Origin of the sequence: Flavobacterium movens (assembly GCF_039581425.1) — a bacterium.
In the GTDB taxonomy this organism is placed as follows: Bacteria; Bacteroidota; Bacteroidia; order Flavobacteriales; family Flavobacteriaceae; genus Flavobacterium; species Flavobacterium luteolum.
The window spans coordinates 1-57,671 of record NZ_JBCPXY010000007.1 but is presented as its reverse complement, the minus strand read 5'-3'; the positions used below and the strand labels follow the sequence as shown (position 1 = coordinate 57,671).

50 protein-coding genes and 2 pseudogenes (1 of these 52 running past the window's edge) are annotated in these 57,671 nt (G+C 32.4%); 31 read left to right on the top strand and 21 right to left on the bottom strand.

The window, feature by feature from the left end; translation table 11 throughout:
- On the top strand, nucleotides 1–439 hold the 3' portion of the coding sequence (locus AAYQ05_RS13695; RefSeq protein ID WP_343544040.1) for a DUF3667 domain-containing protein. It extends 290 nt beyond the left edge of the window; the window shows 439 of its 729 coding nt (coding positions 291–729); the start codon falls outside the window, past its left edge; it ends in the stop codon at nucleotides 437–439.
- A gap of 70 nt (nucleotides 440–509) precedes the next feature.
- On the opposite strand, the gene AAYQ05_RS13690 is transcribed toward AAYQ05_RS13695, so the two are convergent.
- Entirely contained in the window at nucleotides 510–3,725 is a 3,216-nt protein-coding gene (locus tag AAYQ05_RS13690) for a cytochrome c biogenesis protein CcsA (RefSeq protein WP_343544039.1), read from the bottom strand.
- A gap of 288 nt (nucleotides 3,726–4,013) precedes the next feature.
- Between AAYQ05_RS13690 and AAYQ05_RS13685 the strand changes: the two genes are divergently transcribed.
- The 12 genes and pseudogenes from AAYQ05_RS13685 to AAYQ05_RS13630 all read left to right on the top strand — a co-directional run bounded on the left by AAYQ05_RS13685 (nucleotide 4,014) and on the right by AAYQ05_RS13630 (nucleotide 18,356).
- Nucleotides 4,014–4,775, top strand: coding sequence for a Rossmann-like and DUF2520 domain-containing protein (locus AAYQ05_RS13685; protein WP_343544038.1), 762 nt, complete (start codon nucleotides 4,014–4,016; stop codon nucleotides 4,773–4,775).
- Nucleotides 4,759–5,286 (top strand): KdsC family phosphatase, encoded by a 528-nt coding sequence (locus AAYQ05_RS13680; RefSeq protein WP_343544037.1) that lies wholly within the window; start codon nucleotides 4,759–4,761, stop codon nucleotides 5,284–5,286. Before AAYQ05_RS13685 ends, AAYQ05_RS13680 begins: the two co-directional genes overlap by 17 nt.
- A gap of 109 nt (nucleotides 5,287–5,395) precedes the next feature.
- Nucleotides 5,396–6,322 carry a geranylgeranylglycerol-phosphate geranylgeranyltransferase gene (locus tag AAYQ05_RS13675; RefSeq protein ID WP_343544036.1) on the top strand — a complete coding sequence of 309 codons (927 nt, stop codon included), beginning with the start codon at nucleotides 5,396–5,398 and terminating at the stop codon, nucleotides 6,320–6,322.
- Nucleotides 6,315–6,899 (top strand): Maf-like protein, encoded by a 585-nt coding sequence (locus AAYQ05_RS13670; RefSeq protein ID WP_343544035.1) that lies wholly within the window; start codon nucleotides 6,315–6,317, stop codon nucleotides 6,897–6,899. The genes AAYQ05_RS13675 and AAYQ05_RS13670 overlap by 8 nt, the downstream gene beginning before the upstream one ends.
- A gap of 10 nt (nucleotides 6,900–6,909) precedes the next feature.
- Complete coding sequence (locus AAYQ05_RS13665; RefSeq protein ID WP_343544034.1) at nucleotides 6,910–7,440, top strand: mechanosensitive ion channel domain-containing protein; 531 nt, start codon at nucleotides 6,910–6,912, stop codon at nucleotides 7,438–7,440.
- Between the two features lie 103 nt (nucleotides 7,441–7,543).
- The gene (locus tag AAYQ05_RS13660) at nucleotides 7,544–8,644 is read left to right on the top strand and encodes an AI-2E family transporter (RefSeq protein WP_343544033.1); all 1,101 of its coding nucleotides are present in this window, start codon (nucleotides 7,544–7,546) and stop codon (nucleotides 8,642–8,644) included.
- 79 nt (nucleotides 8,645–8,723) lie between these two features.
- Complete coding sequence (locus tag AAYQ05_RS13655; RefSeq protein WP_343544032.1) at nucleotides 8,724–10,556, top strand: BamA/TamA family outer membrane protein; 1,833 nt, start codon at nucleotides 8,724–8,726, stop codon at nucleotides 10,554–10,556.
- Between the two features lie 188 nt (nucleotides 10,557–10,744).
- Nucleotides 10,745–11,248, top strand: a complete 504-nt coding sequence (locus AAYQ05_RS13650; protein ID WP_343544031.1) for a hypothetical protein — start codon at nucleotides 10,745–10,747, stop codon at nucleotides 11,246–11,248.
- Between the two features lie 208 nt (nucleotides 11,249–11,456).
- Complete coding sequence (locus AAYQ05_RS13645; protein ID WP_343544030.1) at nucleotides 11,457–13,082, top strand: LVIVD repeat-containing protein; 1,626 nt, start codon at nucleotides 11,457–11,459, stop codon at nucleotides 13,080–13,082.
- A gap of 170 nt (nucleotides 13,083–13,252) precedes the next feature.
- Nucleotides 13,253–15,785: pseudogene (locus tag AAYQ05_RS13640) on the top strand (PIG-L family deacetylase).
- 113 nt (nucleotides 15,786–15,898) lie between these two features.
- Nucleotides 15,899–17,623, top strand: coding sequence for a sodium:solute symporter family protein (locus tag AAYQ05_RS13635; protein ID WP_281632688.1), 1,725 nt, complete (start codon nucleotides 15,899–15,901; stop codon nucleotides 17,621–17,623).
- 106 nt (nucleotides 17,624–17,729) lie between these two features.
- Nucleotides 17,730–18,356, top strand: coding sequence for an MCP four helix bundle domain-containing protein (locus tag AAYQ05_RS13630; RefSeq protein ID WP_343544029.1), 627 nt, complete (start codon nucleotides 17,730–17,732; stop codon nucleotides 18,354–18,356).
- A 211-nt stretch (nucleotides 18,357–18,567) separates the two neighbouring features.
- On the opposite strand, the gene AAYQ05_RS13625 is transcribed toward AAYQ05_RS13630, so the two are convergent.
- The 5 genes from AAYQ05_RS13625 to AAYQ05_RS13605 form a co-directional block, all read right to left on the bottom strand.
- Complete coding sequence (locus AAYQ05_RS13625; RefSeq protein ID WP_343544028.1) at nucleotides 18,568–19,410, bottom strand: DUF2911 domain-containing protein; 843 nt, start codon at nucleotides 19,408–19,410, stop codon at nucleotides 18,568–18,570.
- Between the two features lie 69 nt (nucleotides 19,411–19,479).
- Nucleotides 19,480–20,142 carry an HAD family hydrolase gene (locus AAYQ05_RS13620; RefSeq protein WP_343544027.1) on the bottom strand — a complete coding sequence of 221 codons (663 nt, stop codon included), beginning with the start codon at nucleotides 20,140–20,142 and terminating at the stop codon, nucleotides 19,480–19,482.
- Between the two features lie 189 nt (nucleotides 20,143–20,331).
- The gene (locus AAYQ05_RS13615) at nucleotides 20,332–21,045 is read right to left on the bottom strand and encodes a tRNA threonylcarbamoyladenosine dehydratase (protein ID WP_111368980.1); all 714 of its coding nucleotides are present in this window, start codon (nucleotides 21,043–21,045) and stop codon (nucleotides 20,332–20,334) included.
- Between the two features lie 71 nt (nucleotides 21,046–21,116).
- Nucleotides 21,117–21,764 carry a TatD family hydrolase gene (locus AAYQ05_RS13610; RefSeq protein ID WP_343544026.1) on the bottom strand — a complete coding sequence of 216 codons (648 nt, stop codon included), beginning with the start codon at nucleotides 21,762–21,764 and terminating at the stop codon, nucleotides 21,117–21,119.
- A complete protein-coding gene (locus AAYQ05_RS13605; RefSeq protein WP_343544025.1) occupies nucleotides 21,764–22,363 on the bottom strand; it encodes a DUF1684 domain-containing protein in 600 nt (199 codons plus the stop codon). The genes AAYQ05_RS13610 and AAYQ05_RS13605 overlap by 1 nt, the downstream gene beginning before the upstream one ends.
- A gap of 99 nt (nucleotides 22,364–22,462) precedes the next feature.
- Here AAYQ05_RS13605 and AAYQ05_RS13600 point away from each other — a divergent pair.
- The 10 genes and pseudogenes from AAYQ05_RS13600 to AAYQ05_RS13555 form a co-directional block, all read left to right on the top strand.
- Nucleotides 22,463–22,840: pseudogene (locus tag AAYQ05_RS13600) on the top strand (MFS transporter); the annotation flags it as partial.
- Between the two features lie 236 nt (nucleotides 22,841–23,076).
- Nucleotides 23,077–23,754, top strand: a complete 678-nt coding sequence (locus AAYQ05_RS13595; protein WP_343544024.1) for a hypothetical protein — start codon at nucleotides 23,077–23,079, stop codon at nucleotides 23,752–23,754.
- Nucleotides 23,755–23,854: 100 nt separating this feature from the next.
- The gene (locus tag AAYQ05_RS13590) at nucleotides 23,855–24,487 is read left to right on the top strand and encodes a hypothetical protein (RefSeq protein WP_343544023.1); all 633 of its coding nucleotides are present in this window, start codon (nucleotides 23,855–23,857) and stop codon (nucleotides 24,485–24,487) included.
- A 55-nt stretch (nucleotides 24,488–24,542) separates the two neighbouring features.
- Nucleotides 24,543–25,397: an MFS transporter gene (locus AAYQ05_RS13585; protein ID WP_343544022.1), complete on the top strand. Its 855-nt coding sequence runs from the start codon at nucleotides 24,543–24,545 to the stop codon at nucleotides 25,395–25,397.
- A 166-nt stretch (nucleotides 25,398–25,563) separates the two neighbouring features.
- Entirely contained in the window at nucleotides 25,564–25,932 is a 369-nt protein-coding gene (locus tag AAYQ05_RS13580; protein ID WP_343544021.1) for a BlaI/MecI/CopY family transcriptional regulator, read from the top strand.
- Between the two features lie 7 nt (nucleotides 25,933–25,939).
- The gene (locus AAYQ05_RS13575) at nucleotides 25,940–27,541 is read left to right on the top strand and encodes a M56 family metallopeptidase (protein WP_343544020.1); all 1,602 of its coding nucleotides are present in this window, start codon (nucleotides 25,940–25,942) and stop codon (nucleotides 27,539–27,541) included.
- 28 nt (nucleotides 27,542–27,569) lie between these two features.
- Nucleotides 27,570–27,938, top strand: coding sequence for a BlaI/MecI/CopY family transcriptional regulator (locus AAYQ05_RS13570; RefSeq protein WP_281632698.1), 369 nt, complete (start codon nucleotides 27,570–27,572; stop codon nucleotides 27,936–27,938).
- 10 nt (nucleotides 27,939–27,948) lie between these two features.
- Nucleotides 27,949–29,820 carry a M56 family metallopeptidase gene (locus AAYQ05_RS13565; RefSeq protein WP_343544019.1) on the top strand — a complete coding sequence of 624 codons (1,872 nt, stop codon included), beginning with the start codon at nucleotides 27,949–27,951 and terminating at the stop codon, nucleotides 29,818–29,820.
- 230 nt (nucleotides 29,821–30,050) lie between these two features.
- Nucleotides 30,051–30,194, top strand: coding sequence for an SsrA-binding protein (locus AAYQ05_RS13560; RefSeq protein ID WP_111368963.1), 144 nt, complete (start codon nucleotides 30,051–30,053; stop codon nucleotides 30,192–30,194).
- Nucleotides 30,195–30,256: 62 nt separating this feature from the next.
- Nucleotides 30,257–31,102 carry an EamA family transporter gene (locus tag AAYQ05_RS13555; protein ID WP_343544018.1) on the top strand — a complete coding sequence of 282 codons (846 nt, stop codon included), beginning with the start codon at nucleotides 30,257–30,259 and terminating at the stop codon, nucleotides 31,100–31,102.
- Nucleotides 31,103–31,186: 84 nt separating this feature from the next.
- Here the strand turns inward: AAYQ05_RS13555 and AAYQ05_RS13550 are convergent, their stop codons facing one another.
- The gene (locus tag AAYQ05_RS13550) at nucleotides 31,187–31,741 is read right to left on the bottom strand and encodes a fasciclin domain-containing protein (protein ID WP_343544017.1); all 555 of its coding nucleotides are present in this window, start codon (nucleotides 31,739–31,741) and stop codon (nucleotides 31,187–31,189) included.
- 214 nt (nucleotides 31,742–31,955) lie between these two features.
- Between AAYQ05_RS13550 and AAYQ05_RS13545 the strand changes: the two genes are divergently transcribed.
- A complete protein-coding gene (locus tag AAYQ05_RS13545; RefSeq protein ID WP_343544016.1) occupies nucleotides 31,956–32,480 on the top strand; it encodes an ExbD/TolR family protein in 525 nt (174 codons plus the stop codon).
- Between the two features lie 12 nt (nucleotides 32,481–32,492).
- Nucleotides 32,493–33,026, top strand: a complete 534-nt coding sequence (locus AAYQ05_RS13540) for an ExbD/TolR family protein (RefSeq protein WP_343544015.1) — start codon at nucleotides 32,493–32,495, stop codon at nucleotides 33,024–33,026.
- A gap of 281 nt (nucleotides 33,027–33,307) precedes the next feature.
- On the opposite strand, the gene rpsA is transcribed toward AAYQ05_RS13540, so the two are convergent.
- The 6 genes from rpsA to lon all read right to left on the bottom strand — a co-directional run bounded on the left by rpsA (nucleotide 33,308) and on the right by lon (nucleotide 42,025).
- Nucleotides 33,308–35,083 carry a 30S ribosomal protein S1 gene (rpsA, locus tag AAYQ05_RS13535; protein ID WP_281632706.1) on the bottom strand — a complete coding sequence of 592 codons (1,776 nt, stop codon included), beginning with the start codon at nucleotides 35,081–35,083 and terminating at the stop codon, nucleotides 33,308–33,310.
- Nucleotides 35,084–35,514: 431 nt separating this feature from the next.
- Nucleotides 35,515–36,891 (bottom strand): nucleoside permease, encoded by a 1,377-nt coding sequence (locus tag AAYQ05_RS13530; protein ID WP_343544014.1) that lies wholly within the window; start codon nucleotides 36,889–36,891, stop codon nucleotides 35,515–35,517.
- Nucleotides 36,892–36,961: 70 nt separating this feature from the next.
- Nucleotides 36,962–37,654, bottom strand: a complete 693-nt coding sequence (cmk, locus tag AAYQ05_RS13525) for a (d)CMP kinase (RefSeq protein ID WP_343544013.1) — start codon at nucleotides 37,652–37,654, stop codon at nucleotides 36,962–36,964.
- 43 nt (nucleotides 37,655–37,697) lie between these two features.
- Nucleotides 37,698–38,303 carry a murein L,D-transpeptidase catalytic domain-containing protein gene (locus AAYQ05_RS13520; RefSeq protein ID WP_343544012.1) on the bottom strand — a complete coding sequence of 202 codons (606 nt, stop codon included), beginning with the start codon at nucleotides 38,301–38,303 and terminating at the stop codon, nucleotides 37,698–37,700.
- 105 nt (nucleotides 38,304–38,408) lie between these two features.
- The gene (gene porQ, locus AAYQ05_RS13515; RefSeq protein ID WP_343544011.1) at nucleotides 38,409–39,428 is read right to left on the bottom strand and encodes a type IX secretion system protein PorQ; all 1,020 of its coding nucleotides are present in this window, start codon (nucleotides 39,426–39,428) and stop codon (nucleotides 38,409–38,411) included.
- Between the two features lie 143 nt (nucleotides 39,429–39,571).
- Nucleotides 39,572–42,025 (bottom strand): endopeptidase La, encoded by a 2,454-nt coding sequence (gene lon, locus AAYQ05_RS13510; protein ID WP_343544010.1) that lies wholly within the window; start codon nucleotides 42,023–42,025, stop codon nucleotides 39,572–39,574.
- Between the two features lie 275 nt (nucleotides 42,026–42,300).
- On the opposite strand from lon, the gene AAYQ05_RS13505 reads away from it, so the two are divergent.
- The 4 genes from AAYQ05_RS13505 to AAYQ05_RS13490 are packed head-to-tail and all read left to right on the top strand — an operon-like array spanning nucleotide 42,301 to nucleotide 45,184.
- The gene (locus AAYQ05_RS13505) at nucleotides 42,301–42,855 is read left to right on the top strand and encodes an RNA polymerase sigma factor (RefSeq protein WP_343544009.1); all 555 of its coding nucleotides are present in this window, start codon (nucleotides 42,301–42,303) and stop codon (nucleotides 42,853–42,855) included.
- 14 nt (nucleotides 42,856–42,869) lie between these two features.
- Nucleotides 42,870–43,403 (top strand): anti-sigma factor, encoded by a 534-nt coding sequence (locus tag AAYQ05_RS13500; RefSeq protein WP_343544008.1) that lies wholly within the window; start codon nucleotides 42,870–42,872, stop codon nucleotides 43,401–43,403.
- On the top strand, nucleotides 43,387–44,445 hold the full coding sequence (locus AAYQ05_RS13495) for a hypothetical protein (RefSeq protein WP_343544007.1): 1,059 nt from the start codon (nucleotides 43,387–43,389) through the stop codon (nucleotides 44,443–44,445). Before AAYQ05_RS13500 ends, AAYQ05_RS13495 begins: the two co-directional genes overlap by 17 nt.
- 19 nt (nucleotides 44,446–44,464) lie before the next feature.
- The gene (locus tag AAYQ05_RS13490; protein WP_343544006.1) at nucleotides 44,465–45,184 is read left to right on the top strand and encodes a head GIN domain-containing protein; all 720 of its coding nucleotides are present in this window, start codon (nucleotides 44,465–44,467) and stop codon (nucleotides 45,182–45,184) included.
- A 92-nt stretch (nucleotides 45,185–45,276) separates the two neighbouring features.
- Here AAYQ05_RS13490 and AAYQ05_RS13485 read toward each other — a convergent pair whose 3' ends face one another.
- The 6 genes from AAYQ05_RS13485 to AAYQ05_RS13460 all read right to left on the bottom strand — a co-directional run bounded on the left by AAYQ05_RS13485 (nucleotide 45,277) and on the right by AAYQ05_RS13460 (nucleotide 54,915).
- Entirely contained in the window at nucleotides 45,277–46,581 is a 1,305-nt protein-coding gene (locus tag AAYQ05_RS13485; protein WP_343544005.1) for an MFS transporter, read from the bottom strand.
- Nucleotides 46,582–46,731: 150 nt separating this feature from the next.
- Nucleotides 46,732–47,541: a M48 family metallopeptidase gene (locus AAYQ05_RS13480; protein ID WP_343544004.1), complete on the bottom strand. Its 810-nt coding sequence runs from the start codon at nucleotides 47,539–47,541 to the stop codon at nucleotides 46,732–46,734.
- A gap of 84 nt (nucleotides 47,542–47,625) precedes the next feature.
- On the bottom strand, nucleotides 47,626–50,025 hold the full coding sequence (locus AAYQ05_RS13475) for a glycoside hydrolase family 31 protein (protein WP_343544003.1): 2,400 nt from the start codon (nucleotides 50,023–50,025) through the stop codon (nucleotides 47,626–47,628).
- 202 nt (nucleotides 50,026–50,227) lie between these two features.
- Nucleotides 50,228–52,132, bottom strand: coding sequence for a 1,4-alpha-glucan branching protein GlgB (gene glgB, locus AAYQ05_RS13470; RefSeq protein WP_343544002.1), 1,905 nt, complete (start codon nucleotides 52,130–52,132; stop codon nucleotides 50,228–50,230).
- Between the two features lie 85 nt (nucleotides 52,133–52,217).
- A complete protein-coding gene (locus AAYQ05_RS13465) occupies nucleotides 52,218–53,498 on the bottom strand; it encodes a glucose-1-phosphate adenylyltransferase (protein ID WP_343544001.1) in 1,281 nt (426 codons plus the stop codon).
- Nucleotides 53,488–54,915: a glycogen synthase gene (locus tag AAYQ05_RS13460; RefSeq protein WP_343544000.1), complete on the bottom strand. Its 1,428-nt coding sequence runs from the start codon at nucleotides 54,913–54,915 to the stop codon at nucleotides 53,488–53,490. The genes AAYQ05_RS13465 and AAYQ05_RS13460 overlap by 11 nt, the downstream gene beginning before the upstream one ends.
- Before the next feature lie 115 nt (nucleotides 54,916–55,030).
- On the opposite strand from AAYQ05_RS13460, the gene AAYQ05_RS13455 reads away from it, so the two are divergent.
- Nucleotides 55,031–55,897: an alpha/beta hydrolase gene (locus AAYQ05_RS13455; protein WP_343543999.1), complete on the top strand. Its 867-nt coding sequence runs from the start codon at nucleotides 55,031–55,033 to the stop codon at nucleotides 55,895–55,897.
- Nucleotides 55,898–55,946: 49 nt separating this feature from the next.
- Nucleotides 55,947–56,591 (top strand): endonuclease III domain-containing protein, encoded by a 645-nt coding sequence (locus AAYQ05_RS13450; protein ID WP_343543998.1) that lies wholly within the window; start codon nucleotides 55,947–55,949, stop codon nucleotides 56,589–56,591.
- A 1-nt stretch (nucleotide 56,592) separates the two neighbouring features.
- On the opposite strand, the gene AAYQ05_RS13445 is transcribed toward AAYQ05_RS13450, so the two are convergent.
- A complete protein-coding gene (locus AAYQ05_RS13445; RefSeq protein ID WP_343543997.1) occupies nucleotides 56,593–56,979 on the bottom strand; it encodes a nuclear transport factor 2 family protein in 387 nt (128 codons plus the stop codon).
- A gap of 61 nt (nucleotides 56,980–57,040) precedes the next feature.
- A complete protein-coding gene (locus AAYQ05_RS13440) occupies nucleotides 57,041–57,493 on the bottom strand; it encodes a DUF1569 domain-containing protein (RefSeq protein ID WP_343543996.1) in 453 nt (150 codons plus the stop codon).
- Between the last annotated feature and the right edge of the window lie 178 nt (nucleotides 57,494–57,671).

Below are 57,671 nucleotides of genomic sequence, written 5' to 3'. Positions count from 1 at the left end.
TATTAATACTTTTGAAACAGCAAAGACTTCAGATATCGATTCTGATTATATAAACGAATGGTTTGCTACCCATTTTTCTTGGGTCACAGTGGGGTCAATTCCGATCTATACTATTGGCACTTATCTTGTTTTTAGAAAACAGGGATATAATTTTGTTGAACTTTTTGTACTCAATACTTTTAAGGCGGCTCAAAGAATATCTGTACAATTAATAACAATGCCTGTATTGATTTTTCTAAATCATACTTCACATATAGCACAGTACAACAATGTAATGTATGTTATTGGCATTATTTTAATCTTTTGGACGAACATTCAGTTTTTTAATAAAATGTCTAAAATCAAAGCATTTTTCTTAACGCTTTTGAGTCATCTTATTTTTCTAATTTGCTTTTTCCTAATAACTGCTATTGTACTTCTCCTCTTTGGTAAACTTTAAAATTTGATATAAAAAAAGGCTCAACATCGTGTTGAGCCTTTTTTATGAATTAATAATTATTGCAAATTATCTATTTCTTTACTTTTTTAGTTTTATAGTATTTACGGTACTTTGGATAGGTTACCGCTCCAATTATAGAAATTGTAATCAAGCAGTAATAAATCCAGTTTAATGAATGTGCTTCTCCACTTGCGTAAGAGTGTAAACCAACTAAGTGGAAGTTTACTCCATAATAAGTAAATAAGATCGAAACAAAAGCATACATACTCATTAAGTTAAAGAACCATTTTCCTCTTAAAGCAGGAACAAAACGAGCGTGAATTACAAAAGCATAAATCATAATCGAGATTAAAGCCCAAGTTTCTTTTGGATCCCATCCCCAGTAGCGTCCCCAACTTTCATTTGCCCATTGTCCTCCTAAGAAGTTTCCAATCGTTAGCATGATAAGACCAATTGTTAAAGACATTTCGTTGATATAGGTAATCTCTTTAATGTTAAGTTCCATTTTGGCTTTGTTTTTCTCAGTTGTAAACAAAATCAATAATAATGATACAAAACCTAAGATCATTCCTAATGCAGTTGGGCCATAACTACCTACAATAACTGCAACGTGAATCATTAACCAATATGAATTAAGAACTGGCTGTAAGTTTGCAATTTCAGGATCAATCCAGTTCAAGTATGCTGCCATTAAAATCATAGCAGTAACAAAAGCCGATGAAGCAACAGTTAATTTTGATTTTCTGTCGAAAGCCAATCCGAAGAACATAGTTGACCAAGCCACATATACAATAGATTCGTAAGCATTACTCCAAGGAGCGTGACCAGAAATATACCAACGTGCTATTAATCCTAATGTATGAAGCGCAAATAATAATCCAATTATTATGTGGAATGCATTTATTGTAATGCGAAGCCATTTTTTCTCAAAGAAAATATTGACAATAATAAAAATGAACATAAAACTTGCTGCTGTAATATACCAATACGGTAATTTCTGAAAGACGTCGTATTTGTTATAGGCAATTTCAGCATCAATTTTCTTCTCGCTTGGTCTTACTTTGGCTCCAAATTTCTTTTGAAAACCATTGATGCTTTCTACTAAATTATCAGCTGTATCAAAGTTTTTCGAAATAGAACCGTTATTCAGAGCACTAAAATATAAAGGCAGAATTTGTTTCACGTAAGTGGAATCCATTCCTTTAAATCCAGCTCCTTCACGCTCTAAATAAGAAACCCATTTGTGGTTTGGATCATTTGGAATAGGGAAAATCTTTAGAATACTTCCGCTTAAAGCAGACTCCATTAAATTTACCTTTTTATCGGTTTCAATAAAATCTTTCTCAAAACTATTTGGATTTGCCGCTTTATAAGCCGCATCTAAATATGGTGATAGTTTATAATTTCCCTGCTCATCAAAGAATTTTACAAACGGAGCATACTTATCTTTAGAATCAATACCAATAATTTTACGTATACTGTCATTTTTTGTGTTGATGTAAATAATAGGAACCTGAATCCAAACCTGAGCATATTGCGTCATAGACAAAAATACCTGATCAGAATTCATTTCGTTGTATTTGTCATCATGGCTTACTTTACGAAGTAATTCAGATGAAAACGTATTAATCGGCTTCATTCTACCTCCAGCGTCCTGAATAATCAAACGTCCAAATTTTGCTGCGTGCGCTTCCGGAGCTTTATAGATATTCAATAAAGAATCTAATTGCTTTTTGCTTGGTGGCGCAGTAACGTGATTCGCGTGATCATTAGGATCTGCGGAATGCTCGTGATCATGATCATGTGAGTGAACATGCGGTGACTGCTGTGCAAAACCGCTCAAACTCAACATTAAAACTAAAATCGTAATTAGTTTTTCTTTTTTCTTTTTAACAGCTTCAAGCTTACGTTTCAAATCGCCAAAACGAGAGTTCTTTGTAAACATAATTGCCATTAAACCGATATATAATAAAAAGTATCCCAAATAAGTAATGTTAGTTCCCCAGAAATCATGGTTTACAGATAAAACTGTTCCCTTTTCATCTGGATCAAATGAAGACTGGAAGAAACGATATCCTTTATAATCCAAAACGTGATTCATGAAAATATCTGCATCAAAAGTTTCTGTAGAATCCTGAACGGTAACTTTACTTTTAAAAGCAGAATAGCTTTTTTCTGTTCCAGGATATTTGTCGGCAATAAAATCATTTAAACGAATTTTAAATGGTAAAATATATGCTTTACTTCCAAAGAAAATAGAATATTCAATATTACCGATTTTAACCGTTTTAGCTTCTCCAACTTGACCTTTAGAACCAAAAACCATTACTTCTTTTTCTTGTCCTTCAGCTTTTACTTTAACTACTAAAGCGTCAGAATGAGATTTTGCTTTAAAATCATTATTCGATTCGTAATCTACTTTCCCTTTCATTGGAGGCTCTGGAAATACAATTCTAATATCTCCAATGCTGTATAAAGAACGCATCATTAAAGGTTGTACATTATCTTTTGTAACTTTTCCTTTAAATTGATCTGCCATTCGCATAAACTCACCTTCAAAAGGAGTTTGGATCGTATATTCCTTTCCAGTTGTATTAATGTTAATTGCACCGTCTGTCTGCTTATTTAAAGCAAATAAAACATTGTGAATGTTCTGAACTTCACCTTCTTTCAGATAATGTTCTTCACGTCCGCCTGCTCCGGCTTCAACTAGTTTAAGGTATAAAGTTCCGTTTGGATCTGGTTTAACCACTTCTTTAGCTCCCATGATATAGTTCGAATAGGTAACTTCAAAAGGAGTTTCGTCGAATTTTCCTGAAATACTAAAATCATTATTGGTAACAGGAGAAAGCAAAAGACTTTTTTCAAAAACCCTTCTTTTCATTTCTCCTTTATATTCACCATCAGCAAAAATGGTTAGAAAAGTTTTATCTGAATACACTTGGTTTTCTGCCGCGCCTTCGCGAATTGGCATCATTCCTTCGTAACTAATATATCTAGTAATAAAAGCTCCTAAAAGAATAAAAATAAAAGAAAGGTGCAATAAAAGGCTTGCCCATTTTTCTTTTTTATGCAATTGATATTTTTTGATGTTTCCGAAGAAATTGATCACAAAAATGGCCATAATCGCTTCAAACCACCAGGTATTGTAAATTAGTATTCTGGCTGTATCGGTATTGTATTTACTTTCGATAAAAGTTCCAACACCCATTGCAATTGCGAATGTTAAAAAAAGAACGGCCATTAAACGTGTAGAAAACAAAAAAGAGAATATTTTTTTATCCATTTCTTAGGAATTACATTGTATAAAAGTGCGACAAAAGTACTTAAAAATGTTGATTAGCAGGCTTTGCCTTTTGTTAATAAAAACCAAAAATAAAGACTATTTTTCAAACGAATTGATAATATAGAAAGTTTAAACCTACAAAACAGATACGCTTTTTTTGAATAATTGTTTTTAGTCAAAAAGTGTTAGAATTCTAACAAAAACCAGAAGACAATAAAAACTTCAAAAAAGCATTATCAATATCCAATAGACTCCTGCATTAAAAAAAATAATACTAATTTTGCTTTCATGATTCAGATAACAATAATCGGTTCGGGCAATGTTGCACAGCATTTGATAAAGGCTTTTTCTGCCAGCAAAATTGTTGAAATTAAACAGGTTTTTTCGAGAAAGAAAGAAGCCTTACTACATTTAACTGATTCCAAAAAGATTATAACGAATTTCAACGAATTAGAACCCGCTGATTTACATATAATTTCGGTCTCAGATAATGCTATTACAGAAGTTTCAGAACAACTTCCGTTTAACAATCAATTAGTCGTTCATACTTCTGGAACATCTTCAATTGAGCTTTTAGATCCTAAAAACCGACGCGGTGTTTTTTATCCACTTCAGACATTTTCTAAAAATAAAGAATTAAATTATTCTATTATCCCTTTTTGTCTAGAAGCAGAAAACACAGCCGATTTTAAGCTTTTGGAAACCGTTGCAAAAAGCATCTCTACAGCCGTTTATTCTATTAGTTCAGAACAGCGTAAAGCGCTTCATGTAGCAGCCGTTTTTGTGAGCAATTTTACCAATCATTTGTACCAAATCGGACAAGAAGTCTGTGAAGAAAATCAAGTGCCATTTGCAGTTTTAAGACCTTTAATTCAGGAAACTGCTGATAAAATTAACACACTCAATCCGATTGATGCCCAAACTGGACCAGCCATACGCTACGATTCAAATACAATTAATGCGCATCTGGCTTTTTTACAAGACGAAAACAAAAAAAATATCTATAAAATCCTAACACAATCTATACAGCATAATGGCAAAAAGTTATAAAGAAATAATGAATGACATCACAACCTTTGTTTTTGATGTAGACGGCGTACTTACAGACAGTTCTGTTTTTGTAACCAATGAAGGCGAAATGTTAAGAACAATGAATATTCGTGATGGTTTTGCGATGAAAGCAGCTATCGAAAGTGGTTATCATGTGTGCATTATTTCTGGCGGAAGCAATGAAGGTGTACGCATTCGTCTTCGCAATCTAGGTATCTCTGACATTCATTTAGGAGCTCCTGATAAAGTAAAAACTTTTAATGCTTACTGCGAAAGCAACAACATTAAGCCTGAAAATGTACTGTACATGGGAGACGATATTCCTGATTTTCATGTCATGAAACTGGTCGGACTTCCTACCTGCCCTCAAGATGCGAGTCCTGAAATTAAAAATATCTGTCGATACATTTCACACGTAAAAGGCGGACGTGGCGCTGCAAGAGACGTTATAGAGCAAGTGATGAAAGTGCAAGGGAAATGGATGGAATACTTTAACGGACAACACGATTAATTTAATTGTAAATTATTAATTGTGAATTGTGAATGTTTTTTTCTCATAATATTCAGTTCAACAAAAACTTAGCCCCTTAGTACCTTAGTATCTCAGAACCTTAGAAAAAATGAAATTCCTCAAACTCATTCGTTATAAAAACCTTTTAATGCTTGCTTTCATGCAGCTGCTTTTTCGCTATGCTTTTCTAAAACAGCAGCAAGTTCCTTTGGCATTAGCTGACTGGCAATACGGATTACTAGTTTTAAGCACTGTATTGCTTGCCGCGGCAGGTTATGTTATTAATAATATTTATGACGTAGGAACAGATACCATCAACAAACCAAATGACGTTGTTGTAGGCAAAGGAATTACAGAAACTGCAGCTTATAATATTTATATAGGTTTAAATATATCTGGGGTAGCAATTGGTTTTATTCTGTCAAATATTATCATGAGACCGACTTTTGCATCGCTTTTTATTTTAATCGCATCGCTTTTATATTTTTATGCGACAACTCTAAAACAAATCATGATTTTAGGCAATTTTGTTGTAGCATTGCTTTTGGCTGTAAGCGTTTTGATTATAGGAGTTTTTGATCTTTTTCCGGCTACGACGAGCGAAAATCAGGCACAAATGGCTAGTCTTTTTTCTATTTTAACAGATTATGCCCTTTTTGCTTTTATGATTAATTTTATTCGTGAAATTGTAAAAGACATTGAAGATGTAAATGGCGATTATAATATGGGACTGAATACATTACCAGTTGCAATTGGGGTTAACAGAGCTGCAAAAATAGCATTAGGTTTTGCTATAATTTCTTTTATTTTATCAGGACTTTACTGCAATACTTACTTCATGCAAAATAAGCTTTATATAGCTGTATTTTATGTTTTTGCAACTGTTTTAGCGCCTTTACTTTATTTTATTGTCAAAATATTTAGTGCAAAATCTCAAAAAGATTTTCATCATTTAAGCACTATCCTGAAACTTATTTTGTTCTTCGGAATTTTATCAATCTTGGTTATTGCCTTAAATATCAAATACAATGCTTAAAGAAAAATTAAAAAAATATAAAATCATTTTAGCTTCGGGTTCGCCTCGCAGACAGCAATTTTTTAAGGATTTGGATCTTGATTTTGAAATTCGTTTAAAAAACGTTGAAGAAATTTATCCGCCAGAATTAAAAGCAACTGAAATTACCGATTATCTTGCTGAATTAAAGGCCAATGCTTTTGAAGGAGAATTGAAAGAAAATGAAATCTTGGTTACAAGCGACACCATTGTTTGGCACCAAAATAAAGCTTTAGGAAAGCCAAAAAATGCTGAAGAGGCTTTTGCAATGATAAAATCAATGTCTAATGCAACACATGAAGTAATTACTTCTGTTTGTTTTAAAACGGCAGTCTCCTCTACTCTTCTACATGATATTACCAAAGTAACTTTTAATGATTTATCAGACGAAGCTATTCTATATTATATTGAAAACTACAAACCTTATGATAAAGCTGGCGCATACGGAATTCAGGAATGGTTTGGTTTTATGGCAGTTGCAAAAGTAGAAGGCTCTTATACCAATGTAATGGGGCTTCCGACAGCCAAAGTTTACGAATTTTTGACTACATTAGTGTAAAAATTTATTTATGTTTTCTTTTAAAGAGTATAGCCGAGAAATAATCGCAACAATCATTCTTATTGGGGTTTTGATTGTATTACGTATAATAATTGCTAAACTAATAAGGCGTTTTGCGGCTACAAGCCAATTATTTGAACATCGTACCAATTTGGTGATCAAGTATATTAATATTTTAATGAATATACTTCTTGTAACCATTTTGATTATAATCTGGGGAGTTCAAACAGAAGATATATTTATTACTATTTCTTCTATTGCAACTGTAATTGGAGTTGCCATGTTTGCACAATGGTCTATTTTGAGCAATATTACTTCAGGAATGGTTCTGTTTTTCTCTTTTCCTTTTAGGATTGGAGACACCATTAAAATTCATGACAAAGATTTTCCTATTGAAGCTGAAATCGAAGACATTAATACCTTTCATGTCAGTTTAAAAACAAAAGAAGGAGAAAAAATAGTTTTTCCAAACAATCTATTACTTCAAAAAGGAATTTCCATCATTCCTGCAAAGTACGAGGAGCGCGAGTTTTTCGACTAAAATTATAATGGGAATTTTATAACGGGCAGCAAAAAAGCTAGAACAGAAAAAAACAAATAAAGTGTAATATTTGTTTTATAAATTCAGCTAAATAAAATACAAAATGACTCGGCCTATAACATTACCATTTTATGCAAAACTATCTTTTATTCTTGTTACCTTAATTTGTTTTGCATTTATTTTTTGCATCGGAAAAGATATTCTTACCCCCATTTTAATGGCATTTTTATTTGCTGTTCTACTGCTTCCGATTTTTACTTTTCTAAAGACCAAACTTAAATTTCCGAGACATCTCGCCGCTATAGTCTGTCTTGCAATTTTTATTTCTATTGTGGTCGGAATTTTGGTTTTTATCTCGTACCAAGTCACTTACATGGCAAATGATTTTGAAACAATAAAGAAAAATGCAAACTCGTTTATAATCGAAATTCATAAATTTATAAGAGAAAATTTTCAGGTAAGTATTGGAGAACAGAAAAAATATCTGGATTCTGTTACAAAAGATTCTGTAAAAACAGGTCAGGCTCAATTAGGATCTTTTATAATTTCGATAAGTGATGTTCTTTTAGACAGTACCATTATGATTATTTATACCTTTTTGTTTTTGATTTATAAAGAGCATTTCAAATTGTTTTTTGCCAAATTAATAAAACAGGAAAACCACGCTGTACTGCAGGATATTTTGTCACAGATAAAAGTTTCCATCAACAATTATATTGTAAGCTTAATTATGGAAATGATTGTTGTTTCGGTATTGACTAGTCTAGGTTTATGGATTATTGGTGTAAAGTATTTTATCCTGCTCGGATTAATTACAGGAATTTTGAACCTGATTCCTTATATTGGAATTTTTATTGCCGGCGTTATTACCGTTTTAGCTTCATTGACAGGATCTGGAGAAATTTCGGTAATTCTCGGAATTCTTATTGTGAATATAATTGTTCAGTTTATTGATAATAATTTACTCGTCCCATTAATTATAAATTCTAAAGTAGAAATCAATGCCTTTGTGTCGATCATGGGAATTATTGTTGGAGGAGCCGCTGCAGGAATTGCAGGAATGTTTTTAGCCATTCCTCTTTTGGCTATTTTGAAAATTATTTTTGACCGAATTGATTCACTTTCAGCTTGGGGCTACTTGATGGGAAATCATGTTCCGAGAAAATTTGTCTGGAGAAAGAAAAAAATTACAACAGAAAATTAAAAAAAGCGTTATGCTAGCATAGCATTTATTTATTCCTTAAATTCATAAACCTTAAAATTATTAGAAGAAAAACTACCGCATGTCTTTAAACAAAAAAATATTGTTTTTTATTTTGCTGTGCTTTTGTTTACAAAGCGGGTATGCGCAGGTAAATGAAAATAAGAAAGAGCCAAAGAAGGAAAAAGATACTACGGAGATTTATACTAAAATCAGAAATTATTCTAAGAAAAATAAATTTACGCAGGCTATGCATAAATTATTCTTTAGGTCTAAAAAATCGAAGAAAAAAGACGAATTGCTGGTTCCAATAGATTCAACAAATTATGATGGAAAGATTATTCGAAAGATCAATATTATCACTTTAGATCCTTTTGGATATTCTGTTGCTGACACTACTCAAATTCCTAAAAATTGGGGAGAAAGAATGGGTAATAGGCTTCACTTAAAAACAAAAAAAATAGCTATTTATAATTTATTGCTTTTTAAGAAAAATACTCCTTACAATACTTATAAAGTGCTAGAGTCTGAACGTTTAATTCGTGCACAACGATATGTTACAGCAGTTAGGATTTCGAATCAAAGTGTTGGGCAAGCTTCAGATTCTGTAGACGTTACGATTCGTGTCTTAGATTCATGGAGTACTATTCCAAGATTTTCGATTTCTAGCAATCAAATGTCAATTGGTTTTAAAGAAAAAGACTTTTTTGGAACTGGACAGCAGTTGGAATATCGTTTCACTAATCGCTTTGACGATGGTCGAAATGGTAATGAAGCAACTTATACAGTTCCAAATATTAAAAATACTTATATCGGTACAGTCTTTCATTACAATATGGATTTGGATAATAACTATATTAAAAGTATAGATATTGAACGAGACTTCTACTCTCCACTGACCAAATGGGCGGGCGGATTTTATATCGACGAAAGCTTCAGAAAAGACACGCTTCAAGCTCCAGATTCGACATTTGCTTATCAGCCAAAAAAATATACTTCGCAAGATGTTTGGGCGGGACATGCTTTTAAAATGTATGAAGATAGCAATCATGCCATAACTAATTTGATTACAACAGCACGTTTTTTGAATGTAAATTATAGTGAATCGCCTTCTGAACTTTATGATCCGAATCATTTTTATTCTTCTGAAAAGCTCATTCTCAGCGGAATTGGTCTCAACACAAGAAAATTTATCAAAGACAGCTATATTTTTAGAAACGGGCAGACAGAAGACGTCCCAATTGGGCGAATATATGGTGTTACATTTGGATATCAATATAAAAACACTTTTTGGCGGCCTTATGTCGGGGCTCAATTCTCTTTTGGAAATTATTATCGTTTAGGCTTTTTAAGTATGAATTTTGAAGCTGGAACTTTCTTTCATCAATCCAAAACGTATCAAACCTCATTTCTGTTTGAATCCAATTATTTTACAAAACTATTTAGCATCGGAAATTGGAAAATTAGGCAATTCGTAAACCCGAAAGTAGTTATTGGAATAAATCGAGATGATATAATTGGAGATCAATTAAACATAAATGAAGATAATGGAATTCCTGGATTTAATAGTTATTTGTACGGAACCAGCAAGGCTGTTTTATCCTTACAAACACAAACGTATTCTCCACATGCATTACTTGGGTTTCGTTTAAATCCATTTTTCAATTATTCCATTGCAGTATTAGGAAGTCCGGAAATGGCGATGACTAAGAGTAAACCCTATTCTAAACTTACTGTGGGATTATTAATTAGCAATGATTATTTGGTTTTCAGTTCATTCCAGCTTTCGTTGTCCTATTATCCAAGTATTCCGCAGCAGGGAGACAATGTTTTCAAAACTAATACTTTTGAAACTACCGATTACGGACTCCAAACTTTTGAGTTGGCAAAACCGAGGGTAGTCAATTACAAGTAATTTTTTTATTTTTTTTTAAGAAACTTTTAAGTATAAAAACTTATTATAAATCAAGCACTTAAGTAATACACACTTTTATTTAACTCGATGAAATGCATTTTTATTCGACAAAATACATCTCTTTTATTTTTTTGGCACAGTATATGAATATCCCTATTCAAGATTAACATTTAAAAAAAACAAAAAAGATGAAAACGATAAAATTAGCAATCGCCGGATTATTTCTAATGGTTGCAAACGCCACGCAAGCCCAAGTATCGATAAACGTGAATATAGGAAACCCACCAGCTTGGGGACCTGCAGGATATACAGATATGGAATATTATTATCTTCCAGATATTGAAGCTTATTACGATGTTCGTGCTTCTCAATTTATCTATTTCGGAGGTGGAAGATGGGTAAGAACAACTTACTTACCAAGACAATATAGAAACTATGATCTATATGGTGGTTACAAAGTAGTTTTGACAGACTATCACGGAAGAACTCCTTATACATACTTTGATCGTCACAGAGTAAAATACTACAAAGGATACCATGGAGTTGCACAAAGACCATACAGACCGAGACCAGTATATGGATATAACGATCGTAGAGACTACAAACATTATGACAAACATGATAAACACCATGACAAACACGATCGCCACGATCATGATGATCACCACGATCACGGACATGGAAGAAGATAATTGCTAAATTATTAGTAATCAGCTCAAGAGAGTATCAATTAATTGATGCTCTCTTTTTTTTTGATAATTTAACTTTGAAGTTTTGTTAAAAATTTGTAATTTGTATATAAATCATTGTAAAACAGAGAGTTTTAACAAAATTAACCTTTGTTTAATGTGATTATGATATATATTTGCACCGAATTTTCAAAACCCAAATTAAAATTTTATGAGAAAGAATGTTTATTTGCTTTCATTTTTAGCAATGTCACTATTAATAGGATGTGACGATAATAATGATAACAAAAATGACGGACAGTCGTCAAATAACATTACTATTACTTCTGATCAATCTGCTTTAAATCAAAGGTTAGACTTGACTAATTCAGGAGTAATTTCGATCGAAAATGGTTCTTTGACAGGGAAATCTGCAGAGACAGCCAACACTTCTTTTCCTTTAGTTCAAATTGCTGAAGTTAAACCACCAGTTGATGCTAACGGAAGAACACTACAAGCCAGTCATGTTACGGTAAACGGAAATTATGCTTATGTTTCTTATATTATGAGAGGCGATGCTTATTCTGGAGCAATTGACGTAATTGATGTTTCAGATCCTTATAAACCAAAATTGGTTACATCGGCTTTAATTCCTAATACAGACATTACATCTCTAACTTTCTCTGGATCAAATTTAATTATTGGGGCAGCAAAAGATGTAGACAAAGATCCGCTTCTTACTACAAATCCAGCTATTGTTCTTAATATGGAGTTAAGTTCTGGAATGCTTACCGATAAATTTAAAACGAATTATTTAGAAAATAGAGTTACAACAGATGTTGCCGCTAATACCTCTAATTATTTTGCTGTAACTGGAGATAACGGAAGTTTATTCAAACTAAGCAGCTCTACTAAAGAAATTACTGGAAAAGCTACTGTAGCCGATTTACGCTCTATTGCCTTAACAAGCGACAAAGTAGTCACTTTAAGCGGAACGAAAGGCGTTAATATTTACAATCAATCTACTCTTGCTTTACAAAAAAGCTTTACAACTTCAACTGATGTAAGTGGTGCGAAACGAACAATGGATATCGACGGTACAAAACTTTTTGTTTCTGAAGGTCCAAACGGTCTTGGCGTATACGATATCAACAGCGGTTCTAAATTGCAAAGTATTGCAATTGCAACAGCTGGAGAAGATAATGTAACAAATGCTGTTTCTTTTAATGATGGTTATGCTTTTGTAGCAAACGGAGCTCTTGGCTTAAATGTTTACCAATCTTCAACACAACTTAATTTATTAGGTTCTGTAGGAATAGCAGGTTCATCAAACTATGTAAAATCAAGCGGAAATTATATCTATGTTGCAAGCGGAACAGGTGGTTTGAAAATTATTAAAATGGAAAAACCAAATGGAACTTTTGCAAACTGCACATCTTACATTGTATACAATCAAGGTAAAGATTTAATTTTAAATTCTAACGACATAAAATCATACCAAGGAGCAACTGCTATTAATTCGGCAATTATTAATTCTGGTGCTGTTTTAACACATTGTGGTTCAATTACAGTTCAAAATAATCTGACTTTAAACAGCGGCGGTACTTTCAACATGACTGGAAGTTTGTCTCAAGGTAAATATCAGCAATCTAATCCAACAGAGTTAGTTATTAATAGTAATGCACTTTTACAAGTTGAAGGTTCTGTTGTAATTTGGGGGGATTTAAGATTAAATAGTGGTGCAAAAATTAATTTTATTGGAAGCAATTCTTCTATCACTATTTACGGAAAAGTTACCAAAGGAAGTAATGTAACGATTACAGGTACTTATAAAGACACCGAGAATAAATTAAAATAAATCATTCAAAACATTTATATAAAAGCTGTTAGATTTAATTCTAACAGCTTTTTTTGTTTGATCGTTTTAAAGAAAGGTATAATTATTGAGCGTTAACAATTCATTTAAATAATCTTACATAAAATAATTACTATTTTTGAAATGATTTCAAAAAACACCTAACATTTACCATGCGAAAAATACAGATTCAAATCTTTCTTTTATTTTTTATCGGTTTTCAGGTTTCATTTGCACAGCAGCCACAAAAACCAAATTCAGTTGAAATTTACAATCAAATCAAAAAGTTAAACTTTTTAGGTTCTGTCTTGTATATTGCCGCACATCCTGATGATGAAAATACTAGAATGATTTCGTATTTAGCCAATGATATGAATGCTAGAACAGGTTATTTGTCATTGACTCGAGGAGATGGAGGACAAAACTTAATTGGACCTCAATTACGTGAATTATTAGGCGTCATCAGAACCCAGGAATTAATCGAAGCACGAAAAATAGATGGTGGAGAACAGTTTTTCTCAAGAGCAAACGACTTTGGTTTTTCTAAAAATCCAGACGAAACTTTAGATATTTGGGACAAAGATAAAGTCCTTGCTGATGTAGTTTGGACAATCAGAAAATTCCAACCAGATATTATCATCAATCGTTTTGATCACCGATCTCCAGGTACAACACACGGACATCATACTTCTTCTGCAATATTAAGTGTTGAAAGTTTCAAATTAACAAATGACCCGAAAGTTTATCCAGAACAATTAAAATACGTTTCGCCTTGGCAGGTAAAACGTCAATTTTTTAATCCGTCTTGGTGGTTTTATGGAAGCCAAGAAAAATTTGATGCCGCCAATAAATCTAAATTTACAAAGCTGGAAACTGGTGTTTACTACACGGGAATCGGAAAATCTAACCAAGAAATTGCAGCTTTAAGTCGAAGCCGCCATCAATCGCAAGGTTTTGGAAGTACGGGTGTTCGTGGTGAAGAAACCGAATATTTAGAATTAATCAATGGTGAAACCCCAAAGGAACGTGATAATCTATTTGACGGAATAGACACAAGCTGGAACCGTGTTAAAAACGGAAAACCAGTTGGCGATTTAATTTCTTCAATTATCTCAAAATACGATTTCAGCCATCCTTCTGCAAGTATTCCAGATTTAGTTAAAGCTTATTCAATGATTCAAACTCTAGATGATGCACACTGGAAAGAGATTAAATCTGCAGCTATAAAAAACATCATCGCATCTTGTTCTGGTTTGTATCTTGAAGCTGTTGCCAATGAACAAGAAGCAACTCCAGGAAGTACAATTAAATTAAGTTTAGAAGCTATTAACAGATGTTCTGTAGGAATGGAATTAATGAGCGTAACAACACTTCCTGATCATAAAACTACACTTCAAAACATTGTTTTAAAAAACAATAACGATAACAAAATTAATCTGCAATTACAGCTTCCTAGCAACATTGAATACACACAGCCATATTGGCTAAAAGAGAAGGCTACTGTTGGAATGTATACCTTTTCTAATCAAGAAAATATTGGCATTCCCGATATTATAAGAGATACGAAAGTGATTTTTAATGTAAAAATCAACGATATCGAAATTCCATTTGAGCGCACCGTTGTCTATAAATACAATGACGGCGTAAAAGGCGAAATGTATAACTTTCTTGATATTGTTCCAGAAGTTACCACTTCAATCTTAGAAAGAGTTTTGATTTTTAGAGATACCAAAAGTAAAATGATTCCGGTGAAAGTTCGTGCTGGAAAAGACAATGTTAAAGGAAATCTGCAATTAGAATTACCAAAAAGCTGGACTGTTTCACCAAAAGAAATTCCTTTTGCTTTAGACACAAAGGGCACTGAACAAATCTTTTATTTTGAAGTAACGCCTCCTGTAAATCCAGAAGAAGTTACCGCAAAAAGTGTTGCAATTGTAGACGGAAAACGATTTGATAAAGACCAAACAATTATTGAGTTTCCTCATATTACCAAACAAATGGTTTTAAAACCCGCTGAATCAAAATGTATTAGAATTGATTTGAAAACTTCTGGAGATGCGATTGCCTATATTATGGGTGCTGGAGACGAAGTTCCAGAAAGTTTAACTCAAATGGGATACAAAGTTTCTATTTTAAAACCAGAAGAAATTACGCCTCAAAAACTAGATTCGTTCAGCACCGTTATTACTGGAATTCGTGCTTATAATACCGTAAATGCTTTGGCAAACAAGCAAAATATACTTTTCAATTTTGTAAAAAGCGGTAAAAATATGATTGTGCAATATAATACAAACGGAAAACTAGTTACTGATAAAATTGCACCATATCCGTTAAAATTATCTAATGATCGTGTAACAGAAGAAAATGCCAAGATTACTTTCTTAGCGCCAAATCATCCTGTTTTAAATACTCCTAATAAAATCTCTGAAAAAGATTTTCAAGGATGGACACAAGAGCAAGGTTTATATTATCCAAACGAATATGATCCTGCCTTCACTCCTATTATTTCGTCACATGACAAGGGAGAATCTGCTAAAGATGGCGCTTTATTAGTAGCTCCATATGGAAAAGGATACTATATTTACACTGGTTTGAGTTTCTTTAGAGAATTGCCAGAAGGTGTTTCTGGAGCGTATCAGATTATTATCGAATATTATTTCTCTAAAACAGCCAATTGAAGCTCCTAAACAAGATATAAAGCAATAAATATGGAAGCCAAAAAAACAAAAAAGTGGAAAAAAAGCTATACTTACGTTTTAGTAGCTAATGCAATCTATATTGCTATCTTTTTCTTAATCATGCAATTATACTCATAACCTATGCAGCTATTTGACTGGATCGTACTTATTGTCACTTTATTATTTATTGTTGGATACGGATCTTGGAAAACCCGAGGAAGTAAAAACGTAGAAGATTTCATTTTAGGAAACAACGAAACACCTTGGTATACTGTTGGACTTTCTGTAATGGCAACGCAAGCCAGTGCAATTACGTTTTTATCTACACCTGGACAAGCCTATCATGACGGAATGGGTTTTGTTCAGTTTTATTTTGGTCTGCCAATTGCCATGATTGTCATTTGTTTGACTTTTATTCCGCTATATCATAAAAGCAAAGTTTTTACAGCATACGAATTTTTAGAACGACGATTTGATGTTAAAACGCGTTCGCTGGCTGCAATTTTATTTCTCGTTCAAAGAGGTTTAGGAACTGGTTTAACCATTTACGCTCCAGCTATTATTTTGTCTGCACTTCTTGGATGGAATTTAACTGTTATGAACATCATTATTGGAGTTATGGTAATTATCTATACTTTTTCTGGTGGTACAAAAGCAGTAAACGTAACTCAGAAACAGCAGATGTTTGTCATTATGTCTGGAATGTTTATTACCTTTTTCCTAATACTGCATTATCTTCCAAACGATATGACTTTCAATAGTGCTTTGCATATCGCTGGAGCAAATGATAAAATGAATATTGTAGATTTTTCTTTTGACCCCGAAGAAAAATATACTTTTTGGAGTGGTATTACTGGAGGTTTCTTTTTGGCCCTAGCCTATTTTGGTACAGACCAATCTCAAGTGGGACGTTATTTGTCTGGAAAATCAGTTCGTGAAAGTCAAATGGGATTAATCATGAATGGATTATTGAAAGTACCGATGCAGTTCTTTATTCTTTTAACAGGAGTTATGGTTTTTGTTTTTTTTCAATTCAATCCTGTTCCGCTAAATTTCAATCCCAACAATAAAATAGCCATTGAAAAGTCTCCTTACAAGCAGGAATACCATGTTTTAGAAGAAAAATTGGTAAAACTTTCAGAAGATAAAAAGGTTATCAATTTATTATACATCGACCAGTTAAATCAGGATTATGACAATCCCATTTTACGTAAAGAATTAGTAGCATTATCAAATAAAGAAAAAGATCTTCGAGATAAAGCAAAAGAAATTATTTCGAGAGCCGATAGTAATTCGGAAACAAATGATAAAGATTATGTATTCTTTCATTTCATTCTGCATTATTTGCCTAAAGGTCTAATCGGATTGCTATTGGCCGTAATCCTATCAGCAGCCATGTCTTCTACTGCTTCCGGATTAACTGCCTTGGCCTCTACAACTGCAATTGATATTTACAAACGAAATCAAAAAGAAGAAAAATCAGAGAAACATTATCTGCATGTTACTAAGTTTTTTACTCTTTTCTGGGGAATTGTAGCCATACTTTTTGCTTGTGTTGGAACATTATTTGAAAATTTAATTCAGCTCGTAAATATTATTGGTTCTATCTTCTACGGAACTGTTTTAGGAATATTTCTTGTAGCTTTCTATACTAAGAAAGTTCAAGCAAAACCAATGTTTATTAGTGCGATTATAAGTCAGCTTACCATTTTTGTAATCTATTATTTTATGATTTACAGTCAAGAAAAACTAGGTTATTTATGGCTGAATTTTATTGGTGCAATCTTGACAATTGTATTAGCACTTTTATTGCAGTTTTTATTTTTTAGAGGAAAACCAGATGATAATGAGTTAGTTTTAGATTAAGAATATTCTCTGAGTCTGAAATTATTCTAAGCAAAAATCTTATTTTAGTAAATTCTAATTACTAAAATAAGATTTTTACTTTTTTAACTTCAAATTAATCATCATTATGAAAGACCAAAAAAAATACAGCAACAAAACCAAAGCTGCTTTTATTCTGCTAATCGTGATGCTGATTATTTTACTTGGCAACTTTAATACACTCCGAAATTCCAAAAACGTAAATGATAACATCAATGCGATCTATAAAGATAGATTGGTTGTGGCGCATTATATTTTTCAATATTCAAAAGAACTTCATTTTATAAAGGCTGAAGCTGAAAAACTGAATTTAAGCGATGTTATTAAAAAAGATGAAATCATTCATACGCTAAACATTATTCATAATATTGATGATTTGTATGCTAAAACAGTTTTAACAAATAAGGAGAAACAATACTTTGATGCATTTTTACTTTCCTGTAAAGAAATAAACAAACAGGTTGAAAGCAAAAATTGGGACAAAATAGCCAATTCTAGTGCTGAAGCTTTAAAAACACTTGAATCTCTTTCTAACATTCAGATTGAAGAAGGAAAAGCTAAACTTGCCATTGCGAACGCTATGTATAGCAGAAACAATGTCCTTGGTCAGCTTCAGATTGCCTTACTTATTATTTTGGGAGGAATAACTTTTTATCTTTTAATAAAGAAAATCAAAAAAACAGTAAAAATTCCTGAACCTCCAAGTTTGAATTAAAACTCATTTAACCGCAAAGGACGCAAGGGATTACGCAAAGTTCGTAAAGTTTATTTAATACAGCTTTGCGAACTTTGCGTTAAAAAACATAACAACTCAAAAAAATCTTGCGCTCTTTGCGGTTAAAAAAGAACAAAAAAAATTCCAAAACCCGAAAGCTTTGGAATTTTAAAATTTTTATAAAATTGGAATTTGATAATTCAAAGAATTATTATCTGCTCCACTCAGCGATGCTATCTTTATTCAATTTTACGTAATCTGCATTGTTTGCAGCTTCGGCAGATGCCAAAGAAGCTTTTGCTGTTTCAATTGCTCCTTTTTTGTCACCTTGTTTTGCTTGAATTAATGCTTTTAATCTTGATACATAATACGGTTTGTCTGAGCTCATATCAAGAGCTTTGTCTACATAATTTCTTGCAGTTTCTATATTTCCGTTTGATTGGAATAAATATTGAGAAGCTGCGAAATAGTCATTCCATGTTGGACCAGCCAATGCTTTATCGATACTTGCTACAGCAATTTTAGCAGTTGGAACTTCAAATTTTAAAGCTACATGAGAATTTTCCCAAGCAATATCTAAATAACCAAAATTTGGATCTAAACCATTAATACCAATTGTGAATGTCTCAACAGGAGTTGGCAACGCTTCTTCTTTTACTGTCGTTTTTAAAGCTACGTAAGAATCGCTCCAATTTTCTGGCAATCCCCAGTTGTCGGTAGAAAGATAAAAAATGATATCCCAGCTTTCGATTCTAGGCACTGTATAAATTGCATATTTTCCTTTCTTTAGCGTCTTTCCGTCAATGATTACATCATCACTAAAGTTAATGATAGTATTTTCATTAGCTCCAGTTCTCCATAATTTTCCAAACGGAACTAAATTTCCGAACACAGCTCTTCCTCTTGCTCCTGGTCTTGAATAAGTAACTTCAACGTCGGTTAAACCAACAGTTTGTTTAATATATCCTTTTGGACTTGCTTGTGGCGTTTTTACTTGTGCTTCTGATGCTAATGGTCCTAAGATCAGGGCTAAAGCAATAAGTAGTTTCTTCATTATTTTAAGTTTTATTTTTATTCAAATTTACAAATTCAATCAGGGAACAAATGTTAAATTTTCTATAATTCAACCCTTTAGCTGTGATATTTTTTCAGCATTTAGCTCGTTAAAATGTTCTATAACTAAATCAGCTTCAGACAAATCTTGAAGATGAGAATGCTCGCTCTTATAACCTACACAATAAATTCCTGCTCCTTTTGCCGCTTTAACTCCATTTGTACTATCTTCAATAATTATACATTCTTCTTTTGGCGCAATTGACAAAGAAGCTGCATGAATAAATATCGCTGGATTAGGCTTCGACTGCGGAAAATCTTCTCCGCTTACAATATGTGTAAAATACTGATGCAGATTAAATCTAGTAAAAACGCGATCGATAGTAACTTTTGAAGCCGAAGAAGCTAAAATTAACTGTATTCCGTTGCTGTACAAATCTTTAATTAAATCTTCTACACCATCTAAAAGGTATAAATCTTCTTTAGTGTCAAAAGCATCATTAAAAATCGTTCTTTTTCTCTGAATCAAATCTTCAACTTCCTGTTCTACCGTCGGAAAATAGCTCTTTAAAGTCTGAAATGTATTTCGAGTTGAAAACCCTGTAAATGTGGTATACATTTCTTCAGGAACTTCAATATTCAATTCCGAAAATTGTAAATAATAGGCATAACGATGAACGGGTTCCGTGTCTACGATTACGCCATCCATATCAAAAATTACTGTTTTAATCATTCTTTTTTAAGGTGCTAAGGTTCTAAGAGTCAAAGGCTCTAAGGTTTCTCTTTTGTGTGTTTAACTTTGTCAAAGTTTAAAACTTTGACAAAGTTCTATTGAATTCTCTTTTTTAAGTTCAAGAAAATAAGATTCAATGCTTCAGCTATAAAAACCTTAGCACCTTAGAATCTTAGTATCTTAGAACCTTTATTTTTTAAGCAAATATCTAATCACCGTTTCGGCAGCGTGCAAACCAAATAATCCTGGCATGTAGCTGTTTGTTCCGTAGAATGACTTTTTGAAGTTTTTACCATCTGTTAATTTTAAGCTTTTTTCGTCTTGAATCTCAGAAGAAAATACCACTTTAAGTTTGTTGATTTTTACTTCTTTTAAACGCTTGCGAATTGTTTTAGAGAAATAGCAATTAATTGTTTTTGAAATATCTGCTACTTTTACTTTTGAAGCCAACATTTTTCCGCCAGCTCCCATACTACTAATAATTTTTACTCTTTTGCGTTTCGCGGCAATAATCAGATTTAATTTTGGAGTAATACTATCAATGCAATCCAAAACATAGTCAAATTCTGGAGAAACAATCTCAAAAGCACGTTCTGGAGAAAGAAATTCCTGAACACGAGTTAAATTTAATTCTGGATTAATATCCATTAAACGATCACCTACAATTTTGATTTTTGGCTGACCAACCGTTGAATGCAAAGCTGGCAATTGACGGTTAATGTTAGTAATATCTACAACATCTCCGTCTACAATTGTCATGTTTCCTACTCCAGCTCTCGCTAAAAATTCAGCTGCAAAAGATCCAACTCCTCCTAGTCCAACGACTAAAACATTAGACTTTTGTAAATTTTCTAATCCTTCTTTTGTAAATAAAAGCTCAGCTCTTTCTGTCCATTCTGCCATATATTCTTATTATTATTTTTTGTTTCAAGTTTTAGGTTTCAAGTTTTAATTTCTTCTTGATAAATTACATTTTACAATCCAAACACAGTTCGATAATTACTTGAAATAACTTCTTCTAATTCTATTAAATTTAAACCTTTATACTCAGAAGCCAATTCGTATACTTGCTTAATCGATTCTTCAATAGTATCCGTCTCTAAGAAAAAACGATCGTTTGGAACATTTTGAAAAACCGATTTTAAATCTGGATTTTTCAGTAAGTATTTTCCAAATGAAAGATAAAATCCAGCCGCAATTAACTGTTCCGCCAACTGCTTATTTTTTGAAAAACCATGAATAATCATTGGAACATTTATCTTCATTTTTTTCTTTATTTCCATGACTTCTTGGAAAGAGGCAACGCAATGAATAACTACAGGTTTCTTATATTTTTCTGCTAATTCTAATTGCTTCTCAAAAACTGAAATTTGCAGATCAAACGGAACTCCAATTCTTTTGTCCAAACCACATTCTCCTATTGCTAGACAGTTTTTGGTTTGCATTTTCTCTTCAATAATTTTCAAATCTTCATCAATACGACTTTCATCAATATACCATGGATGAATTCCGATGGAATAAAACGGAATCGATGCATCAAAATCTTTTGGATACTGATTAACCAATTCTAAAACATCTGATTGATTGGTAAATTGATGTGTATGAAAATTAAAATATTCCATTAATGAAAAGTCTTTACACCAGCTTTAATTTCGATTTTTAAATCGTTTTCCTGTGGCACAAGCGGACAAGAATACTTATAGTTATAAGCGCAATACGGGTTGTATGCTTGATTGAAATCGACTGCTATCGTATTTCCTTTTGGAATTTCTAAATCAATATAACGGCCACCAATATAACTCTCTTTACCAGTTGTCAAATCTGAAAAAGGAAGGAAAAGATGGTTTTTATATTTTTCCTGAACTATAAGATCTAAACTCTGATAAACAGCAAGCTGAAAAGCTTTTCCGTTTATTTTGAAATTTAAAGTTCCATATTTTATATATTTTGGTGTACGAGTTCCTGAAGTTTTCATTTCGAAAGCTTTGCCTCCTTTAGCTTTTACCAAAGTTGCATTCACAAAATAAGTTTCAGAAATAGGAAAAAACTCTAAGCTTTTAAAAGTTTTTAAATCTTCAGCCATCAGCGGACTTGTCTTAGGATCAGCATATTCGGAGTTAATTTTCTTTTGAAACTTCTGAACATCAGTTTTACTAAACTTTTTTTGTGCAAAAGCAAAATTAAATACCAACAATAAGGCTAGGGCGTTTATAGTTTTCATCTTAGAAATTTTCTGCAAAAATAGTTCAAAAGTAACAAAACAACAACCACTTAACGAGACAAAGTTTCCTAACTTTGTGACGATAATCTATCACACAAAATGCTTAAAAACGCCTTAACTCACTACATTAACAACTTTAGAGGTTTCACTAGAGAAGTTTGGATTCTTGCCATTATTACTTTTATCAACCGCGCTGGGACAATGGTTCTTCCTTTCTTATCTAAATATCTAAAGGAAGATCTTCACTTTTCGTACAATCAGGTGGGATGGATTATGGTTGCTTTTGGTTTGGGTTCAATGTTGGGTTCTTGGCTGGGAGGAAAATTATCTGATAAAATTGGATTTTATAAAATAATGATTTTCAGTTTATTTACGAGTGGAGTTTCGCTTTTCTTTGTACAGTACATTACTACTTTTTGGGCACTTTGTGCTGCCATGTTTGTTCTTATGACAATTGCCGACATGTTCAAATCTGCAAGAAATCATATCAATCATAACTATTTGTATAGCATACAAATAGTAACTAACAGTAAACAAGGGAATTACGATTTAATAGATTTAAACAACTGGTTTATGGCAGATAAGTTTCATAAGCCAATATAGTCATTTAAAGAACCATTTTTGTAAAATTATTACTATATTTTTTTGCACAAAATTATTTCATTATTTTAACTAAGTTTATAAAAAATATCAACTAAGCTTATTTAATCAAAATGACTAAAGAATCAATTGCAATAAAAGATACTATAGTAATACGAGATACAATCATAAAAACAGTCGTAAAAGTCGTTGAATCAAAAAACAATATTGTAGAGCAAAAAAGTTTTTGGTATGATATAGTTCTAGCCAATTGGTCACAAATACTACTTCTACTCGGTGTGATAGGCTTTATTGTAAAAACTATAACAGATTGGAAATTAAAAAAATATGAAATATCATTTTATAAAATTCAAGAAAATAAGATTTTGGAAGTGAAAAATTTCTACAAATGTTACAATCAGCTAGAATCAGTTTTATTTACTTTTAGTCAATATAGTATGAGTATCGAAATATCAAACGAAAAAGTAGATGAACTAAGATTTAAAATTGATATGGCATCTGTGGATTTACGTAATAATTGTTTATCATTAAAACTTTTTTTAAATAAGAATGAAATTGAGATAATCGATAATATTTTGAATTTATATATGAAAATTACTCTCGAAACTGCATTGTGGAATGCAAGAAGAAAAGGAAATAAACCAAACTGGAATTATTTTAAAGAAGATTTTTACGAGATACAATACTACAAAATACCTGATTTAATGAAAGAGTTTGAAACAAGTTTTAGAACAAGTTACGATTTAGACAAACCTACTTTCTTTAGTACGTTCAATTTAAGAAAAAAATAAAAAATTAGAATCCAAAAAATAAAGGACTTTACAAGCTAGACATAAACTGCTAATTGCACCAAAACAAAGATAATCTGATTTATAACACTTAAATATTAAAATGACAAAACCAACAACAATTATACACGATACAATTATTGTACGTGATACAATTTACCAAACAATTACCGCTACAAAAATTGATAAAGCCGAAATCTACAAGGACATACTAACACAGCAGACCCAAACCTACAACATCATATTAGGGGGTTTTCTAGCAATACTTGCTTGTTTTGCTACTGTTACATATTTATATAACACAAGACTTGCAAAGCGCCAAATTATAAAACAAACTAATAAAATTTTTGAAGAACAAAAAGCAGTTATATTAACCCATATAAGGAAAGAGGTTGATATTGAACTTTATATTTTACGTGCTGAAAGCGCAAGACTATTTGCATTAAGAATCACAGGGAATACTATTCCTAATAAAGTTAATCGTTTTTATTGGTGGATGCAATGTCTAAAATACTCTCTTCTAGCAAAAAAAGGAAAAGCAACGAGGTTATCTTGTGAATGTGCAATTAACGCAGGAATTCAAGGACTAGTAAATCAAGCACAATTTAAATCAGATATTTTATTGCGATATCCTAAAAATAAAGAAAAGTTTGAAGCACTTTTAGAAGAATTACCTAGTGAATTAGATAAAGAAAAAAAACAACTACAATCTATAATATCGAAAATATATTTCTAATGGATAACAATTTCATTGAAAAATTTAGAAAACAAACAACTGGTATGTTGCAGATATGTTTAGACCGGCTATGTTTGTATCTCTAGGAGCTTATGCTAAACCAGAAAACAGAACACGAGCCCTTACGTTGGTTCGTCTTGCTGTAAATTTAGGTTTTGCTGCTGGACCAGCCCTTGGAGGTTTAATTATTATGGGAATGGGATATTCTGGCCTTTTCTGGGTTGACGGTGCTTCTTGTATTATTTCAATCTCTATTTTCGCTTTATTGGTAAAAGAAAAGAAAAAAGCCACACACGACGATAAAACAGAAAGTGCTACCGATGTAAAATCGGTTTTTCATGATAGAATTTTCTGGGTTTTCTTATTCGTAAGTTTTATTACGGCTATGATTTTCTTTCAGCTTTTTACCACCCTTCCTTTATATCATAACGAAAAATTTGGCTTAAGCGAATTTCAAACAGGTCTTTTAATGACTTTAAATGGTCTCTTAATCTTTTCTCTAGAAATGCCTACAGTTGGATTTTTGGAACGAAAAGCTTTTCCTAAAATTAGAATTATAATAGTCGGATCTTTTGTAATGGCATCTAGTTTCTTTTTGCTCCTCATTAATTTTTGGGCAGGAATATTGGTTGTAAGCATGGTCTGCATTTCTATTGGTGAAGTTCTTACTTTTCCGTTTTCCAACGCATTTGCCCTCAGTCGAGCACCACGTGGACAAGAAGGACGCTACATGGCACTTTATACCATGAGTTTTAGCCTTGCCCATATTGTGAGTTCTAAACTCGGCTTTGAAATTATTACCCGATTTGGTTACCAAACCAACTGGCTTTTTATGGCCTGCATTGGTGTTCTTGCAACAGGATGCTGCATTTGGATCAAAAACGCTCTTCTAACAGAGAAAACTTTCTAAGCAAATTTTAACTTCTTAACGCGTTATTATTCAATTTATTACAATTAAATTTGAATAGTTTTTTTGTGCTCTAAAACGAATTCAAACTTAATTTTTAGTTAAATAACTATTTTTATAGTTGTGTAACTAAAAAAATAGTTGTACGTTTGAATTAAAATTAGAGAAGATGCAGAAGTTAACAAACAAAGAAGAAGAAATTATGATGATTTTATGGAAGCTAAAGAAAGCTTTTGTAAAAGAAATTCAAGGTGAAATTACCGAAGATCAGCCACATTACAACACCTTATCGACTATAGTGCGTAATTTGGAAGAAAAAGGATACGTTGGACACAATGCTTTTGGAAATACACATCAATATTTTCCGATTGTACCAATTGAAGATTACAGAAAAGGATTTATGAAAACCGCAATCGATAATTACTTTAATAGTTCATATAAGAGTATGGTTTCCTTTTTTGCTAAAGAAGAAAAAATTTCAGCAGATGAATTGCGCGAAATTTTATCAATGATCGAAAATAAAAAAGAAAATAAATAATCAGGTTATGGAAGCACTTTTTATCTATATCATCAAATCAAGCAGTTTAATGCTTTTGTTCTATTGCGCTTACTTTTTCTTATTGCGCAAAGAAACATTCTTTAACAGTAACAGATGGTTTCTTTTGTCTGGATTAATCGTGTCGGCAATTTTGCCTTTCTTGACTTATACAAAAGAAGTATGGATTGAAGCTGCTCCCGATATCAATATCAATTTTCAAAACAATATACAAAACATTCCACAAGAAGAATCAGCAGACTTTAACTGGACATATCTGATTTTAGGTCTTTATTCTATTGGTTTTTTAATTTTCCTTATAAAATTAGCAATCGATTTTTATAGTCTAAATACAGTAATTAAAGGAAAAAAGATCCAACAGCAAGCCGATTTTAAATTCATAGATACAAACGAGAATATCGCGCCTTTCTCCTATTTTGAATATATCGTTTACAATTCATCACTGTATACGCCTTCAGAATTAGAAAACATTATTGAACACGAAAAAGTACATAGTGATCAGAATCATACCATAGATGTATTGGTTTCACGAGCTTTCAGTATTATTTTCTGGTTCAATCCGATTATCTGGTTTTACAAAAAAGCAATAATGCAAAATTTAGAATTTATTGCCGATAATGAAGCCGCTAAAAAACTGCAAGACAAAAAAGCCTATCAATACACGCTTTTAAAAATAACAACACACGAAAATTGTGTTGCAATCACTAATCATTTTTATCAATCATTAATCAAAAAACGAATCGTCATGTTAAACAAAAATCAATCAAAAAAGAGAAATTCTTGGAAGTATTATGCTGTAATCCCAGCTCTTGCTGCATTTGTATTATTATTTCAAGTTGAAGTAGTTGCAAAAGAAAGACATCAGACTGTAAAAGCAGTCTCAAACGAAATTGAATCTGTTGATATTTACAAAATACAAAAGAATACCACAGATTTGGAATTAAAAAGAATCAAAGAGAAATTAAAATCACTACATAACGTCGAATTTGAAGCTTCAAGAATCAAAAGAAACTCAGAAAATCAATTAACGTCTCTTAAAGTTGAAGTAAGTTATCAAAACCAAAAATCTCAATCTATTCAAACAGGTGGAAAAGTAGCAATTAAAGATTTCGGGATAGTTGTTGTTACAGGGAAAAATGGCGCTATTAGAGCTGGCATAAAAACCGATGATGAAAAAAGCGCTGTAAATCAAAAAGTTGCTTTAAATGAAAAGCCAAACAATTCAGAAGTTAAAAATACAATTACTAATACAGAAACCAATGTTAACACTAATTCTATTACTAGTACAAAAACTGACAGTGATACTAATGCAAATATTAGCACTACTGTAGTTATAAATAAAGACAATAACACTAAAGTTATTACAACTGGAGGCGCAACTGTTGCTGTTTCAAATGGCACGAAAACGAATGCTAAAGCATCTAGCCTGCTTGTAATTGTCGACGGTGAAGAAATGCCTTCTGGTTTTGATTATAATAGCATTAAACCAACGGATATTGCATCTGTAAATGTTTTAACTGGAGTAAATGCAACTGACCAATATGGCGAGAAAGCTTCAAATGGAGTAATCGAAATTGTAACCAAGAAATAATACATTTCTAATTTTAAATAGAAAAGAAATGCAAAAACTAACCAATAAAGAAGAAGAAATCATGCATATTTTATGGAAGCTGAAAAAGGCTTTTGTAAAAGAAATTCAAGCAGAGATTTTAGAAGATCAGCCGCATTACAACACTTTGTCTACCATTGTTCGTAATCTGGAAGAGAAAGGTTATGTTGCGCACAATGCTTTTGGAAATACACATCAATATTATCCAGCGGTAAGCATTGAAGATTATCGAAATGGCTTCATGAGTACTGCAATAGATAATTATTTTAATAGTTCATACAAAAGCATGGTTTCTTTTTTTGCTAAAGAAGAGAAAATTTCAGCGGATGAACTACGCGAAATCTTAGATATGATCGAAAATCCAAAAGAAGGTAAATAATCAGAATACTATGGAAGCACTTTTCATTTTTATCTTAAAATCAAGCGGGTTATTAGCAATGTTTTATTTTGCTTACATTTTTTTACTTCGTAAAGAGACTTTTTTCAACAGCAGCCGATGGTTTTTAATTGCCGGATTAATTACTTCTGTTATACTGCCTTTTGTAGTTTATACTAAAGTAATATGGATTGAAGCATCTCCTGTGCCCTCTCCTGCTCCGGTAATTACAACTACGGCAAATGTTATAGAAAGCATTCCGACTTCAAATCATGATGTAGTTGCTTATAAGCCTCAATATAGACCGACAACCCTAGCCGTTGTTGAGAAAGAAAATTTTGAAATTAATTGGAGTTTGGTTTTAACTGCTGTTTACGGAATTGGCTTTCTGGCTTTTATGATCAAATTTGCTCTTGATTTTTATAGCTTAAATGCTGTCTTAAAAGGAAAGAAAATTGAGCAGCAAGATGATTTCAAATTTATTGACATCAAAGAAAACATTGCTCCTTTCTCCTACTTTGACTACATTGTATATAACTCATCACTATATACAGCAGCAGAATTAGAGAATATTTTAGAACATGAAAAAGTGCATAGTAATCAAAAGCACACTGTCGATGTTTTGATTTCGAGAATCTTTTGTATCCTATTTTGGTTTAACCCAATTGTGTGGCTTTATAAAAAAGCTATTTTGCAAAACCTCGAATTTATCGCCGACAGTGAGGCTTCTAAGAAAATTGCAGACAAGAAAGCCTATCAGTACACACTTTTAAAAATCACAACGCATGAAACTTGCGTTACAATCACCAATCATTTTTATCAATCATTAATCAAAAAACGAATTGTCATGTTAAACAAAAATCAATCAAACAAAAGAAATTACTGGAAATATTCGGCAGTAATTCCTGCTCTTGGTGCATTTGTTCTTTTATTCCAAATAAGGACTATTGCGCAAGAAAAAAAACAAAATGAAGCTGCAGTTACGCAAAGAGATACCATCAAAGATTCTGAGGAAACCATCAAAATAACAAAAAACACTACTGACAAGGAACTAAACGAACTTCCTGGGAAATTAAAAACCAACCATAATCTTGATGTTGTAATTTCTGATGTAAAAAGAAATACCAAAGAAGAATTAACCGCGATTCAGATCAATGTAAAATCAGACTCTGGCAAAAAACAGACTATAAAAATCGACGGAGACGAAGCTATCAAAGATTGTGAATTAGCCATTGGAACCGATGAAAATGGAGCAAAATCTATCAACATTAATAGTGACAGAAATTTTAAAGCACCATTAATAATTAGAAACGAAAGGGTTATTGTTAGAAATCACGGAGAATCTGATGTTGTTGCTCCAGTACCTCCAACACCACCAGTATTTCCTACTGGACCACTGCCAGTAGCACCGACAGTAGATATGTCAAAAATGCCTAAGCCTCCTGCTGCTCCAAAAAATCCAAAGGATAAAGTAGCAATGCAGAAGTTTGAAAAAGAAATGGAGGAATTTGAAAAGAAAATGGAAAAATTTCAGCCAAACATTGATGCTATGACTGCTTACGGAGATGCTGTTAGCGAAATTATGTCTAAGCGTGAAGCTATTTATGAGAAAGAAATGGCGAAGTATGAGATTGCAATGGAAAAATTCAATGCTAAAATGGAAAAATTCAACTATGATTTTAAATTTAGCTTTGGAGATGATTCTAAGGACTACGAAAGTAATATGAAGCAATACGAACAAGACATGAAACAATATGAGCTTGATATGCAACAGCATGCGAAGGACATGAAACAACATGCAAAAGACATGAAACAACACGAGAAAGACATGAAACAGCATGAAAAAGATATGAAAGAAATGGAAAAACAAAATAAAAAAGCATAACCGTATCATTTTAAAACATAAAAAAACCAGTGCTCAAACACTGGTTTTTCTTTTTAAATTTGTCATCAATAAAGCAAGATGGATAGAAGCTCCCAAAAAAGCTATGTACCAAGGAAACAGATGCTAACGAAAACCTGATTCTCAAAATTTAAATACTTTATATTTTACTCCCAAAAGACTTTGTTTCAGCAACAAGGTCTTTTTTGTATCTTTGCAGAAACAAATCCACTATGTATAAATTATTAGCCAAACTAAATAAACTACTTTTGCCAAGCTTTACCAAACAAGGTCTAGATATTTCGAAAGCTAAGAAATGGCAAATGGCAATTATTGGTTATCGAGCCTATGTTACAAAAAAAGCTTTAGGCAATTAATTTAGAATACATTTTATTTATTCGGCAGAGGCATATCTTTTTAGGATTCTGCCATACTTTTTATGAAAAACAGAGACATAAGCTTATCTCCTGTTCCAGCAGTATTATTAGCAATTATCAGTGTACAATTCGGAGCCGCGATTGCAAAGACACTATTCCCAACAATCGGAGCAGCAGGCACAGCATCCATGCGTATTGGCATTTCGGCAATAATTTTATTATTTGCTTATCGAACTAATTTAAGAACTATAACAGCAAAACAATGGAAACTTGTAATTCCTTATGGTTTATCATTAGGAGCTATGAATTTGATCTATTATTTGGCCATAGAAAGAATTCCAATTGGATTAGCAGTAACCCTAGAATTTGTTGGGCCATTAATACTTGCGATAGCAGGTTCTAAACGTTTGGTTGATTATTGCTGGGTATTACTTGCTGCAATCGGTATTTTGTTAATTGCTCCATGGACAAATAACCGCTTAGATCCTATTGGTATTTTATGTGCTCTTTTAGCAGGAGCTTTCTGGAGTGCGTATATTGTTTTAGGAGGCAAAGTCTCTAAAATTATGAATGATGGAGACGCTGTAACTATAGGAATGTTGTTTGCCGCACTTTTAGTTTTGCCTTTTGGTTTACTAGAAAGCGGATTAAATAATCTTACACCAAAACTTTTCGGAATGGGCATTGCTCTTGCCCTTTTATCAAGTGCAATTCCGTTTACTTTAGAAATGAAAGCATTGGGTAAACTTCCACCTAGAACTTTTAGTATTTTAATGAGCTTAGAACCAGCGGCAGCTTCTATCTGCGCTTTTATTTTTCTTAAAGAGAGTTTAAATTTCTACGAAATTCTCGCCGTAGTCTGTGTTGTTATCGCTTCTGCAGGAAGCACTCTAACTGCAAAAAAATAGTTTAAAAAAATCTGAAAATTAAAATTCCAAATTCCAAGTTTTACATTGGGATTTAGAATTTTAATTTTTGAGATTTGGGTTTATTTATTTTTTAGGAAGCAAAACAGCATCTACAACATGAATAACACCATTTGACTGATTCACATCTGCAATGGTAACTTTTGCTTTATTACCATTCTCATCAGTAATATATAAGTCTTTTCCTTTCATCCAAGCTGTTAATGTTCCTCCATTTACTGCTTTGATAGTTGCTTTTCCTTTACCTTCTTTTATTGCTTTTGCAATATCCGAAGCATTCCACTTTCCAGAAACAACATGATAAGTCAAGATGTTTTGAAGCATTTTTTTATTCTCTGGTTTAAGTAGTGTTTCAACGGTTCCTTTTGGCAATTTATTAAAAGCTTGATTTGTTGGAGCAAAAACGGTAAAAGGACCTTTTCCTTCTAAAGTCGTAACTAAATCGGCCGCTTTTACTGCAGCAACCAAAGTCGTGTGATCTTTTGAATTAACGGCATTTTCAATTATGTTTTTATTTGGATACATCGCCGCACCACCAACCATCACCGATTTTTGCGCATTTGATGTAAATGCAAATCCTAAAGCTAAAACTGCAAGAGCTAAAAATTTTCTAGTTTTCATGTTAAATGATTTTTAAGTTATAAGGTCATTTACGGGGATAAAGTTGTTTTGGTTTTCTTTCAAAAAACACTTTTAACCGAAAAATGGTAAATTACCTCTAAAACATTCCTAAAAACAAGCCTTTACAGATCAAATATTTTTTTCACAAAATTATAAGAATACACTAATCTTATTTAGATTTTATTATTAAATTTAAAATCAAAACAACATCATCATGAATAATCTTCCAAAAAAAGTTCGAAGTAAAAAGCTAAATTCAAGGGTAGATTTAACAGCAATGGTTAGTGTCTCTTTTTTGCTGATTATATTTTTTATGCTTGTTGGTGAATTATCAAAATCTAAAGGAATGGATCTCGCTTTGCCTGAAAAAGATACATGTAGATGGAGCCATGCATGCATCAAAGCTGATCGGGTCTATACCATATTATTAGACAAAAACGATAAAATAATAACTTATTCTGGAATGTTAGAATTTCCAATGGAGGCGCCAAAGGAATTTAAATCTGGAAAAAATGAAATCCACCAAGAACTGTTTCGTAAAAAGAAAGAAGTTCATAATTATATGGTTTCAGTAGGAAAACCAATGAATGGAGTAATTGTAATAATAAAGCTGAGTAAAAAATCAAACTATGGTAATTTAGTAAATATACTCGATCTAATGAAAGTTGCCAATATTGAAACGTATTCAATAGTTGATGAATTTAGTGCAGCAGAATCAAAATTATTAGCTTCAAATTAATAACTAAGTCTTATGAAAAACCTACCTAAAAAAGTCAGAAGCAGAAAGTTAAATTCAAGAGTTGATTTAACGGCAATGGTCAGCATTTCTTTTTTGCTGATTATATTTTTTATGGTTGTTGGGGAATTATCTAAGCCTAAAGCTATGGATTTAAGTCTACCCGCTAAAGATCCAGTGTGTGATGATGGACGACCTATAGCATGTTATAGAGGAGAACGTTTTTATACTGTACTGTTAGGAGATAATGACAAATTAATTACATACGCTGGTTTTTTAGAGAGTCCAACAGAAAAACCAAAAGAAACCAATTATAGTAAAAATGGGTTTCACAACGATTTACAGCTTATTAATAAAAAAATCCTTGAATATTCAGCTTCTTTAGGCAAACCAAATCGAGGCGCAATTGTCTTTATAAAACCTTCCAGTAAAAGTAATTATGGAAATTTGGTAGCTGTATTAGAAGAAATGAGACTTGCAAATATTGAAACTTACACAATTGTAAACGAATTTACTCCCGAAGAATCAAAATTACTAGCTTCAAAATAAACACATAATCGTTGTCATTTCGAGGCACGAGAAATCTTCGCAAGTAGCTCCGCAACGAAAAAACCAATCTTTATCGAGCCTCTTGCGAAGATTTCTCGTGCCTCGAAATGACAAAATTGTACACATTGAATCAAATTCCAATCATCATAAAATTTCTACCAAAATTTCACAACGTTCCAATCGTAAAACCTGAATCCTGAAACAAAGAAAACCTGAAACAAAAAACATAAAAAAAAAGTCCCACATTACTGTGGGACTTTCTATTTAGAGGAAACTAAGAATTATTTTTTCTCAGTTTTTTCCATTTTAGCTTTTAAAGCAGCTAATACATCATTGTTGTCACCTAAAGTCGCAGCTGGTGCGTTTGTAGATGCAGATGTAGTAGTTTCAGCAGCAGCTTTCACGTTTTTCTCTTCTTCTTCACGGAAGATAGCAGTGTGAGAAGCAACTACTCTTTTGAATTCTTTGTTGAACTCGATTACTTTGAAATCAGCAGTATCACCTTTTTTCAATTTCTTTCCGTCTTCTTTTTCAAGGTGACGAGTAGGAATGAAAGCAACGATATCATCTCCGAATTCTACAGTAGCTCCTTTGTCAACGATTTCAGAAATCTCACCTGTGTGGATAGTTCCTACAGCGAAAGAATCTTCGTATTGATCCCAAGGATTAGCAGTAGTTTGTTTGTGACCTAAAGATAATTTACGTCCTTCAACATCTAATTCTAATACTACAACATCAAGTTTTTCTCCAACATTTACAAACTCAGATGGGTGTTTAATTTTCTTAGTCCAAGAAAGATCAGAAATGTAGATTAATCCATCAATTCCTTCTTCTAATTCTACGAAAATACCAAAGTTTGTGAAGTTTCTAACGATACCTGTATGTTTAGAACCTACTGGGTATTTAGAAGTAATGTCAGTCCATGGATCTTGAGTCAATTGTTTGATACCTAATGACATCTTACGATCTTCTCTGTCAAGAGTTAAGATAACTGCTTCAACAACATCTCCAACTTTCACGAAGTCCTGAGCAGAACGTAAGTGAGTTGACCATGACATTTCAGAAACGTGGATTAAACCTTCAACACCTTCAGCAACTTCGATGAAAGCACCGTAATCAGCGATTACAACTACTTTACCTTTAACTTTATCACCAACAGTTAAGTTAGCATCTAAAGCATCCCATGGGTGAGCGTTTAATTGTTTCAATCCTAATTGAATTCTTGTTTTCTCATCATCGAAATCAAGGATTACAACGTTTAATTTTTGGTCTAATTCAAGAACTTCACTTGGGTGGTTGATTCTGCTCCAAGAAAGGTCAGTAATGTGAATTAATCCGTCAACACCACCTAAGTCAATGAACACACCATAAGAAGTAATGTTTTTAACAACACCTTCTAATACTTGTCCTTTTTGTAATTGACCGATGATCTCTTTTTTCTGTACTTCAATATCAGCCTCGATAAGTGCTTTATGAGATACAACAACATTTTTGAATTCGTGGTTGATTTTTACCACTTTGAATTCCATCATTTTGTTTACATATACATCATAGTCTCTAATTGGCTTAACGTCAATTTGAGATCCAGGTAAGAACGCTTCGATACCGAATACGTCAACAATCATACCTCCTTTAGTTCTACATTTAACAAAACCGTTAACGATTTCTCCAGTTTCATTAGCTGCAATAACTCTATCCCAAGATTTGATAGTACGTGCTTTTCTGTGAGATAATACTAATTGACCTGTTTTATCCTCACGGATGTCGATTAATACTTCTACTTTGTCACCTACTTTTAAGTTTGGGTTGTAACGAAATTCGTTTAAAGAAATAACACCTTCAGATTTAGCATTGATATCAACGATAACGTCTCTATCTGTAATTCTAACTACAACTCCTTCAACTACTTCTTCTTGATCTGTAGCGATGAAAGTTTTTGATACTAGTTCCTCAAACTCTTGTAAGTTTTTTTCATCTACTGCATCGATTCCTTCTTGGAAGTTGTGCCAGTTAAAATTTGCTAAAAACTCTTCTTGTGATTTTGTTTGTTCAGACATGCTGATAAAAAAATTTGTATTCTGTTTTTCTCGAGTTTCTCTATGCGATAGAAAATACAGAAGTTGTTTTACATAAATGGTTGATTCCTAATGGAAACTCTTCTCTGCCAAAAGGACTGCAAAATTAGTACATTTTTCTGAATTAACAAAACAAAACCGATATGATTATCAGCCAATTGTTTAAGAAGCAGAACAATTTAGCTTTTTCATCACGTTTAGTCCCGCTATCCGCTACAATCTTTTATGCCTCCCGATAGCTATCGGGACCGCCATAAAAGGATTTCCACTTCTATCGGGGCTAGATTAGGAAGTCTCGTTTTCATTAGAACCTTGAAAAGCGAAACCCGACAGGCTTTAAAAACCTGTCGGGTTTACTATGTGTAACTATCTTTGTCAAAATTCGAAAAAATTATCAAAGATTTTTTTCCATCTTAATGACTCAAATTTTCAATTTCCTTCGGATCATGTTTATGTTTAAACAAAACAGCAAATGCTATTGCAATAACCAATGCATAAGCCGCAAACGACAACCAGATCGTATGCCAGTCTTTCATTAAAACTGGATTTGCAAAAATTCCGTCTGCAGAAATTGAATTTCCTTGACTTTTTACAAATTCTACTATCTTTTCGTTTGAAGCATCTGTTTGTAAAAACCCAGCTAATTCTGCTGTATTAGCAAATGATTTTGTAAAAAAACGATCAATTGCCCAACCAGAAGTCAAACTTCCTAAAACCGCTCCTACTCCATTGGTCATCATCATAAATAAACCTTGCGCAGAAGAACGAATTTTAGAATCGGTATTGCTTTCTACGAATAAAGAACCCGAAATATTAAAGAAATCAAATGCCATTCCGTAAACGATACAAGAAAGAATAATCATCCATAAACCATTTACAGGATCTCCAAAAGCAAATAATCCGAAACGTAAAACCCACGCCAACATACTAATAAGCATCACTTGTTTGATTCCGAAACGTCTTAAGAAAAACGGAATCGCTAGAATAAACAACGTCTCAGAAACCTGTGAAATCGACATAATAATAGTCGAATATCTAATTACAAAAGAATCCGCGTATTTTGGAAAATGTTTAAATTCATCTAAAAATACATCTCCATAAGCATTTGTCAATTGAAGTGCTCCTCCTAAAAACATAGAAAAAACAAAAAACAAAGCCATTTTGTAGTTTGCAAACAATTTGAAAGATTCTAGTCCGAAAGTTTCAATCCATGTTGCATTTTCTTTAATCAAACGCTGCGGCTCACATTTTGGCAATGTAAAAGCGTAAAAGCCTAAGATTAAAGCTCCAACTCCAGCAATATAAAATTGATATTCTGTAGCTTTACTTCCACTCAAATTTGTAATCCACATCGCTACAATAAAACCGATTGTTCCCCAAACACGTATTGGCGGAAAATCTTTTACAATGTTCTTGTTATTTAATTTAAGTGAAGTATAAGATATTGAGTTACTTAAAGCGATTGTTGGCATGTAACAGCACATTGCCAAAAGCATTACAATAATAAAAGTATCTGGCGTTTTAACTTGTGCAATTCCAAATAAAACAGCTGCATATAAAATATGAAGGATTCCATACAATTTTTCAGCATTTACCCATCTGTCGGCAATAATTCCGGTTAATGTAGGCATAAATAAAGAAGCAATTCCCATGGTTCCAAATACTAAACCAAATTGTGTTCCTTCCCAATTTTTGGTTCCAAACCAATAATTTCCAATTGTTATCAGCCAAGCTCCCCAAACAAAAAATTGAAGAAAGCTCATAAAGATTAACCTGTTTTTAATTCCCATATAGTGAAATTGTCTTTAAAGTAAAAAATGAAGCGGTAAAACTACCATTAAAAATAATATCTACAAAAAATTATATTGTTTTAACAACATCATTCACTAATTCTAAAACAGCTGCAAATTGTTGCTCTTTATTTAAGTAAGAATTATCAATCTCTATTGCATCATCGGCAATTATTAATGGAGAATCTGCACGGTGAGTATCTATATAATCTCTATCTACAACATTTTTTAAAACTTCTTCATAAGAAACATTATCACCTTTTTGCTGTAATTCATCAAAACGTCTTTGTGCACGTGTTTCTGCGCTGGCAGTCATAAAGATTTTAAGTTCAGCATTAGGAAAAACCACGGTGCCAATATCACGACCATCCATAACAATAGATTTATTAGTTCCCATTGCCTGCTGCTGTTCTACCAACTTGGCACGAACTTCTGAAACTGCCGCTACAGTGCTAACAAAATTAGAAACTTCGATAGTTCTAATTTGCTTTTCGACATTTTCACCATTCAAATACATTTCTGCAAAGCCCAAATCAGCATTAAACTTAAATTCTAATGTAATATCAGACAAGGCTTCAACCAAAGCTTCTTTTTTAAAGAAATCGGCTCCTATAAGATTATGCTGCATAGCAAAAAAGGCAACCGCACGGTACATTGCCCCTGTATCTACATACACATATTCCAGTTCTTTTGCTAATTGTTTTGCTAAAGTGCTTTTTCCTGTAGATGAAAATCCGTCGATTGCAATGGTAATTTTTTTCAATTTCTTATTTTTAAATTTTTATTCTTTTAAAACCTTTATGTTTTTAATAATAAATACTCATTAAAATATCTGATTTAGAACCATCAATTAATCTTGCTATTCTTTCAAAGTATTTTTTATTAACCATAGGGCAGCCATAACTATTGCAAATGTAGCCATCTTTCTCTTCATACGGAACATCATAATAATAATGAAAAACAATATCCCGTTTGAAAGCATTATTATTTGTCTCGTCTAACCCATACAATCTATAAGCCTTTCCAAACTTTCCATAATAATGATTTCCGATAGAATACCTTCCTAATGAAGTGCTTAATGAATTTGGAATATTGCTAAAGAGAAGTTTTCCTTCTTTCCCTGTTTCAGAACCAGATCCATGCGCAACCAAACCTTTGTCTATAATTTTATTTGTATTTAAATTATAAACAAAAAAACGATTCTTCCCTGAAGGAATCTTCATATCTATCAAAAAAACAATTTTATCATTGTATTTTGGATTCTTACGAATTAGCTCTTTAATATCAGCAGCATGAGCTTCAATTCTTTTACACTCAGAAGACGATAAATCAACTTTATTTTTATCAGAAACTATAAAATAAATAAATAGAATCGTAAAAACAAGAAGGGATATGATAATTACTTTTTTCATTGAATGATTACTAAATAGATATTTTCCTCTTAATCAAAAAAAGTTTTTGATTCTGTAAAAAAACTAACTACAATAAATAAAACCAAATAGAATAGTTTTATGCAATTATTGAAAATTTAAGATCAAACCAAAAAGACTTGTATTTGCCGCGAGAGTATATCTAGAATACGAATAGTTAAATTTTAGTTTATTCATTCTTAAACCAAATCCCAACGAAACTCCAGAAAAATTACGTTGTTCTTCTACCCTTAATTCTTCTCCTCTTCTAAAGTTATACCCAATACGAAAATTGAATGCTTTTTTAGGAAAAAGCTCTACTCCAAATGCAACGTGCCTTAAAGCATTGTTTACAAAAGAAACCTTTTCTGGACTTGTACTTCCGTCAATATTAGTTTCTCCACGATTGGGATTAGAGAAAGAAATGTTCCATTGCTGCAAATTTTCTAGCGAAAGATGCCAGCGAATTGGCACATGCTCTAATTCTTGCGAAATACCAGCTACGATTTCAAAAGGAAGATTTTCTTTGATTCCAGAATAAGTCGTAAACTGCGTTCCCATATTTCTAAACACAAGAGCAAAATTCAGATCATTCATTTCATTTACATACAAGAAACCCAAGTCAACAGCACCACCAATTGAATTATAACTTTCAAGAGAGGATGTTATCAATTTAGCACTTGCTCCAATGTAAAAATCGGTATAAGGAACATTGTAGGCATACCCAAGTGATAATGCGCCTTCGCTTCCTGTAAAATTAGAAGTAGCCTGACCATTTTCGTCATAACCTTCAAATGTACCGTAATTCACATAAGTAACGCCGGCATAAAAAGTCTGAACGTGACGATCATAAGTATAAGCATACGACGCAGTGCCATAAGAGGCCTCACCATAATAACTTCCGTAATTTAGTGCTAAATGATTATCCATATCTGCGTTTATTAACGCGGGGTTGGACATGGCCTGATTTACATCATCGTCATATATCGTAATTATATCTCCTCCTAATGCCGCTTGCCTTGGCGAAGTAGTAAGATTTAAAAATTGATAAGTGTAACGCCCACCGACCTGTCCGAAAGAAAACGAACAAATTAAGACAGTAAAGAATAAAACAACTTTTTTGAGCATTTGTTTTGGGCGTACGTAATATGGGCATAACGCAACTGCAAATATAAAACTATATAACTCTTAAAATAATGTGAAATAAAAAAAATCCAAATCCCAATCATTAAAATTGGAATTTGGATTTTGTATAGTATAATTTAAAATTTTTATTTCAAATCTTTCGCATTTTTAACTTTTTGATCTGTCAAAGCTATTGCTAAAACTTCACTCATTTCTTTTACATAATGAAAAGAAAGACCTTCTAAGTACTCTGCTTTAATTTCATCAATATCACTTTTGTTTTCGTGGCAAAGAATGATTTCTTTAATTCCAGCTCTTTTGGCCGCTAAGATTTTTTCTTTAATACCACCAACTGGAAGTACTTTTCCGCGTAGAGTGATTTCTCCTGTCATTGCCAAGCTTTTCTTTACTTTTTTCTGAGATAAAAGCGAAACTAAAGAAGTAAGCATTGCAATACCGGCACTTGGCCCATCCTTTGGAGTTGCCCCTTCTGGAACATGTAAATGGATATTATATTTCTGAAACAATTCTGTACTAATACCTAATTTCTTAGCATTTGCTTTAATATATTCTAAAGCAATTGTAGCAGATTCTTTCATTACAGTTCCAAGGTTTCCTGTAATAGTTAAAGCTCCTTTACCTTCAGAAATTAAAGATTCGATAAATAAAATATCACCTCCAACACTTGTCCAAGCTAAACCAGTTACAACGCCAGCAACATCATTATTTTCGTATTTATCACGCTCTAATCTTGGTACTCCTAAAATCGCTACAATATCTTCATCTGTAACTTTTTTGTTGTACTCCTCTTCCATTGCAACAGATTTTGCTGCATTACGAATTACCTGAGCAATTTTAGTCTCTAAATTACGAACACCAGATTCTCTTGTGTAACCTTCAATGATTTTCTCTAATTGCTTTTTGCCAATAGTCAAATCTTTTGCTGTTAAACCGTGAGCTTCTAATTGTTTTGGAAACAAATGTCTTTTAGCAATTTCAACCTTTTCTTCAATAGTGTAGCCTGACATTTTAATTATTTCCATTCTGTCACGCAAAGCTGGTTGAATTGCGGCCATATTATTTGAAGTCGCAATAAACATCACTTTAGATAAATCATATCCCATTTCAAGGAAATTATCATAAAAAGAACTGTTTTGCTCGGGATCTAAAACTTCTAATAAAGCTGAGGACGGATCGCCGCTATTACCATTTGACAGTTTATCAATCTCATCTAAAATAAATACCGGATTTGAAGTTCCTGCCTTTTTCAAACTCTGAATAATACGTCCAGGCATTGCTCCAATATAAGTTTTTCTATGCCCGCGGATTTCAGCTTCATCACGTAAACCTCCTAAAGAAATACGAACATATTCGCGTCCTAAAGCTTCCGCCACAGAACGACCAATAGAAGTTTTACCAACTCCTGGAGGCCCAGTTAAACATATAATTGGCGATTTCATGTCATTTCGCAATTTTAAAACTGCCAAATGCTCAATCATTCTTTTCTTTACTTCATCAAGTCCGAAATGATCTTTATCTAAAACTTTTTGTGCGTGTTTTAAATCGAACTTATCTTTAGAGTATTCACCCCAAGGCAACTCTAAAAATAGCTCCAAATAATTACGCTGAATTCCAAAATCTGGCGATTGCGGATTCATACGACGCATTTTAGACAATTCTTTTTCGAAATGTTTCTGCGTTTTTTCGTCCCACTTTTTGGTTTTCGCCTTCTGCCCCATTTCGTCCATTTCCTCTTCCTGAGAAACACCACCTAATTCTTCTTGAATGGTTTTCATTTGCTGATGAAGGAAATATTCTCTTTGCTGCTGGTCTAAATCAAAACGGACTTTTGATTGAATGTCATTCTTCAATTCTAATTTTTGAAGTTCAACATTCATATAACGTAAAGTTTCTAAAGCGCGCTCTTTTAATCCATTTATCGATAAAAGACCTTGTTTTTCTTTTACTGATAAATTCATGTTAGAAGACACGAAATTGATTAAAAATGATTGGCTTTCAATGTTTTTAATCGCAAATGTTGCTTCCGAAGGAATGTTTGGACTTTCTTTGATAATTTGAATCGCCAATTCTTTTACTGAATCTAAAATAGCTGTAAACTCAGTATCATTTTCGTCTGGACGCTCTTCTGCAACTTCTTTAATTGTTGCTGTCATGTAAGGATCTTCTAAAACAACTTCGTCAATCTCAAAGCGCTTTTTTCCTTGAAGAATAACTGTTACATTTCCATCAGGCATTTTTAAAACACGTAAAATACGTGCTACAGTCCCTACTTTGTGAATATCATCTTTTGATGGATCTTCATCTTCTTCATTAATTTGAGATACTACACCAATAATTTTTCCTCCAGCGTTAGCATTATTAATTAGTTTAATCGACTTGTCTCTTCCTGCAGAAATTGGAATTACAACTCCTGGAAACAATACAGTATTTCGTAAAGGTAAAATTGGAAGCGAAATAGGCAGTTCCTCATTATTCATTTCCTCCTCGTCTTCTGGCGTCAATAATGGAATTAATTCTGCCTCTGAGTCAAATTCTTGAAGTGACAGATTGTCAATAGTAAGTATTTTATGGTTTGACATAATAAAATATAAGTCGTTTTGTCATTAAAATTGTTATGCTATCTGTAAAAGGAGTATTGCTTATTGAAGGTTTTACTGAAAACAGGTTTCGTTTTTCAATTACAAGATAGGGCATAAAAATAGACAATCATTATGCCAAAAGCAAAAGAAGTCAGTTCTAAAAAATTATATTTTCACTTTCTGTCTAATGAAATTTAAAAAAAATAAAATTAATTTTATAAAAGTGTAACAAATAAAAAAAAGTAAAGTCATTACTAAAAACCAAAAGCCACTACTTGAATACAAACAACCAAAATATCGAAGAACTGATTGCGCTTTGTAAAAACAATAATCAGAAAGCGCAATTTGAAATATACAATCGCTATTGTAAGGCGATGTATAATGTGGCTTTTCGTATTGTAAAAGACGAACATTTTGCACAAGACGTCATGCAAGAAGGTTTCTTAAAAGCTTTTACAAAAATCATTGACTATAAACAAGAAGTGGCTTTTGGAGCATGGTTAAAAAAAATAATCATCAATTATAGCATCGATTTTTACAAAAAAAACAACTCTTTTCAAGTAGAAGACTTAAGCAAACGGCTTTATAAAATCGAAGAAAATGATGGAATTGTTTCTGAAAATATTGACTTAAACTCTCTAAAAGTAAAACAGGTTTTGGATACCATTCTACAGATGAAAGATAATTACAGAATGGTGCTGACACTTTTTTATATAGAAGGTTATGATCAGGAAGAAATCTGCGAAATTTTAAACATCACATACGCAAATTGCAGAACAACCTTGAGTAGAGCCAAAGATAGTTTGAGAAAAAAATTGGAAGAAATATAAAATGAATTGGAATTATGAAAAATGAAAAAGACAATTTAGACGAATTATTCAACAGATTTGAAAACCAATGGGATGTTCAGGAATTAAATACTGACCATCAACTGGATTTTCTCCAAAAACTAAACAAAAAGGAACCTAAGAAAAGATATTGGTTTGTGACTGCTATTGCCGCTTCGATTGTATTGATGCTTGGTGTATCTCTTTTTTATAAAAATGAAAAACCAAAGGAATTCAAATTTGCTTCTAAAGAAACTAAACGCACCGATTCTATTTTCAACATTCTAATTGACAACGAACTGGTTAAACTGAAAGAGAAAAACTCGCCAGAAAATCAGCAGATTATTGATGACGCAATGAAACAGATGAAAACTTTTGACGCTGATTATCAGAAAATCATAAATGAACTGCAAAAAAACGGAGAAAATAAACAAATTATTTATGCCATGATTAGCAATCTCCAAACGCGTATTTCTTTTTTACAAACCGTTCTAAAAAGAATTGAAGACAACGAAAAACTAAAAAACACCTCTAATGAAAAAACACTATAACTTACTAATCTTGCTTCTTTTGATTCCTTTTCTCGGGTTTTCAAATGATGACACTTTTATAACTAAACAAAAAAACATTAAAAAAACGTATATCGTAAATTCAAATGCAGGAATCGATATTGATAACAAATACGGAAGCATTACTGTAACAACTTGGGACGAAGATAAAATTGATCTTGACATTACCATAAAAGTAAATGGACCAAACGAAAATTGGGTTAATGAACGCTTAAACAGCATTGATGTGGATATTACAGCTCTTAAAAGCATGGTTACTGCTGTAACATCGTTAGGAAGTTCTAATGTTAAAAGCAAAGGAAGCAATAACAGTTTTGAAATCAACTATGTTGTTAAAATTCCTAAAAACGGAACAATAAAACTGGCTAATAAATATGGTAATATTTCGATTCCTAGTGCAGAATCTTCGACTGATATAGATTGCAAATATGGAAAAGTTACTTTAGGAAAACTAAACGGATCTAATAATCAAATTTCAATACAATATTGCCAAAATTCAAGTATAGATTATATAAAAGCAGGAAATATTGATGCTAGATATTCAAATCTTAAAATTAATGATTCTGGAAACCTAAATATTAATGCAAACTATACAGATATCAATCTAAATGACGGTCAAAATATTAAAGCCGATTGTAGTTATGGCACATTTAAATTTCAAAAAATCAATTCTTTAAGCGGTTCAGGAAATTATCTTACATTTATTATCGGAGAAATTTCAAGCAACTTTAGTTACGATACCAATTACAGTAAAATCAGTATCGGAACAGTGACAGAAAAGGCTGGAAATATTACAATAAACTCAGGATACACAGATATAACAATCGATTATGTGCCAAATTACGCTTTCGATTTTGATATTTCAGGAAGATATACAAATATCAAACATGATAATTCTTTAGAACTTTCTGTTACTGAAATCAAAAGCAATAGTAAAAGAATTGCAGGTTTCTACAAGAAAAAAGGCCAAAACAAAATCAACATCACATCCAACTACGGAAATATTTCGCTAACAAAAAATTAATCATCTAAAAATCAAAACAATGAAAAAATCAATTTTACTATTAGCATTAACTGCATTTTTTACAAATAGTGTAGTAAATGCGCAAAACAAAGTACAAGGTAACGGAAAAGTAGTTACAGAAACCAGAACTACTGGAGATTATGACGGCATTAAAATAGCAGGATCTTTTGATGTGGACTTGGTATCTGGAAAAGAAGGAAAAATCACTCTAAAGGGAGAAGAAAACTTATTAGCTGTTATCAAGGTTGAAGTTGAAGACAACTCTCTAAAAGTTTATGTTGAAAAAGGTACTCAAATCCGTACAAGTAATGGTAAAATTCAAGTTACAGTTCCATTTGATAAAATATCTGAATTAAGTTTGGCTGGTTCAGGCGATATTCAGTCAAAAGACGTAATCAAAAATGATAATCTTGCAGTAAAGCTATCCGGTTCAGGAAATTTTAATCTGCCAGTTGACACAAATAACTTAGAATTACATGTAAGCGGATCTGGAAATATACATTTAAAAGGAACAGCAGATAAACTTACAACTAAACTTTCTGGTTCTGGCGACATTGACGCTTCGAGCTTAAAATCTAAAATTGTTGAAGCAAATGTTTCTGGTTCAGGAAACAGTAAAGTAAATTGTGCCGAAAGTATAACCGCAAGAGTTGCTGGTTCTGGTAATATAAAATATATAGGAAATCCTGAGAAAAGAGATGTAAAAGTTTCTGGATCTGGAACTATTACCAAAGGTTAATTTTATAAAAAAATATCACGAATTACAAAAATAATCATCAATCAAACAATCAATTGCAATTCGTGATATTTGGTATTACAAAAGGCGTTTCATTAATTTGAAACGTCTTTTTTATGCACTCTTCTTAAAAGGAAAATAGACGTAATAAAGAAAATTGCCAAAATAACAATCGCCGCACGCGGGCTTCCTGTAATCTGGTCTATAATTCCATAAACACACATCCCTATTACGATTCCGATTTTTTCAGCTACATCATAAAAACTAAAGAATGATGCCGTGTCTTCTGTTTCTGGTAATAGTTTTGAATACGTAGAACGTGATAATGCCTGAATTCCTCCCATTACAAATCCTGCCACAGTAGCCATCACATAAAAATGTGTTGGTAATGTTATGAAATAAGCCAAAGCACAAAATACAGCCCAAATACCATTAATAAAAATCAAAGTGGGAACATTACCCCATTTCGCTGAAGCTCTTGAAGTAAGAAGAGCACCAAAAACAGCTACTATTTGAATTAATAAAATACAAATTATTAAACCTATTGTACTTTCTTCTTTTGAAGACCATTGAATTTCCTGTGCTCCAAAATAGGTTGCTACAAGCATTACAGTTTGAACTGCCATACTAGAAACAAAGAAACCTCCTAAATAACGCTTTAAAGGAATATTTTCTTGTAATAATGCCCAAACCTTTTTTAATTCTTTAAAACCATTAAACACAACAGCTTTTGTTAGTTTCTGTCCTGTTTCTTTACTTCCTTTTGGCAAATAATAATAAGTATATTGGCTAAATAAAATCCACCAAACTCCTACCATCACAAAAGAATAACGCATAGCGTCCATTCTTGCAGTATCATTTTCAGCTCCCATTATCATCCATAAATTGATACCCAACAAAAGAACACTCCCTATATATCCTAAAGAATATCCTTTTGCGCTAATTCTGTCCTGTTGTTCCTCAAAAGCAATATCTGGCAAGTATGAATTATAAAAAACCAAACTTCCCCAGTATCCTAACAATCCTAGAAAATAAAATGCTAATCCGACATAAATATTTTCAAGATCAAACCAATACAACCCCATACAGGACAAGGCTCCCATATAGCAGAAAAATTTCATAAAGGATTTTTTATTTCCAACATAATCGGCAATTCCAGACAATAATGGTGAAATGAACGAAACTACCAAAAACGCAGCTGCAGTAATAAAACTAATTAAAGCAGAGTTTTTAAGATGCATTCCGAAAACATCAATGTAATGGTCGCGATCACTGAATAAAGCTTCGTAAAAAATTGGAAATACAGCCGATGCAATTGTCAAAGTATAAACTGAATTTGCCCAGTCATAAAATGCCCAAGCGTTTAAAAGCTTCTTATCTCCTTTTTGTAGGTTTTTCATAGAAATGGTTTTGTTAATAGGCTACGAATTTATCCATTTTTTGCGATAAACAAATAGAATTTATTCAAATGATACATTATTAAATCATGAAGTGTATTAAAATAAAAAAAGCTACTCCTAAGAATAGCTTTACAATATATTTTTTATATATTATTTTATCGTTCCAACCTTTAGAGCAATAGCTTTTGCCTCCGGAATTAATGCTTTAATATTAGCAATCCTTGTAGCATCAGACGGGTGTGTGCTCATGAATTCTGGTGTACCTGATCCTCCAGATTTAGCAGCCATTCTGCTCCAGAAAGCAACAGCATCATCTGGATTGTAACCAGCAATTGCCATTAAAGTTAAACCAATTTTATCAGCTTCACTTTCGTTGCTTCTACTAAATGGAAGCATTACTCCAACTTCAGAACCAATTCCGTACGCTTGTGCAAATATTTGCTGTGTCGCTTCAGATTTTCCGCTTGTTGCTGCTCCTAAAGCTGCTCCACCAATTTGTTGTAATTGTGCTGCAGACATTCTTTGCGCTCCGTGATTTGCCAAAGCATGCGAAACTTCGTGCCCCATTACGGTTGCCAAACCTGATTCATTTTGAGTAACGGGAAGAATTCCTGAATAAACAACAATTTTTCCTCCAGGAAGGCACCAAGCATTTACCTCTTTATTATCAACCAATTTATACTCCCAGCGATAATCTTTCAAGTATTGCGTCTGACCTAAATAATTCAAATATTTTTCGGCAGCTGCCTTTATCTTAAACCCTACAGTTTCTACCAGTTTTGCATCTGCTGTTCCTGTAATAACTTTGTTCTCTGTTAAGAACTGGCTATATTGCTGAAACGAAGATGGAAATAATTCGCTATTCGAAACAAAATTCAAATTTTGTTTACCAGTAATTGGATTGGTTGCACAAGCTATCATAAGTGCTCCAAAAACCCCTAAAAACACATATTTTTTCATAATTCACGCTATTTTTATAACAAAAATACGATTAAAAAAGATATAATGTTTTACAGAATAATTCAAAAAAATATCAAAATTTGATTACTCGCCAATAATATGCAGCTCATTAAACTCTTTATCAATTAGTAAGAAATTATTTTGTTGGAAACTAATTTTATCAAATTCTACTTTTTCGTTGTCTATTTCTATTTCAGAAACTTTAAACGGCAAACCGATAAGATTAATTTTGTACTTACTGTAAGGAGTGTCATATTTTCCTTCTTTATGAAGCTGGATAATCAGTTCTTTTTCCTTTCCAATATTTCTTAAAGACAAATAACTATAACGCCCCTTTTTATAATCATAACCATCTTGAGCATCTTCATAAACTGCCGACTGCTCTTTTCCGTTTTTATAGTAAACATCCAGCGTTAGTTCATCAAAATCTAATTGACCCACATACTGCTGAATTGGATATTTTGGAATAATTGCTCCTGCTTTTACGAAAACTGGAATTTCATCAAATTTAGTATCAATCCAAATTTCTCTACCTCCAACAAAAAGCTCATTTGTCCAATAGTTATACCATTCTCCTCTAGGAATATACATACGTCTACCTACAGCGTTAGGTTCAAGTATAGGGCAAACTAAAATCTGATTTCCAAAGATAAATTCATCATTGCGATAATGGGTTTGTGTATCATCCTGATCAAAGTAAACCAATGGTTTCAGCATCGGAATTCCCTCTTCTATATATTGCCAAAACATTGTATATAAATAAGGTAATAATTGATAACGAAGGCTCACAAATTTTCTAGTTATGTTAATGACTTCTTCGTCAAATGCCCAAGGTTCTTGATTTCCATGATCACCAGAAGAATGCGTTCTGCAAAACGGATGAAAAACACCTAACTGAATCCAACGTGCATATAATTCGCCTGTTGGCTGTTCTGCAAAACCACCGATGTCAGAACCTGTAAATCCCATTCCTGAAATTGACATTCGCTGCACTTGAATATTAGCAAGCCACAAATGTTCCCAAGTGGCTACGTTATCTCCTGTCCAAGAAGAAGTATAACGCTGTGCGCCCGAATAAGCTGATCTCGTAATTACAAACGGACGTTTCGGATAAGCAAATCGTTTTACTCCATGATAAGTAGCTCTTGCCATTTGTGTCCCGTAAATGTTGTGCGCTTTTCTATGACTGCATGGATTTCCATCATAAACGTGGCGAACATCCATTGGAAATGTTTTATTAGGAACTTCCATTACGGCAGGCTCATTCATATCATTCCAAACACCTTTTACTCCTATATCTGCAACTAATTCTTTAAATAATCCTGCCCACCATTCTCTAACTACGGGATTTGTATAATCAGGAAAATTACATTCTCCTGGCCATACTTTTCCTTTCATATAAGGTCCATCTGCCCTTTTGCAGAAATAATCTTTTTCTAAAGCTTCTTTATAAACCCAATAATCTTTATCAATTTTAATTCCCGGATCAATAATTACGACTGTTTTAAAACCGTCCTCGGCCAATTCAGCGACCATTTTTTTCGGGTCAGGAAAATAGTTTTTATTCCAAGTAAAACATCGAAACCCTTCCATATAATCAATGTCCAGATAAATAGCATCACATGGAATTTGAAGTTCTCTAAATTTTGAGGTTATTTCTTTCACTTTACTTTCAGGATAATAGCTCCATTTACACTGGTGATATCCTAAAACCCAAAGTGGCGGTAATTCTGGTTTTCCTGTTAAATCTGTATAAGTGGTTACAACATCCTGCATTTGAGGCCCGTAAATGAAATAATAATTCATCTCTCCACCTTCTGCCCAAAAACTCGTAACGTTTCTTCTTTCTTGACAAAAGTCGAAGAAAGTTCTAAAAGTGTTATCAAAGAAAACACCATAGGATTGTTTATTATGAAGACCAATATAGAATGGAACAACTTTGTAAAGCGGATCCTGATCTTTCTGGTAAGCATATTGGTCTGTAGCAAAATTTTCTACTCTTTTGCCTTTGAGATTCATTTGAGTCGCTTTATCTCCAAGACCATAATAACATTCTCCATCTTTAGAGAATTTACTCATTTTCACGATATTTCCGCCATATTCATAGCTTTCTTCCCAATGAAAACCAAGTTCGTCTTCTAGAATTAGAAAATCGCTTAAATCATAAATAGAAAGACGAAGATCTGATTTTTGGATTTTACATTTTACTTTACTAGTTCTAATCTGGAAATATGTTTCTTCTTCAGTAAGTTCCAAAAAATTATAGCCATGAAGCTGTGTTTTATCAATTGCATACGAGAAATCGTTACTAAAATAACCTTTTGTCGTAAAACGAAATCGGATTAAACTATCACGAAGAATTGTGACTTTTAAAATTACTTTGTTATCCGTGTTAAAGAAAATTGAATCTCCTTCATGTTCATAAGAGACAATTTTTGATGGATATAAATCGCCTTTGTATTCTAATGATGTGTTTGTAATCATATCTCCAATGAATTAATTTATAACTTTTCTTTACTATCAAACATACAAAAAAAGTTGGTAACACCCTATGAATAAAAGGTTTATTAACGAAAACGTTTTTTCTGATTGCCTTTCAAATTACAAAACAAAAAATCAACAATATGATAATTTTGAAACGATAAAATGACAAAATCTCATTAGAGAAAAATGACTCTAGAATTTATTAAATTAAAGAATATACTGTGACACTTAAAGGCGGTAATATTAATTCTGCAGAAAAATCTCTTCCATCATAAGAAATAGATTCAGCTTTCAATGATTTAGAATTTCCAGCACCACTTCCACCATATATAGTGGCATCACTGTTAAAGATTTCTTGCAGCTTGCCTTTTTTAGGAATACCAATTCTATAGTTTTCTCTTAGCACTTCAGTAAAATTACAGACAACAATTAGATTCTCATCCGGATTATTCCCTTTTCGGATATAGGATAAAATAGCATTTTGATGATCGGAATAATTAATCCATTCAAAACTATCTCCTCTAAATTGTTTTTCGTACAATGCTGGTTGCGATTTATACAATTGATTCAAATCTGTAATCAACCTTTTTATTCCAGAATGGAAATCATATTGCAACAAATGCCAGTCCAAACTTTGCTCAAAGTTCCATTCACTAGTCTGCCCAAATTCGGCTCCCATAAACAGTAATTTTGTTCCGGGGTGCGTAAACATATATCCATACAATAATCTCAAGTTTGCAAAACGTTGCCATTCGTCACCAGGCATTTTATAAATAAGAGATTTTTTGCCATAAACCACTTCGTCATGTGAAAACGGAAGCATGAAATTTTCAGTAAACGCGTATGTCATCGAAAAAGTCAATTCATTTTGATGGTATTTTCTATAAACCGTTTCTTTTTGAAAGTATTTTAAAGTGTCATGCATCCATCCCATCATCCATTTCATTCCAAAACCTAAACCTCCCACAGAAGTCGGTCTTGAAACCATCGAAAAAGAAGTACTTTCTTCTGCAATAGTTTGAATTCCAGTAAAATTAGAATAGATTACTTCATTAAACTCTTTAAGAAAGCTAATGGAATCTAAATTTTCTCTTCCGCCAAAAATATTAGCTTCCCACTCGCCCTCTTTTCGAGAATAATCCAAATAAAGCATAGAAGCTACAGCATCAACTCTGAGTCCATCGATATGATAATTTTGAAGCCAAAAAACAGCATTGCTTATTAGAAAAGCGCGAACTTCATTTCTTCCATAATTAAAAACCAAACTCTTCCAATCTGGATGATACCCTTTTCTGCGATCTGGATGTTCGTACAAATGCGATCCATCAAAATAACCTAAGCCATGTCCATCATCAGGAAAATGTGACGGCACCCAATCAAGGATAACTCCAATTCCCTCCTGATGTAATTTATCCACCAAAACCATAAAATCTTGCGGTTTACCAAAGCGTGAAGTCGGCGCAAAATATCCTGTTAATTGATAACCCCAAGAAGGATCATAAGGATATTCCATAATAGGCATAAATTCAACATGTGTAAAACCTGTCTCTTTTACATACTTAACTAAATCTTCGGCAAGTTCCAGATAAGTCAAAAAGCGATTATGATCTGCTCTTTTCCAAGATCCTAAATGCACTTCGTAAACCGAATATGGTTTGTCTAATGCATTATGATCCTGACGATTCTGCATCCAATTTTCATCTTTCCACTTATAATCTAAATCCCAAACTACAGAAGCTGTGTGTGGCGGTTTTTCGCAGTAAAGCGCAAATGGATCTGCCTTTTCAGTAATTACCCCGTTAATATTGGATTGGATTTTATATTTATACAATGTTCCTTTTGAAATATCAGGAATAAAACCTTCCCAAATTCCAGAAGAATCCCAACGAACATTCAAAAGATGTTCCCCTTGTGTCCAATAATTAAAATCACCTACAACAGATACAGATTGAGCTGTTGGAGCCCAAACTGCAAAATATACACCTTTAACTCCATTTACTTCAATTAAATGAGCTCCTAATTTTTCATATAATTTAAAGTGTTTTCCAGCCTTAAATAAATCAATATCAAAGTCGGTAAATAGAGAATGTGCGATTACTTTTGTCATGTTTGGTTTTTAAGGCAATTATTTAAAAATACTCCCGAAGCTTCGAGATGGAATTTGGAATTTGATTTTTTAAAATTTATAACATTTATTCAATTCTAAAATTATCAGATAATGTTACTCCTTTTTTGACAACAACAATTCCATCTTTTATACTGTATAATTCATTCGTAAAATTGTCTAAATGCTTTCCACCCGAAATATGTACATTATTTCCAATACGAACATTTTTGTCAACCAAAGCATTTTTAATAAAGCAGTTTTCACCTATTCCAACATGAATTTTATTAATACTGCTTTCATGATTTAATTCGTCAAGATCCTGATAAAAGTCGTTCCCCATAACGTAGCAATTTTCCAAAACAGTTCCTTCGCCAATTCTAGAACGAATTCCAATTACAGAGCTTTTAATTTCTTTGGCATTAATAATACAGCCTTCTGAAATTAAAGATTGATTGATAATCGAATTTCTAAATTTAGAAGGTGGCAGCAATCTTGGTCTTGTAAAAATTTTATTCTCGTTATCAAATAAGTTAAATTCTGGAATATCCGCTGTTAAACCAATATTTGCTTCAAAAAAAGATTCAATATTTCCTATATCTGTCCAATATCCTTCATATTGATAACTTAAAATTTTATGTTTCCCAACAGATTGCGGAATAATTTCTTTACCGAAATCCTTAGTTTCCTGGTCTGCCATTAATTCTTCCAATAGTGATTTATTGAAAATATAAATTCCCATTGAAGCCAGGTATTTTTTGCCTTTTTCTTGCATTTGTTCGCTTACCTCAGACTCCCATTCTGGCAACAATGAAGCATTCGGTTTTTCTATAAAAGCATGAATATTATTTTCGTGATCCGTTTTAAGGATTCCAAATTCTGGAGCATCTTTAGCATTTACAGGTAAAGTTGCTATAGAAATTTCTGCATCGGCTGCAATGTGCGCTTCTAGCATTTCGTTAAAATCCATTTGATATAATTGATCACCTGATAGAATCAAAGCGTGATCAAAATCGTGCTTCAAAAAATGTGACATACATTGTCTTACTGCATCCGCTGTTCCCTGAAACCAAGTTGGATTGTCTGGAGTTTGTTCTGCTGCCAAAATATCAACAAAAGACTGGCTGAAAATGCTAAAATTGAAAGTGTTTTTGATGTGAGCATTCAAAGATGCTGAATTAAATTGTGTCAAAACAAATATTTTAAAAATATCAGAATTGATACAATTCGAAATTGGAATATCGACTAAACGATATTTTCCTCCAATCGGAACCGCCGGTTTTGATCTAGTTTCTGTTAATGGAAATAAACGTGAACCTTGTCCACCTCCTAAAATAATGGCAACTACATTTTTCTTTTTAAATTTCATTTTGCTGAATTATTAAGTTGTATATTTCGATATATTCTTTGCAAACACTTTCCCAGGAATGATCTGCTGACATTCCTCTTTTTAAAACTTTATTGAATTTTATTTTATCCTCATACAACCTAACCGCACGGTTTATTGAATAGCATATATCAGCCACAGAAGCTTGATCATGACAAACTCCGTTTCCTTCGTCTCCAAAATCAATAACCGTATCTCGCAATCCTCCTGTTCTTCTCACTATCGGAATTGTTCCATAACGCATCGCATACATCTGATTCAAACCACAAGGTTCAACTCTTGAAGGCATTAAAATATAATCTGAACCTGCGTAAATCAGATGTGCTAATTCTTCATTATAACCAATAAATACATTGTAATTTCCTTTGTAATCATTTCGAAGCTGAGTCAATTGCGCTTCTATTTCTGAATTTCCTGAACCTAAAATCAAAATATTAATTTCTTCGAAATGCTCAGATAAAGCCAAAGCAGAAGCATGCGGAAGCAGATCACCTCCTTTTTCTTCAAACAATCTGCCAATGAAACTAAATAATGGTTTCGAAGAATCTAAATCAAACTCTTCACATAGCTTATCTTTATTTTTTCGTTTTCCTACTTCAAAATCTTCAATCGAATAATTTTCTGCTATCATTTGATCCTTCAACGGATTCCAAACTTCAATATCAATTCCATTTAAAATTCCTCTTGATTTATTTCGAACAGAATTAAAGAGTGATTCTAATCCATTCGCAGAAATATTTATTTCGTTTAAATAGCTTGGAGAAACTGTAGTCACAGCATCTGCACATTTGATCGCGACCGCAAGAGAATTTATAGAATTATTCCATTCCAAAAATCCAACATGTCTTAAATCAAACTCTGGCAGATAATAGAGTTTATCAAATCCAAACCATCCTTGATAAAGTCCATTATGAATTGTTATAACCGTCTTTACATTTTTTAAAACTTCATACTTGTAGGCGAATTGCAATAAAAACGGAATAACACCGGTATGATGGTCATGACAATTAATAATATTAGGAACTTTGTTACGAGCTATAATCCAATCTAATGTAGCAATTTGAAAAGACAAAAATCTTTCAATATCATCTTCATAACCATAAACGTTTGGTCGATCAAATAATTCATTAATTTCTATTAGATACAATTCATAGCCTAATTTATTTGTTGTTTCCTTTAGAACGCTAAATGGAAAATTAAAGTTTCCTAATGTAACTGTGCCCCAATGAACACATTCAAAACTATTCTCGTGCTTAAACTTAGTATCGTAACAAGGAATTACAACTCTAACATTATGTCCAGCAGATTGCTGATATTTTGGTAACGCACCTACAACATCTCCCAAACCACCCACCTTTGCCACAGGGTAGCATTCTGCACTAATATGAAATATTTCCATTTAAGAAATTAATTTACGATTATAATAAGAAGCAATCATTTATATACTACTTTTATGTTTTTTAAATTTAGCAAAAAAACAAGTAAAATCCTTCTTTTAAATAAGTTTTATTGAAATGGCAAAAAAGGCAAACAATCCTACTAAATCATTAAAAATTCCCACTATTATCATAGTTTCTGCGAAAATTTGCGCATTTATATCCACAAAATTGGTTACAAAATTTGCAGCAAAGATCTTTACAACACCTATAAAGCATAAAGTTCCAAAACGTGAATTGGAAATGGATACCAAAAGCGAGCAAAAGTTAATTTATGTTCCTGCCATCGGTAAGAGTGTAGTGACTTATTTGTACGGAGAAGGTCAACTTAAGGTATTATTAGTCCATGGCTGGTCAGGAAGAGGTACTCAGCTTTTTAAAATTGCTGATGAACTTTTAAAATATGGTTATTCAACTGTTAGTTTTGATGCTCCTGCTCATGGAAAATCAGAAGGTTCAACAACTATAATGTCTGAATTTATAGCATCTATTCTAGAAATCGAAAAACAATTTGGTCCCTTTGAAATTGCTATAGGACATTCTTTGGGAGGAATGTCGGTTTTGAATTCAATTAAAGATGGACTTCAAGTTAAAAAAGCAATTGTTATTGGAAGTGGAGATATTGTTCAGGATATTTTGGATGAATTTACTTTTAAGCTTGGGTTAAAAAAAGAAATTAGCTATCATCTAAGAAATTATTTCGAAGATATTTATAAAGTTAAAATGGACGATTTTTCAGCTTATAAAGCTGCGCAAAAAGTCAAAATTCCTGTTTTAGTTATGCACGATAAAGATGATCCTGAAGTTCCTGTCAAAGCAGGAATACATATCCATGAAAATCTTGAAAACGGTTCTTTATTTTTAACTGAGGGGCTTGGGCATAGAAAAATTTTAGGAAATCAGAATGTCATTAAAAAGATTTTAGATTTTATTAAAAATGCTTAATTTTATCTCTATAAAAAACTAATTATCAATATTTTAAATCTAAAGCAAGATGAATTTATTTAGTGAAGATGAGAATTGGGAAACTAAATTGAATCCAATTTTAGAAAAATATAAAGGCAAGAAGCATCCGTTAGAATACAAAAACACCTATCAATTGCTTGTTATGGTTATTCTCTCTGCACAAGATTCTGATGCTAATATAAATAAAATAGCACCAAATTTATTTGAGAAATATCCAACATTAAAAAGTATATCACAAACCGATATAGAAACTTTCACATCTCACATTACTAAAGTTCGAAATTATACCACAAAAGCACAATGGATTCTAGATATTGCAAAAACTATTAAAGAAGACGCAAATATTCCGTTAACAATGTCCGGTTTAACTGCTCTAAAAGGGGTTGGAAGAAAATCAGCAAATGTTATTCTAAGAGAAACAAATAAACCAGCTGAAGGAATTATTGCAGATTTGCATGTTATTCGAGTTGCTCCACGAATTGGAATAATAAAAGAAAGCAAAGACGGAAATAAAGTGGAAAAAGATTTAATGCAGATTTTGCCAAAAAATATATGGTCAGAAATAGGAATGGCAATTTCTTTTCTAGGAAGAGAAACTTGCCGACCAAAACCAAAATGTATTGAATGTCTTTTAGCTGATATCTGTCTCTATTACCAAACAGAAGTCATCTAAACTATTTTCTTCTAGTATCAATTAAATAAATAATCTTCCAAGAATCTTTTTCTTTAAACAATGTAAAGGCATTCACTCCAGTGTGGCTAAGTTTATCATTTATATAAAATTCATACGGAGTCCAAACATGCGCCATAGCTCCATCAATTTGGATAGAATAACTCAATATTTTTTCCTGGAACTTTAATTTTTCTAGAATTGTTACAATTGATTTGTAAAATTCTTTTGCACTTTCATTAGTAAGTTTATTTCCTTTAACAGCATTTTCGCTAATGGACTGTAATATCATTTTATCTGCACAAACTAATTTTATCTTTACTGAATCTCTCTGGTGAAATCCTTCAAAAAAAGCCTCAATGCATTTTTGAACATCTTGTTTTTTGAGCATTACAAGACAATCCGAAAAGAAAAAGCAAGATAATTGTGTAAGTTCTCATAGTCCTAAAATATTAAACGCCAAATTGAGAAAAATGATGATCCAAATGTTTTGCAAACATATTATTCCACTCTTTAGATGATAGTTTACCAAATGAAAGAGATTCTTTTCCTTCAAACTCTTTTTCTCCTAATTCTTCAGTTTTTAGAATATAGGAAATTAACCTGCTTTTTTCCAGTTCGAAATCACGATCTCCTTTAATAATAAATTGCGGAGCCGTACTAAGATTTCTTGGATAAGGCGATTCGCTTACTACTTTGTTTTTAGCCAATAGTTCTAGAAGAAGCTTCATTAAAACATTCGGCTTTGGGTGAATATTATCATAAACCATTTCATATGTAACATTACAGTGAGCCAACATCTGATCAACAGACATTTTTCCCCAAAGTGGCCTAGAATCAGATTTAAGCTGATTCACTCTATTTATAAATTGATCACAATCTTCTTTAAGAAAAACATTTTGCATAGTTTATAAATATTATAATAATAAAGTAAAAATATAAAATTTAGAGGCTGATCTCAATTTAATCCAAAAAAAAACTTCAACTAGCAAAAGCTAATTGAAGTTTTAGTACTCAGAGCGGGACTTGAACCCGCACGAACATTGCTGTTCACTGGATTTTAAGTCCAGCGTGTCTACCAAT

Coding starts and splice junctions, on each gene's coding strand:
- AAYQ05_RS13690 (WP_343544039.1), bottom strand. CDS start 3,725: ATGGATAAAAAAATATTCTCTTTTTTGTTTTCTACACGTTTAATGGCC.
- AAYQ05_RS13685 (WP_343544038.1), top strand. CDS start 4,014: ATGATTCAGATAACAATAATCGGTTCGGGCAATGTTGCACAGCATTTG.
- AAYQ05_RS13680 (WP_343544037.1), top strand. CDS start 4,759: ATGGCAAAAAGTTATAAAGAAATAATGAATGACATCACAACCTTTGTT.
- AAYQ05_RS13675 (WP_343544036.1), top strand. CDS start 5,396: ATGAAATTCCTCAAACTCATTCGTTATAAAAACCTTTTAATGCTTGCT.
- AAYQ05_RS13670 (WP_343544035.1), top strand. CDS start 6,315: ATGCTTAAAGAAAAATTAAAAAAATATAAAATCATTTTAGCTTCGGGT.
- AAYQ05_RS13665 (WP_343544034.1), top strand. CDS start 6,910: ATGTTTTCTTTTAAAGAGTATAGCCGAGAAATAATCGCAACAATCATT.
- AAYQ05_RS13660 (WP_343544033.1), top strand. CDS start 7,544: ATGACTCGGCCTATAACATTACCATTTTATGCAAAACTATCTTTTATT.
- AAYQ05_RS13655 (WP_343544032.1), top strand. CDS start 8,724: ATGTCTTTAAACAAAAAAATATTGTTTTTTATTTTGCTGTGCTTTTGT.
- AAYQ05_RS13650 (WP_343544031.1), top strand. CDS start 10,745: ATGAAAACGATAAAATTAGCAATCGCCGGATTATTTCTAATGGTTGCA.
- AAYQ05_RS13645 (WP_343544030.1), top strand. CDS start 11,457: ATGAGAAAGAATGTTTATTTGCTTTCATTTTTAGCAATGTCACTATTA.
- AAYQ05_RS13635 (WP_281632688.1), top strand. CDS start 15,899: ATGCAGCTATTTGACTGGATCGTACTTATTGTCACTTTATTATTTATT.
- AAYQ05_RS13630 (WP_343544029.1), top strand. CDS start 17,730: ATGAAAGACCAAAAAAAATACAGCAACAAAACCAAAGCTGCTTTTATT.
- AAYQ05_RS13625 (WP_343544028.1), bottom strand. CDS start 19,410: ATGAAGAAACTACTTATTGCTTTAGCCCTGATCTTAGGACCATTAGCA.
- AAYQ05_RS13620 (WP_343544027.1), bottom strand. CDS start 20,142: ATGATTAAAACAGTAATTTTTGATATGGATGGCGTAATCGTAGACACG.
- AAYQ05_RS13615 (WP_111368980.1), bottom strand. CDS start 21,045: ATGGCAGAATGGACAGAAAGAGCTGAGCTTTTATTTACAAAAGAAGGA.
- AAYQ05_RS13610 (WP_343544026.1), bottom strand. CDS start 21,764: ATGGAATATTTTAATTTTCATACACATCAATTTACCAATCAATCAGAT.
- AAYQ05_RS13605 (WP_343544025.1), bottom strand. CDS start 22,363: ATGAAAACTATAAACGCCCTAGCCTTATTGTTGGTATTTAATTTTGCT.
- AAYQ05_RS13595 (WP_343544024.1), top strand. CDS start 23,077: ATGACTAAAGAATCAATTGCAATAAAAGATACTATAGTAATACGAGAT.
- AAYQ05_RS13590 (WP_343544023.1), top strand. CDS start 23,855: ATGACAAAACCAACAACAATTATACACGATACAATTATTGTACGTGAT.
- AAYQ05_RS13585 (WP_343544022.1), top strand. CDS start 24,543: ATGTTTAGACCGGCTATGTTTGTATCTCTAGGAGCTTATGCTAAACCA.
- AAYQ05_RS13580 (WP_343544021.1), top strand. CDS start 25,564: ATGCAGAAGTTAACAAACAAAGAAGAAGAAATTATGATGATTTTATGG.
- AAYQ05_RS13575 (WP_343544020.1), top strand. CDS start 25,940: ATGGAAGCACTTTTTATCTATATCATCAAATCAAGCAGTTTAATGCTT.
- AAYQ05_RS13570 (WP_281632698.1), top strand. CDS start 27,570: ATGCAAAAACTAACCAATAAAGAAGAAGAAATCATGCATATTTTATGG.
- AAYQ05_RS13565 (WP_343544019.1), top strand. CDS start 27,949: ATGGAAGCACTTTTCATTTTTATCTTAAAATCAAGCGGGTTATTAGCA.
- AAYQ05_RS13560 (WP_111368963.1), top strand. CDS start 30,051: ATGTATAAATTATTAGCCAAACTAAATAAACTACTTTTGCCAAGCTTT.
- AAYQ05_RS13555 (WP_343544018.1), top strand. CDS start 30,257: ATGAAAAACAGAGACATAAGCTTATCTCCTGTTCCAGCAGTATTATTA.
- AAYQ05_RS13550 (WP_343544017.1), bottom strand. CDS start 31,741: ATGAAAACTAGAAAATTTTTAGCTCTTGCAGTTTTAGCTTTAGGATTT.
- AAYQ05_RS13545 (WP_343544016.1), top strand. CDS start 31,956: ATGAATAATCTTCCAAAAAAAGTTCGAAGTAAAAAGCTAAATTCAAGG.
- AAYQ05_RS13540 (WP_343544015.1), top strand. CDS start 32,493: ATGAAAAACCTACCTAAAAAAGTCAGAAGCAGAAAGTTAAATTCAAGA.
- rpsA (WP_281632706.1), bottom strand. CDS start 35,083: ATGTCTGAACAAACAAAATCACAAGAAGAGTTTTTAGCAAATTTTAAC.
- AAYQ05_RS13530 (WP_343544014.1), bottom strand. CDS start 36,891: ATGGGAATTAAAAACAGGTTAATCTTTATGAGCTTTCTTCAATTTTTT.
- AAYQ05_RS13520 (WP_343544012.1), bottom strand. CDS start 38,303: ATGAAAAAAGTAATTATCATATCCCTTCTTGTTTTTACGATTCTATTT.
- porQ (WP_343544011.1), bottom strand. CDS start 39,428: ATGCTCAAAAAAGTTGTTTTATTCTTTACTGTCTTAATTTGTTCGTTT.
- lon (WP_343544010.1), bottom strand. CDS start 42,025: ATGTCAAACCATAAAATACTTACTATTGACAATCTGTCACTTCAAGAA.
- AAYQ05_RS13500 (WP_343544008.1), top strand. CDS start 42,870: ATGAAAAATGAAAAAGACAATTTAGACGAATTATTCAACAGATTTGAA.
- AAYQ05_RS13495 (WP_343544007.1), top strand. CDS start 43,387: ATGAAAAAACACTATAACTTACTAATCTTGCTTCTTTTGATTCCTTTT.
- AAYQ05_RS13490 (WP_343544006.1), top strand. CDS start 44,465: ATGAAAAAATCAATTTTACTATTAGCATTAACTGCATTTTTTACAAAT.
- AAYQ05_RS13485 (WP_343544005.1), bottom strand. CDS start 46,581: ATGAAAAACCTACAAAAAGGAGATAAGAAGCTTTTAAACGCTTGGGCA.
- AAYQ05_RS13480 (WP_343544004.1), bottom strand. CDS start 47,541: ATGAAAAAATATGTGTTTTTAGGGGTTTTTGGAGCACTTATGATAGCT.
- AAYQ05_RS13475 (WP_343544003.1), bottom strand. CDS start 50,025: ATGATTACAAACACATCATTAGAATACAAAGGCGATTTATATCCATCA.
- glgB (WP_343544002.1), bottom strand. CDS start 52,132: ATGACAAAAGTAATCGCACATTCTCTATTTACCGACTTTGATATTGAT.
- AAYQ05_RS13465 (WP_343544001.1), bottom strand. CDS start 53,498: ATGAAATTTAAAAAGAAAAATGTAGTTGCCATTATTTTAGGAGGTGGA.
- AAYQ05_RS13460 (WP_343544000.1), bottom strand. CDS start 54,915: ATGGAAATATTTCATATTAGTGCAGAATGCTACCCTGTGGCAAAGGTG.
- AAYQ05_RS13455 (WP_343543999.1), top strand. CDS start 55,031: ATGGCAAAAAAGGCAAACAATCCTACTAAATCATTAAAAATTCCCACT.
- AAYQ05_RS13450 (WP_343543998.1), top strand. CDS start 55,947: ATGAATTTATTTAGTGAAGATGAGAATTGGGAAACTAAATTGAATCCA.
- AAYQ05_RS13445 (WP_343543997.1), bottom strand. CDS start 56,979: ATGCTCAAAAAACAAGATGTTCAAAAATGCATTGAGGCTTTTTTTGAA.
- AAYQ05_RS13440 (WP_343543996.1), bottom strand. CDS start 57,493: ATGCAAAATGTTTTTCTTAAAGAAGATTGTGATCAATTTATAAATAGA.